The organism is Micromonospora sp. LOL_023, from assembly GCF_048060115.1.
Lineage (GTDB): Bacteria > Actinomycetota > Actinomycetes > Mycobacteriales > Micromonosporaceae > Micromonospora_E.
Map to the genome: position 1 here is coordinate 1 of NZ_JBHMIM010000031.1, position 57,671 is coordinate 57,671.

Consider the following 57,671-nt stretch of genomic DNA (forward strand, 5'->3'; position numbering starts at 1 on the left):
CCGCAACTCGCCTCGTGTCCGGTTCTCAACACGGACAGAACCTCTCAAGCCGGAACAACGCCGGGGCCGTGGCACAATCCGGACACCGCAACGTCGCCCCACACCTCGGACACCACCGCTGCTTCAACCGGAACGTGAAGAAGCCGACGCACAACCCACCCAGCGCCGCCAACACGACTCCTACCAAGGTCAACATTCGTCCCTCCCCAATTCGAATCGAGAACCTGATTCCACCCTGGACGGGAGAGGTAAACCGGCGGAAGATGTCGGGTGGGCACTCACCAACCACTAACTCTGGGAGCGTCAAGTTGCCTGACACGAACGAGTTTCGACACGCGCTTCGCCGACAACGCATGGCTCAAGGCATGTCACAAGACGCTCTCGGAGCCAAGATCCCTATTAGCGGATCACAGATCGGAAACTACGAGTCCGGCAAGTCGATCCCGCCGCTCGACATCGCCGATGGTCTTGACAAGGTTCTGGGCACCGGACGGGAGATGCGGGAGCTCGCCGAGGAGGCGCGCGGGGAGGCTGTCGCCCCTGGGCTGCGTCCTTGGACGGAGAACGAGGAGCGGGCGACCCTCCTGCGGATGCACCAGCCGCTGGTCATCCCCGGATTGCTCCAGACCGAGGAGTACGCCCGAGCGATCATCACCGCAGGTGCGCACACCGAATTGCAGATCGAGGAGATGACCCGCGAGCGGATGGAACGAAAAGCTGCCACGCTCGACCGAGCCGACCCGGTGACGTTGACCGCGATCATCGGCGAGCCCGCCCTACGTTACGGCGACCCATCGATCATGAAAGACCAGCTTGCGCACCTGGTCGACATCGGCCACCGACCGAACGTCCTCGTGCGGATAATCCCCTTCTCCGTCGGCCTACACGCTGGCCAGGCCGGCGCGTTCATCGTCGCGACCCTGGTCAATGACGACCGCGTCGGCTATCTCGACGACCAACTCGCCGGGCGGATCATCTCCACCGCTCGCGAGGTGGGGAGGCTGGAGAAGTTGTGGGAGAATGTTAGCGATGTAGCCCTGTCCGGCCGGCAGTCACGAGACCTGATCCAAAGGATGTTCGATGAACACAGTTGACCCGATCTGGCGTACGTCCTCCCGTAGCAGCAGCAACGGCGGCGAGTGTGTGGAAGTCGCCGACAACGTCCCTGGTCGCGTGCTCGTTCGCGACAGCAAGGACCGCGACAGCGGCACCCTGACCTTCGTGCCGGCCGCCTGGCAGTCGTTCATCGCTGAGGTCAGCTCTAAGCACTGACCTGGCATCCAGTGCGGATAGCCATCACCGGACATCGAGGGCTCAGCGACGAGGTCAGCGGCCTTGTCGTGCGAGCCCTCGATGCGCAACTCGCGCGCTTGGCCGGCGACCTCGTTGGCGTCACCTGCCTCGCTGACGGGGCAGATCAGCTCTTCGCCGAGGCGGTGCTCCGGCACGGCGGTCAGCTTGAAGTTGTCGTCCCCGCCCAGCAGTACCGCGACGGCCTGCCCGAACACGCCCACGCCGCGTACGACAAGTTGATCAGCCAGGCCGCCGCTGTCCACCGCTGCGACTACCGCATCTCCAACTCGGATGCCCACATGGCCGCAAGCGAGTTGATGGTCGACCAGTCGGATCGGCTCTTCGCCATTTGGGACGGCATGCCCGCCCGAGCTTACGGTGGCACCGCCGACGTCGTCGCCTACGCCAAGTCTCATGGCGTCCCCGTGACCGTCATCTGGCCTCCTGGCGCCCACCGTGACTGACCAACCCACCGGTAGCAGTCCTCAGGCCACGCAGGCAGCAGCAGATGTCGGCGCAGCCTCGGCACTCCAGCGCGTTGCGGTGGTCACCGGAGCAACCGAGGGCTCGGCCGAGCAATCGCCCAGCAGCTCGCCCAGGCCGGCCTCCACGTCGTGGTCACCGCAAGAAGTGAGGAAGCCGCGGAGCGGACCGCCGCCGAGTTGGCCGGGCTCGGCCTGTCGGTCTCGGGTCACCAGCTCGACATCATCGACCCAGCCAGCGTCGCCCGCGCCATGGCAGACGTCGGCTACCAGTACGGCCGGCTCGATGTCCTGGTCAACAACGCCGCCATCGCCATCGACCGAGGCCAGCCAGGCCGCCAGCGCGGCAGACATGGAGAAGGTCGCCGCAACCCTCAACGCCAACCTCGTAGGCACCTGGCGCTGCTGCACCGCCGTCATCCCCGAGATGAAGCGAAACGGATACGGCCCTATCGTCAACGTCACCAGCCACATGGGCACCTCAGTCGAGATGGGCACCGGCAGCGTCTCCTACCGAGTCTCCAAAGCCGGCGTCAACGCGCTCACCCAAATCCTCGCGGCAGAGCTAAACGAGCACAACATCCTCGTTAACACCGCATCGCCGGGGAAGGTCGACACCCGCCTCACCTATGGCAAGGCCAACCACACCCCCGACGAAGCAGCCGACACCTTCACCTGGCTGGCGACACTCCCCGACGACGGACCCACCGGCCAGCTCTTCTACAACCGCAAACCACTCCTCTGGTAGTGAAGGAGAATCGTCAGCCTCAGCGAGGCGAAATCTTGCGCAACCACTGTGCGAAATTCCGCAATATCGCGACGGCATCCTCGTCAAGCGGATCCGGGCTAAAGTGCATGACCTCATTTCGAAGGATGCGGACCTCATGCAACGCCTCTATGAAGGTCCGCCTGTCAAGGTTCCACTTGAGCTTATCCCAGTTTCCTGGGTTTTCAAGAATGCGCACGTATTCACCAAAGGTAAGATGATCGGCCTTCCTGACGACCCTCTTAGTATCTGTAGAATCACGGACGCTCGCCAGCTCATCAGCCGAGAATGTTGCATCCAGAATCCTTCGCAATCTTCTCTCAATCTCACCTATGACAAAGAACGGATTGGCCGTCTGCGCAAATTCTTTACTAATATCCGCCGTCGTAACGATGCCAATGATTCGCTTATCATGCGCCTGCACGAATACGAAGTTTGCTGATATGATCCTTGGAATCTGCGCAAGAAGGTCATCTTCCTCGCGAACAATCTCGGGCTGCTGAGTAACAGCAGACAGAGTAAGGTCTCAGTTGCGAATTGCTGCCTGCGCGATGGATTCCCAGCTGACGGCACCGCGCAGATCTCTCTCGCCAGACAGGACGGCCAGCTGCGAGTAGTCATGCCGAAGCATCAGCGACTGCGCCCGCCTCACGGTATCGTGGGGCGAAACGGACACGACGCCAGAATTGGCCGAGCTTAGGCTTCCGACCCTAAGGTAGACGTCATCCTCGCCAGATTCTTCCGATACAGGAGAAACTTCAGCAACTGACAAGTTGATACCCGGACTTTCGACCTCAACAGGCACAATCTCCACATATGAATCGATCCACACATCATCGAATAGCGGATTCGTGGTCAGGCCGACCCCATTGAGGTCTTCCTGAATCTGCTCAACGATCCAATAACCGCGACGCTTTGCATTCCAGTAGCTCAGCAACCGCCTAACAGATATCCGGAGTGGTTGCGTGCGCGAATTTTGCTTTGCCTCATCCAGGAATGCCTGCACCTGCGCATTCAATCTGCTTCACACCTCTCGGTAATTCGAACACTTGCCGACCCACAAATCGGGTTCCGACGTCAATCGTTAGAAGCCGACTACGCCGACGATCAAGATTCCGTCAGCTACAACGATGGAAGCATAAAACGTACGCTCACTACCCCCGGCCCCTCTGTTCACCGGCTTTGGAATCTGACCGAATGGATAACGCTTCGGCGATGGCGGCGAACTCGCGTAGGGCGGCTTGTAGGTCTTCGACGATCTCCTGGGCAATGCCCTCGGGTGGCAGCAGCGCGTCAGCGTCCTCCAGCGAGGCGTCCTTCAGCCAGGTGATATCCAGGTTGACCTTGTCCCGGCTCAGCAGCTCGTCGTAGTCGTACGCCCGAAACCGCTCGCTCTCCACCCGCTCGGCCCGGTCCTTGCCCGGCAGGTAGCAGTCGACGAACTCCTGCAGATGCTCCCGGCGCAGCGGATTCTGCTTGAGCGTAAAGTGCTGGTTGGTCCGGAAGTCGTACACCCAGAGCTTGCTGGTCCACGGCTCCTCGCGGGCACGCTTGCGCTCGAAGAACAGCACGTTGGCCTTGACCCCACCGGCGTAGAAGATGCCGGTCGGCAGCCGCAGCATTGTGTGCAGGTCGTACTGCTTGAGCAGCCGCCGCCGGATCGTCTCCCCCGCCCCGCCTTCGAAGAGCACGTTGTCAGGCAGCACAACTGCGGCCCGCCCGTCGATCTCCAGCATCGAGGCGATGTGCTGCACGAAGTTGAGCTGCTTGTTCGACGTCGTTGCCCAGAAATCGGCGCGCTCGATCTCCCGATCCTCGCGGCTGGCCCGCCCGTCCCCGCTGATCATGCGGATCGACGAACTGCGCCCGAACGGCGGGTTGGCCAGCACCAGGCTGACCTTGCCGTCCGGCTCGCGCCCGAGCGAGTCGCGGACGTCGATCAGCGACGGGCCGCTCGGCGTACCGATGCCGTGCAGCAGCATGTTCATGGCCGCGAGCCGTGCGGTGCCGTCGACCAGCTCGGTGCCGGTGATCCCACCGTTGGCGAGGTGCCGGGCTTGGTCGCGGGTCAGACTGTCGCCGTGGTGCCGCTGGATGTAGTCGTACGCCGACAGCAGGAACCCGCCGGTGCCGCACGCCGGGTCGGTGATCGTGTCGCCTGGGGTCGGCTGCACGCAGTCGACGATCGCCTCGATCAGCGCACGCGGCGTGAAGTACTGCCCGGCACCCGACTTGGCATCCTCCGCGCCCTTGGCCAGCAGCTCCTCGTAGGCGTCGCCCTTCACGTCGACGCCGGCCTGCGACCACTGCTCCTTGTCGATCAGGTCGACGATCAGCTTCTTGAGCTTCGCCGGGTCCTGGATCTTGTTCTGCGCCTTGCGGAAGATCGTGCCGAGCGTGCCGGACTCCTGCCCGAGCCCGCTCAGGATGTTGCGGTACTGCACTTCCAGCCGGACACCGTCGCTGTCGAGCAGCGTCTGCCAGCTCAGCTCCGCCGGCACGATCTGCTCCGCCTTGAGCGCACGGTTGGCCCGCTCGTCGGCCATCTTCAGGAACAGCAGGTACGTCAGCTGCTCCACGTAGTCGATCGTGGAGACCCCGTCGTCGCGCAGTACGTCGCAGTAGTTCCACAGCTTCTGCACCAGCCGGCGCGAATCCACGTTGCTCACAGCGGCAACTCTCCCTGCTGAAAATCGGTCCCAATCGCCCTGGTCGCGGGCGCTGCCAGCTCCTTGGCCGTACGCCGACCCCGCTGCTTCGGCACCACCACCCGTTGCGCCCGAATGCGCGCCAGCAGCTCCGACGCCGGCTCATCCGCTGGCTCCTGCTCCACCAACCGCCCCGCAAACGCCTCCGCCAGCAACGCAGTCCTCAGTACGCGCGCTCTGGCAGCGACCACCCGTAGCTTCTGCTCAAGAGCAGCTCCGACGCTGTCCTGTCTCTCAAATTCCTGCAGAAACCTGTCTTGCTGGTCCTGAGGCGGTAAGGGAATCTGCATCGCACGAATCATGCCGAGGTTCAGATTAGGCTGAACGCCACCAGCGGCCAGCTTCCGGTTTTCGCCATAGCGAGCCCGCAGCACCAGCTTCACCCAAGGCCGTCGCCATTCATACTCAGGACGCATCACGATTGCAGCACATGCCTGATTCGTCGTGGCCGAAATCCGCAGCTCGGAGCATCGCCCCCGTGTCTTTCCCTCCCCATACATCGCGACGAGAAGCGTGCCAGGTGGCCACAGCTTCACCGAGGTTTCAGACAACGCCTTCTCTGTGATGAACTCATCAGCGCTGTCGACGTGGGGCCTGTTAGCGGCCGAACTCGTGACCCAGGGGACCGTTCCACCCTCGTAATAGTCGCGTCGTGACCTCAGCGGCGTTGCCCCAGTGCCAACATCGGCGATGTCCCCAATCGAGGTAGAAATCCAACTTTCGTCGAGCGCGGCAGACCTTGTCTTAGGCCCCCCGCCTATCGCATAGTTGGCGAGGACATTGCGCCAACCAGATAGTCTTGCGGCAGCCTTCGCAACACCTGCGGCCGCAGCATCGAGATTCGCCAAGTGGATCTCCAAATCGGCAACGATGCGGCGCTGCTCGGCGAGCGGCGGGACTGGGATGTCCATGTCCAGTAGTGCCTGTTGAGAGACGTTTCGCATCGACTCCTGCTGGCCAGTGGATCGATGAGAGATTTGACGTCGGATACTCGGCGAGGAGAGTGCATGCAGCAACCACTTCCGGTCAACTTCATCCGCGACGACCAGTCGGAGGCTCTTGTCGCTGAGCAGCAGACGTGGCCGACAGGTGCGCACGAGCACCGGCGCTCCCACGTACTCCACGGTGTTTGCTCGGCTGACGAGCAGGTCTCCTGGCGCGATCTCGTGGCGTGGGTCGATCCCCCGGCCATCTGGCACGGCCTTGTTCTCCGATTCACGGAACTCTCCCCAGGTCATGGCGCTCACCTTGATGACGCCCCACTCGTTGTCCCGTGCCGGCCGAGGGTCACAGGTGAACGACTTGCCCGCCTCGATCCGGGTGACGATGTCCCGCAGCTTGGCCCATTCCCAGCCGGGGGGTAGGTCGCTCATGCGGTCAGTTCCTGGTTGAGTTCGGTGATGAGGGGTTCGGCCTGGGCACCGAAGGTCTGGACGTAGCCGTCGATGCCGCCGCGTTCGGTGAACGGGGCACCGTCCAGGTCGTCGGGGGTGACTGCAACACTCACCGCTATCACGTTCTTGATCCTTTCCAGCCACCAGAGTTGTTCGGGGGTGAAGGCGGTGCCGGCCTGTTCCTGGCGCAGCAGCCACCCGGTGAAGCGTTCTTCGACGACCGACCGGTAGGGGCGCAACTCCTGGTCGACGCCCAGCTCGTAGCGGACCAGGGTGATCAGGTCGGTGACGCCTCGGTCGCCGGGAGCTTCGGCGGTGCGGCCGAGCTGCACGTACGCCTCCCACAGCCGGTCCGGGGTCCACGCCTGCGGGGGCCGCGATATCCGCGCGGCCAGCTCTTTGAGCTGGTCGAAGTCGACCCGGCCTTTGCCGTCGAAGAAGACCTGCAACGCGGTGATCTCGTCGCGGTGTTCCTCCAGGTAGGCGTGCCAGCTGTGGACGACCTTCTGGGCGCGTTCGGCGGCCGGCACTCCGGCGGCGGACAGCAGGGTGTCCCGGTTGACCTCGTCGATGGTGATGTCGTGGGCGCGGCGGATCTCCAGGATGCGTTGCCGCAGCTGCGGTGCGGCGGCGAGCGGCCGGAGGGCTTCGGCGAGCAGGTCGCGGACAGCGTCGGGGCCGGCGGCGTGGGCGGGGATGAGCGATTCGGGGGCGACGGCGTCGGTGAGTCGGCGGGCGATCGCGGCCAGGGGTTGGCCGTCGGCGAGGTCGGTCAGTTCGGCGCGTTCGTCGTCGGTGAGTTGGCGGTCGAGTCGGGCCAGCCGGGCGGCCAGGGTCGCGACCTCGTCGGCGTCGGCGGTGAGGGTGCCGGCCTTGCCGAGCAGTTCCTTCAGCGAGATCTGCGCTTCGGTGCGCCGGTGCAGCGGCACCGCCTCGTCCAGCTCCTGTTCGGTGACGCCGACCGCGTCGACGATGACGAACCGCTTCTTGACCTGGGCGTCCGGGGTGACGGACTGGAAAGACGCGGGGTCGATGGTGCGGGCGCCCCGGCCTTTCATCTGCTCGAAGTAGGTGGCGGTGCGCACCTGCCGCAGGAACAGCAGGCATTCCAGCGGCCGGACGTCGGTGCCGGTGGCGATCATGTCGACGGTGACGGCGATCCGCAGCTCGGGGCTGTTGCGTAGCGCCTGGATCAGGTCGTCGGGGTTGTCACCGGTGCGCTTCGACGCGTACGTGATCTTGGTGGCGAAGTCGTTGCTCCGGTCGAAGACCAGCCGGACCATCTTGACGATCTCTTCGGCGTGGTTGTCGTCCCGGGCGAAGATCAACGTCTTGGGGACGGTCGTACGGCCGGGGAAGATCTCGGTGAACAGCCGGTCCCGGAAGGTTTCCAGCACCAGCTTCAGCTGCCCCTTCGAAATCACCGACCGGCCGACGTCGGAGCCTGCGTAGCTGAAGTCCTCCTCCAGCTCCTGGTAGCGCTCGGCGCGGGTACGCCGGTCACGCAACGGCACCACCGTCCGGGCCTCGATGGTCGCTCCGGCGTCGGTGATCTCCGTGCGGATCCGGTAGACGTCGAAGTCGACGTTGACCCCGTCGGCGACGGCCTGCTCGTAGGTGTACTCCGAGACCAGGTTCTGCTGGAAGAAGCCGAGGGTCTGCTTCACCGGCGTGGCGGTCAGCCCGACCATGAACGCGTCGAAGTACTCCAGCACCGCCCGCCACTTGCCGTAGATCGACCGGTGGCATTCGTCCACGATGATCAGATCGAACGCTTCCGGCGGGATGGCCGGGTTGTAGGCGACCTGCGCCGGTTCGTCCAGCTCATAGCTGTCGTACGCCTGGTCGTCGACGTCGGCGTCCGGCAGCTCCCGGCCGCACAGCGCGCCGTACAGCCGCTGGATCGTGGAGATCACCACCGCCGACGAGTCGAGCATGCCCGACCCGGTCAGCCGGTCCACGTTGAACAGCTCGGTGAACTTGCGCCCGTCGCCCGGCGTGGCGTAGCCGGCGTACTCGCGCAGTGTCTGCCGGCCCAGGTTGTTGCGGTCGACCAGGAACAGCACTCGGGTCGCCTTGGCGTGGTGCAGCAGCCGGTAGCTGCTGGTCACCGCCATGAACGTCTTCCCCGCACCGGTCGCCATCTGGATCAGCGACCGGGGGCGGTCGGCGGCCAGGGCCCCTTCGAGGCCGCGTACCGCGTCGATCTGGGCCCGCCGCAGCCCCTGCTCCGGCAGTGGCGGCAGCTGCCGCAGCCGGGCGCGCAGCGTCGGCGCCGCCGGGTCGTCGTCGGCCTCGCGCATCCACCGCGCGAGGGTCTGCGGCCGGTGAAAGGCGAACACCTCCCGGGTACGCGGCTGCGGGTCGAGCAGGTTGACGAACGCCGTCTCGGTGCCGGTGGCGACGTAGCCGAACGGCAGCGGCGCGTCCCGCCGCCACGCCGACATCCGCTGCGCGGCGGTCAACCCGTGCAGGTAGCGGTCCAGCTGCGCCTCCACCCCGCGCGGCGCGGTGCCTTCCCGCTTGGCTTCGACCACCCCGACCAGTTTCTGCTGTACGTAGAGCAGGTAGTCGGCCCGACCGGTCGCCAGGGTCACCTCCCGTACGGCGACCCCGGCGACGCCGCTGTCCCCCGCGTACAGGTTGATCTGGGTTTCGTCCTGGACCTGCCAGCCGGCGGCGGTGAGCTGCCGGTCGATCTCGGCCCGGGTCTGCACCTCGTTGAGCGGCTCGGCCGAGGCGCGCCGGGCGCGGCTGATGAAGTCCTCGCGCTTGGCCGCCGACACCTTCGCCGGTTTGCGGGCGGCGAACTCCTGACTGGCCGCGGTCATCTGCGGCTCCAGGTCGGCGACCAGCTCGGCGGCGACGGTCCGGCGGGCCGCCGATTCGGTGACCGCCCGGTCGGCGGCGGCCCGCGCCGCTGCCTGCGCTGCCGCCACCGACGGCTGCCCGTGGAGCAGCAGTTTCGCCTCGGCCAGCTCCTGGCGGTAGCGGTCCAGCTCGGCCCGCAGACCGTCGACGATGTGCCGCGGCACCTGCTGCCGTGGTGGGCTGGGCGGCACGAAACCGATCGGGCGGCGGTCGTCGGTCAACGCCCGGTGGAACCACACACCCAGCTCGAAGCAGTCGCGCAGCAGCTCCAGCGCGGTCCGTACCTGGTCGAGGTGGTCGTGGACGGCCTGGTTGCCGACCTTGCGCAGCCGGGTGAACGCCTCGTGGATCTTCGGAGTGAGGACGCCGGCCGCGTTGAGCGCCCGCACCTGGTGGAAGAAGCTGTCGCTCTCCGTCCGGGTGCCGGTGCGATTGACCAGCTCACGGGCGAGGGTGTCGCCGAAGGCCCGTGCCTTGAACATTGACGCCTGGGCGTCCACGTAGATCAGCGACTCGGTGCCCACGCCGTACCAGACCAGCAGTTCATGATCCACAAGGAACCCGAAGTTGGCAGACTGCTTGGCAAGCCGACGAACACGCTGATGATCCACAACTCTCCACAGGGGTATGATCCGGTGCAGAACGCCAGAGCATAGCCGCGCTTCTCGACGTACCGCTATCCTCTGGCGACCCTCAATCCGTACCGCTTCGGCCCGATCCGCCGCGACGGTGTGGCGGCGGCAGCCGCCGACCGGCGAGTCACCGGCGACCCCGGACGACGATCGGTGATGGCCGGGTGAATGATGGCCGGGTGAGTGAGTATCAGTACTACGAATTCCTGGCCATCGACCGGCCGCTCGACGGTAAGCAGATGGACGAGCTCCGCGAGATGTCGACCCGCGCAGAGATCACCCATACCAGCTTCACCAACACGTACGACTGGGGCGACTTCAAAGGCGACCCGCTCGCCATGGTCGAGGAATACTTCGACGCGCACCTCTACCTCGCCAACTGGGGCACCCGGCAGCTCGTGCTCCGGCTCCCGCTGCAGCTGCTCGATCTGGAAACCGCGCAGCAGTACTGCTGGGCCGAGCCGGCCGAGGCGTACCAGGCCGACGAACACCTGATCCTCAACTTCTCCAGCGAGGAGGAGGACGAGGACTTCGAGCACAGCGGCGAAGGCCTGCTCGGCCCGATGGTGTCGATCCGCGAGCACCTGGCCGCCGGGGACCACCGGGCGCTCTACCTCGCCTGGCTGCTGCAGATCCAAGGCGGCGAGTTCGGCGACGAGGCAACCGAGCCACCGGTGCCGGCCGGGCTCGCCGACCTGACCGGCGCGTTGCAGGGCTTCGTCGACTTCCTGCGGATCGACCCGCACCTGGTCGCCGCCGCCGCGCAGGCCAGCCCGCCCATTGGATCGGGCAGCGGGCCGGACGCCGACGATCCGGCGGCTCTGGCCGCCTGGGTAGCCGCGCTGCCGGCCGCCGACAAGGACGCCACCCTGATCCGGCTGCTCACCGGCGACGCGCGAACCGCCACCGCCGAGCTGCGACAACGGTTCCGGGCCGACACCGGTACGGCGGCGGCCGACGCCGCTGCCGGCAGGCCCCGCACCATCGGCGAGCTGCTCGACGCGGCCGAGACGATACGGGAGCAGACCGAGTAGATCCGCGAGTCGACGGACCGGACCGCAATCACCAGCAGATCGACAAATGGCGAACATAGACACTGCCGCTGATGGCCGGTCGCCAGTTGCTGGACGAGGCTGGTCGGGTGATGACACACCGCTTGCTGTTGGCCGCCGCACTCGCGGCCGCACTCCACGGTCCGTCGTGGAGTTCGACGCCGATGGCAGAGGCCGGCAACCCGGCGACCGCAGCTCACCTGACCGCGATCAGCTCTCAGTCCACCAGCCGACCCGACCTGAGCATGGCCAACCGGATCCGCGGCGGCGTAGACGGACTACCCGACTGGTCGCGGGTGGGCTACCAGGGTGGACAGCCGCTGCCCGACGACCGCATGACGACCTCGGACACGGCCTGCCGCCTCGACTCGAACTGGTTGGCCGGCGAGTTCAACGTGGTCGCCGACGACGGCCTCGACGACAGCGCCGGCCTGCAGGCCGCCATCGACCACATCCGGAACGCGTGCTCGCCATCGGCCAACTTCCACCGGCTGTCACTGATCACCCTGCCGGCCGGCCGGATAGACGTGTCCCGGCAGATCTACGTCGACGCGAACTTCCTGATACTGCGCGGCAAGGGAGCCGGTGCCGGCGGCACCCAGGTGGTGTTCCGGCCGAACACCGACACCCGCTACGACACCCTCAGCGCCGACGGCAGCCGCTGGGAACCGAACGGAATGAGCTACGGCAGCGGCAACGACATCGGCAGGGGCGGCTGGATCTGGCCGGGCCGGGCGCTGTTCAAGGTGCAGACCCGCGAGGTGGCCAGCCGCTACCAGGACGAGTGGCAGGCGGCGCCGACCAACCGCAAGGATCTGTTCGAAGGCTCCGTCAACCAGCACTGGGCCTCCGGGCAGAAACTCACCGGCCGCAGCGACGACCCGGGGTTCTCCGCCCGCGCCGGGCAGAGCGTCATCCACCTGGCCGGCAACACCGACATGAGCAAGTTCTCCCCCGGCGGCTACGTCTGGGTCGGCGCGGCCAACAGCGTCAACTTCTACGAACAGCAGGGCGTCACCTACGCCGAACACTCCGGCATGATGGAAGACCTCCACATGCGACAGCAGATGTTCCGGACCACCCGGGTGGACTCGTCCGCCAGGACGATCACCCTGGACCGGCCACTGGAGTTCGACCTGCCGGTCGACTCGGTCTCCGACGGCTCACCGCCGCTGGGGGCCGGGACACCGTTCGCCAGCAAGGTCACCCCGCTGACCGCGGTCGTGGGCGTCGGGCTGGAGAACTTCGCCTTCACCCAGGAGATGACCGGGCTGCCCAAGCTCGGCGGCGGCAACTACGCCCTCGACCCGGCCGACGCGGTGCACGACTACGGCAATCTCGCCCCCGAGTACGCCATGAACGGGGTGCTGTTCAAGTGGGCGGCCAACAGCTGGGTCCGCGGCCTGTCCGGCACGATGACCGGATCCCACCCGGTTGTCACAGAGGTCGCCCGCAACCTGCAGATCGAGGACAGCACCTTCGACGGGGCCTGGAACAAGGGCAAGGGCGGCAACGGCTACCTGCGCGGCAGCCGCGTCTGGGACTCGCTGTACGCGTACAACACCAGCCGCAACCTGCGGCACTTCACCTTCCAGTGGTCGGCCAGCGGAAACGTGGCGTTTCGTAACGACTTCGACTCGGACCTGAACCTGCACGGCGGCTGGGAACGGTACAACCTGTTCGAGGCCAACACCGTGCGGGTGCCGTACGAGCACAGTTCGAGCAGCTGCACCGCCAACTGCGGCGGCGAGGGCGGCCAGATCGACGAGGGCACCTGGTATCCGATCTGGTGGGCGGCCGGACCGAAGGCGATCAAATGGTCCGGGTCGGCCGGGCCGCAGAACGTCTTCTACCACAACGAACTGTCCAAGCAACTCACTCCCGGCGGCCCGTACGTCACGTACGAGCCGTACTCGGTGACCGGCACCACCGACCCGGCCGATACGGTCTACCACTTCGGCTCCGATCCGGCCCACCCGGGCCAGTTCCGCCATCTGAGCGCAGCCGGGTCGGTGATCCCCGACTGGTCGGGTCGGGAGACTCTCGACTACACCGGCGGCCGGGGCGTCGTCGCCGTCACCGGGTACCGTCAACCGTCGCTGTTCCTGACCAACGTCGGTCAGCTCGACCCCCGCGTCGAGGAGGTCCGCCAGGCGGCCACCTGGAACATGCAGGGCGCCGGCACGTCCGGCGGCTGGAGCGGCCAGGACGGCGAGTACGAGGACAAGTACGCCAACGGCGTCCTGCCGCTGGCCGTGACCGGCGGCGCCACGGTGATCGCCCTGCAGGAGGCCGGTTCGCCACCGCCCAGTGCCGGGCTGCTGACCGACCACCAGCAGGCCGACTTCCAGCGGGCCGGCGGGATGTTCCCGCCGGTGCGGGAGTACCGCCTCGGCGGGACCGCCCGCCGCCCCCAGGGCTACCTCTACTGGTTGCACACGGACACCTCGGTGAACGGGCCGGGCCGGGTCAATCTGGCCGTCGCCTCCCGCAGCCAGGTACCAGCGGACGGAATCTTCGTGGTCGCCTCGCCGATGGGCGGCCGGCCGGCGCTGGGCGTGAACGTCGGCGGCACGGTCTTCTTCACCGTGCACGGCTTCTCCGGCAACGGAAACGACATGCCGGGACTGCTCGGCGCGATCCGACAGCGGATGCTCACCGCCGGGCCGGGCAACCAGCCACTGGACTGGGTCGCGATGGGCGACTTCAACCGCGATCCGGACAGTCTGGCCAACGCGCTGCCCGCCGGGCAGTCCCGGGTGCACGCTCCGCCGTCGCCAACCCACCCGACCGCGGATCCACAGCGGTATCTCGACTACGCGGTGGTGCCGGACACCGGCAACGTACCCCGGATCACCGGCTCCGAGACCCTGTCGCAGGTCCTGTTGTCGGATCATCTGCCGGCCCGGTTCCGGCTGGTCCTGGAGGCCGCTGCCTCGCCGCCGGAACTCGTGGCGCAGCCGACCCCGCCCGGCAACGCGGTGCTGCGCAACGCCGGCACCACCAATGTCGCCGACATCGACCCTTTCGGCACCGGCAACGGCATCCTCGACATACCGTTCCATTCGGGTTTCGAGCAGCCGTGGTGGTTGGACGAGAGCGCGGAGTTCCCGTCCTACTACCGGCTGGTTCACGCGGTCACCCGCAACTTCATGGGCCAGGCGCAGGGGGCGGCGAACGCACCGGTGGTGCACTGGCCCAGCGAGGCGGCGGATCAGTTCTGGCGGCCCGACTATCAGGGCGACGGGACGTGGACGCTACGCAACATGGTGACCGGGCAGATGCTGACCTCGCTGCCCGGCGCACGCTCGGTCGCCGGGCGGGACTGGGACGGCTCGGCCGAGCAACGCTGGTTCTTCCAGACCAGTGAGTCCATGTCCGACCTGCGGGAGATCAACCACTTCCCACCGGAGCAGACCGACCTGGTGGTCGACATCTCCGGTCGGGGCAGCGCGGACGGCACGCCGGCGATCCTGTACGCCGAGAACGACGGCGACAACCAACGGTTCAGCGTCATCCCGGCTGGGCAGACCGAAGGCCAGGACTGCTCCTACCTGGCCAACGCGGGCGGCTACCTGGCCGCCGCACCGGTTGGGATACCCGCCGATGGTGCACCGGTTGCGCTGCACCGCTTCCGGGGCAACACCGACGGCTATCTGTGGTGCGAGCATCAGGGGTCGCTGTCGTTCACGCTGGCGAACCGTACCGTCGTGGGCGGAGTGCCACAGGACCTGTACCTGTCCGATCACGGTGTCGGCAACCAGCTCACGGTCGAACAGGACGACTCGCAGTTGATCCAGACCTGGTCGTGGGAGGCGGCAAGCTGATCGCGGGCCGGTCGGCCCGGATCCCTGCTGCGGGGCCGGGCCGACCGGGCGGGCCGGATTTCCGCCCGGTTGGGTCCCTGGTGCGTCCCGGTGAGTCCCGGCGAGCCCGGGTGGCATCCGGATGCGAAACGGCCCGCCAGGGAATCCCTGGCGGGCCGTTCACCGTGGTAGCGGGGACAGGATTTGAACCTGCGACCTCTGGGTTATGAGCCCAGCGAGCTACCGAGCTGCTCCACCCCGCGGCGATGTGTAAACCTTAGCGCACTCGGTCGGCCCGCCGCAAAACGACCCCCAAGATCCCGACGATCTTGCACTTATCGTTGGACATATCGGACAAAACCTCTCGATAAGTGCAAGATCGTCGGGGGAAGTGCGGGCGCGCGGGGCGTCGGTCAGCCCGTCGGCGTCGGGTCGGCGGACGGTGTGGGGTCGGCGGACGGCGGTGGAGCACCAGCACCGCCGATCCCGGCCGCCTGCTGGGCCGCCTGGAACGCCGTCATCGCGGCGTCCAGCCGGGCCAGCGCCTCGCCGTACCGCTGGAAGTCCCCGGCGGCCTGCGCGGCGCGGGCCTCGTCGATCGCGGCGCTGACCTCGGCGGCCGCCGCCTGCAGCTCCGGCGTGATCAGACCCGGGTCCGTCGGCGGGGTCGGGGTCGGCGTGCCGCCCGGCTCCTCGCCCTCGCCCTCGCCCTCCTCCGGCGGTGGCGGGGCGCCCTCCTGGCCCTGCTCGATCAGCTGCCGGATGCCGTCCTGCACGCTGTTGGCGAGCACCACGTACGAGCCACCGTCACCGTAGGAGAGCAGCACCCGCTGCAACAGCGGGTACGCGTTGGTCTGGTTGCTCTTCACGTACACCGGCTCGACGTAGAGCATGCCGTTGGCGAACGGCAACGACAGCAGGTTGCCGTACTGCACCTGAGCCTGGTTCGACGTCAACAGGTTCAGCTGCTGCCGGATCGCCGCGTTGTTGGTCATCCGCTGGTGAACCTGCACCGGGCCGGAGATCGCCGTCTGATCCGGCAACTCCAGCACCTGCAGCTGCGGCTGCCCGTCGACGTACGACCCGGAGATCAGCGCGGCCAGGTTCTGCCGACCGGCCGGCGTCACCGCCGAGGTCAGCTGGAACCGCGGCTCGTCCTGCTCCGGCCACTGGGTCATCAGGTAGTACGGCGGCTGCTTGACTCCGGTGTCCGGCGCGTCCGGAACGTTCGGCACCTCCCAGAAGTCCTGCCCGGAGAAGAACTCCGCCGGGTTGGTGACGTGGTAGCGGGCCAGCAGGTTGCGCTGCACCTTGAACAGGTCCGCCGGGTAGCGGAAGTGTGCCTGCAGCGACTGCGGGGTCTCCGCCTTCGGGATCAGCAACTCACCGCCGAAGGCCGCGTTCCACGCCTTGAGCACCGGGTCGCTGTCGTCGAACTCGTACAGCCGCACCGTGCCGTCGTACGCGTCGACGGTCGCCTTGACCGAGTTGCGGAGGTAGTTGACGTTCTCCCGGGCCAACGCGAAAGTGCCCTGGCCGGTCAGCTCGTCGGCGGTCTCCGCCTGCAGGTTGACCCGCTCCGAGTACGGGTAGGTCGCCGACGTGGTGTAGCCGTCCACGATCCACTGGATCCGGCCGTCCACCACCGCCGGGTACGGGTCGCCGTCCAGAGTGAGGAACGGCGCGACCTTCTCCACCCGGTCGCGCGGGTTACGCACGTACAGCAGCTTGGAGTTCTCGTTGACCGCCTCGGAGAGCAGGAAGTTGGTCTCCTGCTCTTTGATCGCGTACAGCAGCTTGCGGCCGAACGAACCGACCTCGACGCCGCCCTCACCGGAGTAGGTGTAGTACTGCTCGCCGCCGCTGCTCGTCGGCCGGTCGAACTCGACGTTGGTGTCACCGGGCGAGCCGACGATCGCGTAGTCGGTGCCGTCCATCTGCTCGCCGAAGTAGATCCGCGGCTGCTCGACCGGGATCTCCTCGGTCGACGACGAACACTGCTCCTGCGCCTGGTCGCCGAGGAAGCCGGAGACGAAGTACGGCTGGCCGCCGCAGACCACCTGGTTGGCCGGGGCACCGACCATGCCGTACCCGTGGGTGAAGACGGTGTGCCGGTTGATCCAGTTGCTCTGCTGCTCGGTCAACTCGCCATAGTTGATCTCCCGCATGCCGACGACGTAGTCCTGCTTCTCGTCGCCGAGGGTGTACCGGTCGATGTCGAGCTTGGTGCCGAAGTCGTAGAAGCCACGCACCTGCTGCAGCTGGGTGTAGGTCTCGGAGACCAGCTGCGGGTCCAACAGCCGGATGTTCGGCACCACGGCGGTGTCGGTGGCCAGGCTCTCCGGCGGGGTCAGGTTCGTCGCCGGGTACGGCGACTGCTCGCTGATGTCCAGCCCGAACGCCTCCCGGGTGGCGACGATGCCGCGCTCGATGAACTCCGACTCCTTGTCCCGCAGGCTCGGGTTGACCTCGAAGGTCTGCACCGCCCAGGGGTAGATGCCACCGATCGCCACCGCCGAGACGCCCAGCAACGCCAGTGAGATGCCCGGCCAGACCAGGTTGCGCATCACCGCGTTGGAGAACACGACGATCGCGATCGCCACCACGATCGAGATGTAGGCGAGGATCTCCTTCGCCGGCAGCAACGCGTTGATGTCGGCGTAGCCGGCACCGTAGATTCCCGCCTCGGCGTTGTACTCCAGCAGCATGCCGCGCCGGTCCAGCACGTACGCCACGGCCTTGAACAGCACGAACATCGCCACCAGAGAGGTCAGGTGGGCGCGCGCGGCGGTGGTCATCCGGTCACCGATGCCCTGCAGCCGGACCGCGCCGAAGATGTAGTGCATGGCCAGGCCACCGATCACCGACAGCACGACGGCGGTGAAGGCCAGCCCCAGCAGGTAGCGCAGGAACGGATACTCGAAGACGTAGAAGCTGACGTCGATGCCGAACTCGGGGTCGACGACGCCGAACTCCTGGGAGTTGCGGAACAGCATCCACTGGCTCCACCGGCTCTGGGCGGACAGCCCGGCGAAGATCCCGACCAGCAGCGACGCCACCGCGATCCACGCACCGATGCGCGGGGTCAGCAGCATCCGGTACCGCTCCAGACTGACCTGTTCTGGCGAGTGTGGCCGCAGGGCCGGGCGCAGCCGGTACGCAAGCCACAGGTTGACGCCGATGACCAGGGCCATCGCCAGCCCGACCGCGACGAACAGCACCAGCCGGGTGAGCAGCACGCCGGTGAAGACCTGCGTGTAGTCCACTTCCTTGAACCACAACCAGTCGGTCCAGGCGTTCACCCCCCAGCCGAGTAGTGTGAACAAAAGGAAGATCCCGATGAGTACGCCGACCGTGACACGGCCCCGACGGCTCATTCCGGGCATAGGACTGCTACGCATGACCACGACTGGCACTCCGCACGTTGGTGTGATCCCTTGGCGATCAGGCACCAAGACTACGGGGTGTGTCCACCTCAGGGCCGATTGAGGTCGACTTGAGCGGTGTCAGCCGGGCGGTGCTTCTGGGGTCAGCCGCCGTCGCACAGCGTCAGCTCACGCCCACCGCGCAGGTCCTCGAGCGCGGTGAGCGCCTCGTCGAGCGTCGCCACCCGCAGCAGCGGCAGATCCGGTACGGCGTTCGCCACCGCTTCGGCGCAGTTCGACTCGGGCACCAGGAAGGCGACGGCACCGGCGGACCTGGCCCCGACGAGCTTCTGTGGAATGCCGCCGATGGCACCGACGTTGCCGTCGTGGTCGATGGTCCCCGTACCGGCGATGATCTTGCCGCCGGTGAGGTCCGCCGCCTCGATCTTGTCGATGATGCCGAGCGCGAACATCAGGCCGGCGCTCGGCCCGCCGATCTCGTCGAGGTCGATGGTCAGCTCGAACGGGTGCGGCTGGTCCTCGGTGATCTCGATGCCGATCCGCGGCGGCCCACCGTCGGTGGCGCGGGTGGTGATCTCGGTGCTGCCCGGCTCGCCGTCGCGGGTGTAGCCGACGGTCAACGTCGCCCCGACCGGCTCGGCCCGGACCAGCTCGGTCAGCTGGGTGGCCGAGCTGACCGGGGTGCCGTCGACGGAGGTGACCACGTCGTCGACCTGGAGCAGCCCCACCGACGGACCGTCCGGGGTGACCGCCCGGACCAGCACCTGGACGGGGTATCCGAGCTGGCGCAACGCGGCCGTCTCCGCGCTGGTCTGCGACGCCGCGAAGTCCTCCGCGTTGCGTTCCTCCACCTCCTCGCGGGTCTCCCCTGGCGGATAGATGGCGTCGTACGGCACCACGGCCTCGGAGTCGCTGAGCCAGCCGGCAACCGCTTCGCGCAGTCCGACGTTCGGCCGTACGCCGACCGTGGTGAGCCGCAGCTGTCCGACGGAGGTCGACGTGTCGATGCCGGAGATCTGGATGACGTCCTCGCCGTCGTCCTGGCCCAGCGTGTCGACCGTCGGACCGGGGCCGAGCACCACGTACGGCACCGGAGCGGCGAACACGCCGTATGCGAGCAGTGCGGTGAGCAGCGCGCCGAGGATGACCGTTACACCGCGACGTCTCATGCGCCCGAGCGTACCGATCGCGCTCACGCGCGGCGCCGCCGCAGCCGGTGACCCGGCCGCTTCGCGCTGAGCGGAACTCAGCTGGCCTGTCCGGCCTGGCGACACGCGTACCGTGGAGGGCGTGCCTGATACTCCGTTCGGTTTCCAGCTTCCCGGCGGCCAGCCCCCGGACCCCAATGACCCGCAGCAGCTGCAGCAGTTCATGGCGCAGTTGCAGCAGCTGCTCGCCGCTGGCGGGGGCAGCGGTGGCGGCCCGGTGAACTGGGATCTGGCCCGCCAGGTGGCGGCCAGCCAGCTCGCCTCGGCGGGCGACCCCGCCGTCAACCCACACGAGTGGCACACGGTCACCGAGGCGCTGCGCGTCGCCGACCTGTGGCTGGAGGCTTCCTCGGCGTTGCCGTCGGGAATCCGGACATCGGTGGCCTGGAACCGCAACGAGTGGATCTACCGGACGCTCGACGTCTGGCGCAAACTCTGCGACCCGGTCGCCGGGCGGATGGTCGGCGCGATGGGTGACCTGGTGCCGCCGGAGGCCCGCAGCCAGCTCGGCCCGATGCACGCGATGATGACGACGTTGGGCGGGGCACTGTTCGGCGGGCAGCTCGGCCAGGCGCTCGACTCGCTGGCGACCGAGGTCCTCTCGGCCAGCGACATCGGGCTGCCGCTGGGTCCGGCGGGCACGGCCGCGCTGCTGCCGGCCAACATCCGGGCGTACGGGGACGGCCTGGAACTGCCCGAGGACGAGGTCCGCCTCTACGTGGCGCTGCGCGAGGCGGCACATCAACGCCTGTTCGAGCATGTGCCGTGGCTGCGCGGACACGTGCTCGCGGCGGTGGAGACGTACGCCTCGGGGATCACCGTCAACCGGGAGGCGATCGAGGAGGCACTGGGTCGGGTCGATCCGACCAACCCGGAGTCGATGCAGGAGATCGCCATGGAGGGGATCTTCACGCCGGAGGACACCCCGGCGCAGCAGGCGTCGCTGGCCCGGATCGAGACCGTACTGGCGCTGATCGAGGGTTGGGTGTGCCACGTCGTCGACAGTTCGTCGGCGGACCGGCTGCCGAACGTCGCGAAGCTGGCCGAGGCGTTCCGGCGGCGCCGGGCCGCTGGTGGGCCGGCGGAGCAGACCTTCGCCGCCCTGGTGGGCCTGGAGTTGCGGCCCCGGCGGCTGCGGGAGGCCACCGCGTTGTGGGCGGCGCTGACCACCCACCGGGGCATCGACGGGCGCGACGCGGTGTGGAGCCACCCCGATCTGCTGCCCTCGGACACCGACTTCGCCGACCCGGAGGCGTTTGCCCAGGCCAAGCTCGACTTCGACCTGGGCGACATGGACTTCGGCGCGCCGCCGGCCGAGGCACCGGAGTCACCGAAGCGGCCGGACTCGGATTCGCCGGAGTAGGCCGGCTGGGCTGGGCTGGGTGGGCCGGCTGGATCAACCTGGCCGGCTGGGCTGGTGGGCCGGCTGGATCGGCCTGGCCGGCGAGCCGTGGTCAGCTGGTGGTGAGCAGGGCGCGGGTGGTCTCCCAGCCCTCGACGGCCGGGTCGAGCGTCGGCAGGTCGGCCGGGCCGCGTATCCGCCGCCAGGCGGGCGTGGTCGCGACCACGCCCCGGCGTGGGGCGGCGGCCCGCAGCACGTCCGGGTCCGTCCTCAGGTCCAGCGGCGGCAGCCATTGCGGCGCCGGCAGTCCGGTGGCGACGCCGAGCAGTCCCCCGCCGCCACCGGCGGGGGCCACCGCCACTGGCCGGGTGGTCAGCGGGCGCAGCAGTTTGCCGATCAACAGGCCGGGCAGGTCGGGTGCGTCGGCGGCCAGGACGGCGGCCTGGTCGAACCCGTCGGCGGCAGCGGCGGACAACACCGCGTTGATCGAGATTTCGGCCAGTTGGTAGATCGGCATGTCCGGCCAGGCGATCGACCGGGCCAGCGGCAGGTCGGCCTCGACGCCGGCGATCGCGGGTTCCAGCTGGCTCATGGTGGCCAGCAGGTCGACCATGTCCTCGGCCAACGCGGCCCGCCAGGTCGCCAGGTCGACGCCGGGTGGGGACCAGTCGACCGGGTTGAGGAGGATCACCACGGCTCGGCGCACCCGGCCACTGTAGCTGTCAGTCGGCGAGGACGAACCCGCTGGCCGCCGCGACGCCTTCCAGGTAGCCGCGGGCCCGTTCGGCCTTGGGGTAGCGGCCGACCAGCTCCCAGAAGCGGGCGTTGTGACTCGGCACGACCAGATGCGCCAGTTCGTGCAGTACGACGTAGTCGATGACCCAGTCGGGCATCTCCTGGATCCGGTGGGAGATGCGGATGGTCCGGTCCGCCGGCGTGCACGACCCCCAGCGGCTGTTCTGGTTGGTCACCCATCGGACGCTGGCCGGGGCCACCACCCGGGTGTGCTCCGGCAGGTAGCGGTCGATCAGCCGGCCGGCGCGGGCGACGAGCTCGCTGTCGGAGCGACGTAGCCGTTCCTCGCGGGCGGCGAGCCGGGCCAGCATCCGGTCGACCCACTCGCTCTCCTCGGCCCGGGAGAACTGGTCCGGGATGAGGATGACGACGCGTTCGCCCTCCCGGTACGCGGACACCGTCCGGCGGCGACGCTGACTGCGCCGCACCTCGACGACCGGCTTGCGCACCCCCGCCATCAGCGGCTCGCGCAGCCCCGGGTTTCGCTCACGATGGCACGCTAATCCGTACTGACTAGGGGAACGCAAGAGGCGACACGGAGTAGCGCGACAAAATCACCCCTTTTAGGGCTGATTGTCGCAAAAAAAGTTACCCACTCGACCGCCGTACGTCGCGCCCGAGTCGTTGTGATCACCGTAGGCGATCACGAAAAACTTTTCACCTCTGACCACCGGCTGAAGGTGACCTGCGGATCTTCTACCGGCGTGTCACTGCGAATCTGACTTATCCGATGTATTCCGGCATGCACACTCTCGACGTCGACTTACTCACAGTGTCGGCGAATTGTTGACATGGAACCGCCCAGTCCTGGGTAGGGTCCGCGGACCGGCGGTCAACAGTGGCCGCGGAGAAAATCCCAGCGCGCGGCACCTCGGTAGGTCGTCGCGAGCGGGTGCACGCCGGGTCTGCAACCACCCGGCGACGAGACGAGGAGGGCACCGTGGCCGACCAGGCCCAGACCTACAACGGTTACTGCGTGAAGTGCAAGGAAAAGCGCGACTTCGAGGGCACCGTCGCGGTGTCGAAGACCGGGATGAACATGGCCAAGGGCAAGTGCCCGGTCTGTGGCACGACAGTGAACCGGATCTTGGGCAAGGCCAAGGTCTGAACCAGCGCTGCGGGAAGGGGCGGCTCCGGCCGCCCCTTCCCGCGCGTCCACACCGCAACACTGTGGGTCATGTCCCCAGACTGACAAAGTTACCGACGGGTTGTGGATAACTACGCGAAACCTGTGGACAACCGAGGCCATGCCAGCCACAGGCTGTGGATAACGAGCCGCCCAGCGTTCCGTTACGGCGACAGCCTGTAGCGATGACCACGAATTCGCTGCTGCGGCCCACCCTGCTTCCTGGCCTCACCCGCCTCTGGCGGGACCCGCACACCCTGCAGCTCGGCACCGATCCGGCGCACGCGGTCCTGTTGGAACTGGCCGACCCGGCGCTGGCCGATCTGCTCGACGCCCTCGACGGGACCCGACCGACCCGGGCGGTGCTGGACACCGCCGACCGGCTGGGCCTGCCCCGCGTACTGGCCCAGCAACTGCTCGACACCCTGACCGGCCACGGACTGATCGTCGGAGCGCACACCCTGCTGCCGGCCGGCCTGCCCGCCGGCTCCCGCCCCCGGCTCACCGCCGAGGCGACCGCCATCGCGTTGCGCGGTCGCGGCGGCACCGGCACCCCGGCGCAGATCCTGCGCCGCCGCGCGTACGCCCGGATCGCGCTGACCGGGCGCGGCCGGCTGGCCCGGCCGATCGCCGTCGCCCTGGCCGAAGCTGGAATCGGACATGTCGCGCTCGACCTCGACGATCCGGGAGCCGGCCGCGACGAGATTGCCCGAGCCGTCGCCGAGGCCGCGCCGGGGACCGCGACCGGGCCCATCCGCCGCGGCCGGGTCACCCTGGTGGTGCTGCTCGGCACCGACCGCCCGGCGAACCTGGTCGCCGCGAGTCACGCCCGCCACCGGCAGGCCCACCTACTGGTCGACATCCGCGACCACACGCCGGTCGTCGGCCCACTCGTGCCGGTCGCCGGCACCCCCTGCCTCAACTGTCTCGACCTGCACAGACGTGACCGGGATCCGGGGTGGCCGCAGCTGGCCGCCCAGTTGTGCGCCCTCGGCCCGGCGTCGACCTGTGACACCGCGACCCTGCTCGCCGCCGCCAGTATCGGCGCGGCGGAGATCCTGGCGTTCGTCGACGGCGGGTGCCCGGAGACGATCGGCGCGGCGGTGGAGGTGCACGCCCCCGCGCGGCTACGCCGCCGCGCCTGGTCGGCCCACCACGGTTGCCGCTGTCAGCACCGTCGCCGGGCCGCCGTGGCATGAGCCACTCTCAGGCAGGGGTCACCGTACGCGATCGTCGGTAACAATGGCCGGGTGACCGATATCCCGCGCTGGGCCGTGTCCAGGACCGCCAAGCTTGCCGCCCTGCCCCTGGGCTTCGCCGGGCGTACCGTCCTGGGGCTGGGTAAGCGGGTGTCCGGACTCGCCTCCGACGTCGTGTCCGCCGAGATCCAGGAACGCACCGCAGAGCAGCTGTTCAGCGTGCTCGGGCAGCTCAAGGGCGGTGCGATGAAGGCCGGCCAGGCGCTGTCGGTGTTCGAGGCGGCGCTGCCCGAGGAGTTGGCGGCGCCGTACCGGCAGGCCCTGACCAAGCTGCAGGAGGCGGCTCCGCCGCTGCCCGCCGCCAGCGTGCACAAGGTGCTGGCCGAGCAGCTCGGGGCGGACTGGCGCGACCTGTTCGTCGAATTCGACGATCATCCGGCCGCGGCGGCCAGCATCGGTCAGGTGCACAGGGCCAGCTGGCGCGACGGTTCCGACGGCGGTCGGGCGGTCGCGGTCAAGGTGCAGTATCCCGGTGCCGGCGACGCACTGCTGTCCGACTTCAACCAACTTGCCCGGTTGAGCAAGCTGTTCCGGGCCATCCAGCCCGGTCTGGACATCAAACCGCTGCTGGGCGAGCTGCGGGACCGGCTGGCCGAGGAGCTGGACTACGAGTTGGAAGCCGAGTCACAGCGGGCGTTCGCCGCAGCGTACGCCGACGACGACGAGATCCTGGTGCCGGCGGTACTCGCCGCCGCGCCCCGGGTGCTGGTCACCGAGTGGATCGACGGCACACCGCTTTCAAAGATCATCGCCGACGGCTCGCCGGAGCAGCGCGACCACGCCGGCCGGCTGATGTCCGTCCTGCACTTCTCCGCCCCGGCCCGGGCCGGCCTACTGCACTCCGACCCGCATCCGGGCAACTTCCGGCTGGCCGCCGACGGCCGGCTCGGGGTGGTCGACTTCGGGGCGGTGGCCCGGCTGCCCGGTGGGCACCCCGAACCGATCGGCCGGCTGGTCCGGCTGGCGCTCGACGGGGACGCCGACGCGGTGGTGGCCGGCCTGCGCGACGAGGGCTTCATCAAGGCGGACACCCCGATCGACGCCCACGCGGTGCTGGACTTCCTGCTGCCGATGCTCGCTCCGTTGGCGGCCGAGGAGTTCCAGTTCACCCGGCGGTGGCTGCGCGACGAGGCGACCCGGCTGGCCAACCCGAAGTCACCGGCGTACCAGTTGAGCCGGCATCTCAACCTGCCGCCGGCGTACCTGCTGATCCACCGGGTGACGCTCGGCTCGATCGGGGTGCTCAGCCAGTTGGAGGCCAAGGCGCCGTACCGGGAGGTCGTCGAACGCTGGCTGCCCGGCTTCGCGCCGGCAAACTGACCAGCACGGGCCGAACTGTACGACGCGGGGCCACCGGGAGATCGTCCCGGCAGCCCCGCGTCGGGGTGAGTCGGGCCGGTCGGGCCCCGTGGTCGGGGCCCGACTCGGTCAGCGCCCGCCGAGGATGCCGGCCCAGCGGTGCCGGGCCTGCATCGCGACGATACGGGCGGGTCGGGTTGCCTCAGTGCGCGCGGTGCCGGCCTGAGGCGGTTGCATTCGCGTTCGGGAGAGCGCTTCGTAGAGCAGATGCATGACGGATACTCCTGGGACGGTCGGTACGGAATTGCTGTTCACGGTGCTGGTGGGTGCCGCCGGCGTCCGGCCGGCGATCGCCGTGTTCGGATGCATGTCAGGCCGCCAACCGGACGGCGCGGTGGGAGTCGCCGACTCCGTCGGCCGCCATCCGTGCCGCGACCTCGACCTGCAGGGCCTCGTCACGGGCGACGTCCTCCTTACGGGGGCGGCCACGCGGCCGCTTGCGTGGCACCACGGCACCACGCTCGAAGATCTCGCCACCCCAGACGCCCCACGGCTCGGCCCGCTCGACCGCGCCGGCCAGGCACTGCACCCGCAGTGGACAGTCCACGCAGAGCGACTTGGCCAGCTCCAGTTCGGTCGGGGAGTCGGAGAACCACAGGTCAGGGTCGAACTTCCGGCACGGCAGGCCCGCCAGCACCTCCGGCTGGCCGGTCGCGGCCGGCCGACGCTGGGGCTGGGAGACACTGCGGTCGAGAGTGGCCAACGCCAGACTCATCGCCCGGTCACCTCTTTCTTTCGCTTCGATCTTGTAGATCGCTTCCGACGTGCTAGTACCTGTGCGGTCGCAAAAAATTAAGGCCGCGGATCCCGGTTACGGGTTCCGCGGCCTCGAGGTGAGCCGGTTGGTCTGTGTCAGACCGGCCTTCCTCGAGGGGGAACACCGCGGGCAGCATCCATGAACGGCTTCTTGACCGTCGGGACGGTGGTGCGGACGCTGCCCTCAGAGCTGATGCTGCCGTTGCTCGCCGTCACTACCGACGCGCCACGGTGCCGCAGCCATGCCTGCGCCCCCTGGGCCTGCTCTTCGACGATCTGGCGCCGACCGGTCGGACCGGTGGGCACCGCGGCGGCGGTGAGCTGGACGTTGCGGGTTGGCTGGAGCTGCACCTGGTGCGCCCCGGTCGACAGACCGGTGGTCGCGACGTCGGTCAGATAGCCGCCGACCGTCGAAGCGCAGGCAGCAGTCAGCGCCGACGTCGGAGTCAAATTGATCGCCATCGTCGTCATCTCCTGCCTGAACTCGTCACGGAAACCCTGGGCACCCCGGTCGAGCAGCCAGAACGCCACTGCTCGCGAGGTGTGAACTGAGGCTAAGCCTCTTGCGTGGCCGGGGGCAAACCATTTTCCGGGTCGGATTCCGAACTTTTTTGCGGAGCAAGATCATCTACCGCTGCGCCGGCGACCAGCAGACGCACCGCTTCGCCGTAAAGGCCCAGCTTGCGGGGCCCGATCCCGGCGATCGCCAGCAGTTCGGCGTCGCCGCCCGGCAGCCGCTCGGCGATCGCCAGCAGCGTCGCGTCGGTGAATACCACGTACGCCGGGACCCGTTGTTCCCCCGCCACCCGCGAACGCCACGTCCGCAACCGCTCCAGCAGCTCCTCGTCCAGATCGGACGGGCAGGTGGCGCACCGACCGAGCTTGCGGTCGACCCCGGCCAGCAGGGTCGTCCCACAGACCCGGCAGGACACCGGCTGCCCGCGACGCCGCTGGCCCGGCTTGTCCCCTGACGCCGCGCCGCGCTGCGCGCCGCCGCCGCCTGCGTCGGAGCGGTCCAGCTGCGGCAGGAACCGGCACGGCCGGCGGGCCCGGCCGGCGGGTGAGCGGGCCACCCCGTAGGAGAGCCAGAGCCACTGCCGGGCCCGGGTCACCCCGACATAGAGCAGCCGGCGCTCCTCCTCCACCTGCTCCGGCGTCCGGGCGTACGTGGTGGGCAGCGTCCCGTCGGCGAGCCCGACCAGGAACACCGCGTCCCACTCCAGGCCCTTCGCCGAGTGCAGCGACGCGAGCGTCACCCCGGCGACCGTCGGCACGTGCTGCGCCGCCGCCCGACGCGCCAACTCGGCGCAGAAGTCGGCCAACGACACCGACCGCTCGCTGACCGCCGCCTCCCCGACCGGCACCAGCACCGGCTGCGCGGCGGTCTCCTCAGCCAACTGCACCAACGCCGCCAAGGCCTCCCAGCGCTCCCGTGCCGCGCCACCGGGCGGCGGCTGGTCAGGCGCCCACCCCGTCGCGGACAACGCGGCCACGACCGCCTCCACCAACGGCGTCTCACCCGGCGTCGACCGGACGGCGGAACGCAGCGCCACCATCGCCTGGCGTACCTCGGCGCGCTCGAAGAACCGCTCCGCGCCCTGCACCGTGTACGGCACCGACGCCTCGGCCAACGCCTTCTCGTACGCCTCGGACTGAGCGTTGGTCCGAAACAGCACGGCGATCTCGGCGGCCGGCGTACCCGCCTCGATCAGTTGCGCGCAGCGGGCCGCGACCGCCGTGGCCTCGGCCGGTTCGTCGGTGAAGATCCGCACGTCCGGCTCCGGGCCGGGCGGGCGCTGGCCGACCAGCTCCAGCCGCAGCCGGGCCTCGGTGCCGCGGGCCTGCTTGATGACGGCGTTGGCCAACCCCACCACCTGCGGCGTCGAGCGGTAGTCGCGGACCAGCCGGACCACCACCGCGTCGCGGTGCCGGCGGGCGAAGTCGACCAGGTACGCCGAGGTGGCCCCGGTGAACGAGTAGATGGTCTGGCTCGCGTCACCGACCACCGTAAGGTCCGCACGCCGCCCCATCCACGCCTCCAGCAGGCGCTGCTGCAGCGGGTTGACGTCCTGGTACTCGTCGACCACGAAGTGGCGGTACTGCGCGCGTACCTGCTCACCGACGTCGGAGTGCTCCTCGATCCCCCAGATCGCCGCCCGCAGCACATCCTCGAAGTCGATCACCCCGTTGGCCCGTTTGATCTGCTCGTAGCCGGCGAACACCTCCGCGACCTTGGCCGGATCGTGCTGGGTCTCCCGCAGGGCCTTGGCCGCCGCGACGGCGTACTCGCCCGGCTCGACCATCGACGACTTCGCCCACTCGATCTCACCGGCCAGGTCGCGGGCGGCGGCCCGGTCGGTACGCACCCCGACCCGCCCGGCGGCGAGGGTGACCAGTCGGACCTTGCTGTCCAGCAGCTCCGGCATCTGCCGGCCGCTCAGCAGCCGGGGGGCGAAGTAGCGCACCTGGCGCAGCGCGGCGGCATGGAAGGTACGCGCCTGCACCGCGCCGGCGTCCAGCGCGCCGAGCCGGGCCCGCATCTCGGCCGCCGCCCGCGCGGTGAAGGTGACCGCCAGCACCTGCCGGGCCGAAATTTCGCCGGACAGCACCCGGTAGGCGATCCGGCTGGTGATCGCCCGGGTCTTGCCGGTGCCCGCGCCGGCCAGGATGCAGACCGGGACAGCCGGCGCGACCACCGCCGTACGCTGCTCCGGGTCCAGCCCGGCCAGTACGCGTTCGGGACCTGGGTCGCTGTACTCCGTCACGGGTAGGAATCATCGCAGCCCCGCCCGACGTTGCACCGGCTAGCCCGGGCGCCCACCCGGGCCGGACACCGTCCCCGACTGGGAGGATCAACCGATGTTGACCATGTATTCGACGAGCTGGTGCGGCTACTGCCACCGACTGAAGTCGCAGTTCGACCGGGAGAAGATCCCGTACGAGGTGATCGACATCGAGCGGGACACCGACGCCGCCGCCTACGTGATGGGCGTCAACGGCGGCAATCAGACGGTGCCGACGGTACGGTTTGCCGACGGTTCGGCATTGACGAACCCGAGCATCGTTCAGGTCAAGCAGCGCCTGGCGGAGATCACGACGAGCTGAGTCGCACTCACGGTCCGTCCCCACCGTCCACAACGTCGCAGTTGGCTAACACGCCCGGCAGAGGACCCCATCCGGGCAGCAACCGGTCCATACTGTTTCGGGCCGCGACGCACATCGCCGCGACAATGGCGGACATCAACGGATCGGGGGGAGTTTCCGGTGCAGCCCGAGCAGCCCATACCCAGCCCGACCCTGCGTCGCCGCCGACTCGGCAGCGAGCTGAGGCGGCTGCGAGAAGGTGCCGGACTGACCGGCGAGCAGGTGATCGAACGGGTCAACTGGGCGTCTGCGTCCAAGCTCTCCAGACTGGAGAACGGGCGCAGCCGCCCAGGAGTCGGCGATGTGATGGATCTGCTCGATCTGTACGGCGTCTCCGGCGACGAACGCGACGAGCTGGTCGCGATCGCCCGGGACGCCGGCAACACGCGGGCATTCCTCAGCGCGTACAAGGTGATGACCAGCCGGCAACGGGCGTACGCCGAACTGGAGGCCGGCTCCATCGCGATCCAGGAGTACGGCGCGGTCATCATTCCCGGGCTGCTGCAGACACCGGCCTACGCGAAGGTCCGCATCCTGGCGGCACGGCCACTGGGCGGCACCGCCGAGCGGCCGACGGCGGTCACGCAGCAGGCGGCCGGCACCAAGACCACCGGCGCGAAGTCGGCGGGTCACCGGTCGACCGGCCCGAAACGCAACGCCGACGATCCGGACACCGAGGTCGCCGCCCGCCAGTCCCGGCAGTCCATGCTGCTGCGCGGCAACGGGCTGCCCCGCTACACGGCCGTCCTGGAGGAGTCCGCGCTCGGCCTGCGCTGCGGGCCCCCCGACGTCATGGTCGAGCAGCTGCAGCACCTGCGCAACATGGCCACGTTGGCCAACGTCACCCTGCGGGTGCTGCCGCCCAACGCGACGATCGCCTCGTGGTTCCTGTCCGAGACCGCCTTCTCGATCTACCAATTCGCCGACCCGGAGGACCCCAGCGCGGTGGCGATCGAGACGCTGGCCGCCGACTTCATCGTCAACGACGCACCGGTGCTGCAGCGGTACGGCCAGGTCTTCGACTGGCTCTGCGAGGCGGCCCGCGACCCGGCCGAGTCGATCGACTGGCTCACCGAGGAGATCGGCCGGCACGTCGCCGCCGGGGCGACCGAGCTCGGCACGGTCCACACCGACCCCGAAACACCCACCATCCCTGCCCTGCCGTCCCTGCCCGCCATGGGCGGGGCGGGCCCTGGCCGTCCGGCCGGGCCACCAACTCAGCGTGGCCCGCGGGCCACGCGCCGGACCGAGCAGGCGACACCGGATTGACGGCCGCCAGCGTGGTCCGCTTGACCAGCAAGGAGCAGGAATGAACCCAGCAGATCAGTCCGGCGCGCCGATCACCGGGGCGGCCATGCCCGCCTGGCACAAGAGCAGCCGCAGTCAGAGCACCAACTGTGTGGAGGTCGGACCGCTGGCTGGCCAGGGCGCCCCGGTGCTGATGCGCGACAGCAAGGACCGTACCGGGCCGGTGCTGTCGTTCGACCGGGACACCTGGCGTGACTTCATCGACAGCGCGAAGTCGGGCGAGTTCGACCTGAACTGACCGCACTGATCCGTGCCGGGAGATCGTCCGGCACGGGCGGAACGAGCCGGGTGGCCACCGCCACCCCGACCCGGCTCGGGCCCGTCCTACCGCCCCGCCGCAGCCCCTGCACCACAAGGACCACCGTCGATCCCCCGAACGGTCATCCGGATCGATCCGATTGTCAGGTTTAACCGGTCGTCATTCCGGGTTCTCCACCTGTGGATACATCCGATGGAAGTTCCACGCAAATCCGGAAACCGCCATCGGCCGTCCGACAGTCGGTCACGGTTTCCCGGAGTCGCTCATGCGATATCTGATCGTCCGCACGGAGATCCGTGCGGTGGCACACGACGAACTCATCGCCGCCGTCGCCAACGGCCAACGCATCCGCGACGAGCGGAACACCCCCGAGCTACGCCGGCAGACGGTCTGCGCCGAAGACCGCGACGCGGCGATGCGGCTGGCCAGAGCCCTGTCCACGGTCGGGTCCGTGCGCTCCGGCCGGCAACGGGTCAAAGTCGTCCCGCTCCCGCTCCCGCTCCCGGTCACCGGGGCCGTCCCGACCTGACCGCCGGCCCCGATACGACCCGTCGTCGACCGGCCGGCCCACCACATCAGCCAAGGCCACGCCGACCGACACGGGCGAAGACCCCGGCCCGATGGGCAGCGCGGCAACGCTGCCCACGGGCCGGGGTTGTACAAAGGTCGGACCCGGTGACCCGAGGGAGCGTCGCCGTCAGTCGACGACCCAGCCGTGGATCAGGTAGGCGGCGATCGACGCCGGCGGTGCCAGCCGGACCACGAAGCCGTCGCCGGAGTCGACCCGCTCACCGGCGAGGATCGCCGACACCTCGGCCCGGCTGAACCAACGTGCCCGGACGATCTCCTCCGGGTCCGGCCGAATCGGCTGCTCCGGGTCGACGTACGCCAGATAGCCCAACATCAGGGTGCCGGGGAACGGCCAGGACTGGCTCGCGACGTAGGTCGACCGGGACAGGGTCATCCCCACCTCCTCGGCCACCTCCCGGGCGAGGGCCGCCTCCGCCGACTCGCCCGGCTCCACGAACCCGGCCAGGCAGGAGTAGAGCCGGTGTTGCCCGTCGCCGCGGCGCGCGTGGTGGTTGGCCAGCAGGCAGCGGCCGGCCGGCCCGGCCACACCGTCGGTCAGCAGCGCGATCACCGCCGGATCGGTACGCGGCCAGTTGCGCGCCCCATCGCTGTCCACCCGGGACCACCCGCCGTCGACAGCCCGGGTCGCCAGCCCGGTCGACGCCGCGTACGGATGTCGGGCATGCCAGCCGACCAGGGCCGCCGCCGTGGTGAACAGCCCGGCGTCGCGGTCGCCGAGCAGGTGTCCGACGTCGCGGACGGTCACCAGCCGGGCGGCATCCGGTACGGCGGCACCCAGCGCGGCGTCGACCGCGAAGATCGGGGTGCCGTCGTCATCCGTACCGAGAAAGATCCGATCCTCGACCGCGACGGCCGGTGCCTGCTCCGGGCCGACCAACACCAGTCCCAGCCCAGCGCCGGTGCCGTCGTCACGGACGAACGCCCGCCCGCCGGCCGCCGAGTCGACCACCAGCACCCGCGACCGGTCCCACGCCCGCGCCAACCACCGCGGATCGGTACGGTGCCGCGCCGCCCGGTCCACCGACGCGCGCGCCAACGGCGGCGGCCCGACGTCACCGACGGTGACCTCCGATCCGCTGTTCACCCGACCGCGCCGGGTGCGGCGACCTCGGTCAGCGCGGCGACCGGGCCGCCGATGCGGGCCACGTCCCCGAGTACCACGCCCAGCGCACCCGCCGGAGCCAGATACCGGGTGGCCGCGGTGGCGACCTCGTCGACGGTCACCGAGGCCAGCCGGGCGGTGTGCTCGGCGAGAAACTCCAACGGCAGGTCGAACCCGGCGTAGGTGCTGGCCAGGCCGGCCAGCCCGGCCTGCGTCGACATGCCCAGCTGCAGACTGCCGACCGCGTACTGCCGGGCCTGTTCCAGCTCGTCGGCACCGGGCGGCAGCACCGCCAGCCGACCCAGCTCGTGCAGCGTCTCCAGCAGGGCCGGCGCGGTCACCTCGGTGGCCACGTCGGCGGCGAGCATCAGCACCGACCCGGCGACCGAATGCTCGACCATCGAATACGGCCCGTAGCTGTAGCCCTTGTCCTCCCGGATGTTCTCCACCCAGCGCGACGAGAAGTAGCCGCCGAACACCATGTTCGCCAGCTGCAGCGCCGCGTGGTCCGGGTGCCGCCGGTCCACCGCCGGCAACGCGATCCGGATCGACGACTGCACCGATCCCGGCCGGTCGACCAGCAGCAGCGGTGCGGGCCGGGGATCGGGAGCGGGCGCGAGCCGCAACTGCCGCCCGGCGCTGGTCCAGCCGGCCAACGCCGCCTCGGCGGTGTCCAGGGCACGCTTGGGCGCGACGTCGCCGACCAGCACCAGGTGGGCCCCGGCCGGCCGCACCCGGTCGGCGTGCAGGGCGCGCAGCCCGGCGGGGCGCACCGCACGAACCTGGTCCGCCCCGGGCGTCGATTCGGCGTACGGATGCCGACCGTACAGCCGCCGGGCCAACGCCGTGCGGGCGAGGAACGCCGGCTGACTCAACGCCACCTGGATCCGGTCGGCGAGCCGGTCGCGCTCGATGGCCACCTCACCGGCGGGGTACGACGCGCCGGTGAGCACCTCACCGAGCAGCTCCAGCATCCGTTTCAGCCCGGTGACCAGGCCGGCGCCGGCGACCAGCAGCCGGTCGGCGTCGAGCCCGGCGGACAGTCCACCGCCGACCGCCTGCACCTCGGCGGCCAGTTCGACGCCGGAGCGCTCGGCGGTGCCGGAGAACAGGGTCTGGGACAGCACCGTCGCCCGGGCCAGCGGCGCGCGGGCGAACGGCACCCAGAGCCGGATCTCGACCAGCGGCACCGACGGGCGACGGATCGCGATCACCCGCAGCCCGTTGTCGAGAGTCCGCTCGGCGACCGTGGGCAACGGCGGTGTGCGGGTCGGCCCCAACGGTGGCAGCGGCCGCCGGACCCGGGTCGGCGGCTGCTCGGCCGTGTCGCTGCTCACTCGACGCCTCCGGGGACGACCTCGATCGCGGCCCGCCGCTGCGGTCGCAGCGCGGCGGCGGCCTGGCGGACCTGCTCCTCGGTGACCGTGCCGAGCAGCCGGGGCAACTCGTTGATCAACTCTGGTGCGCCGCGCTGCTGCTCCAGCACCGCCATCCGCAGCCCCCGGCCGAGCACACCGTCGGTGTCGCGCAGCAGATGGGTCGCCATCCGGGCCTGCACCCGGGCGAGCTCGCCCCGGACGAACCCGTCGGTCGCCAACCGGTCGACCTCCTCGTCCACGGCGGTGAGCACCTTGTCGACGTCGCCACCGGGCGGCAGATGCGCCTGCAGCACCAACGCCGACGGGTCCCGCACGTCGAACGGCTCCCCCTCGAAGCTGAGATAGCCACCGATGCTGGTCACCGACCGGTCACCGCGGACCAGTCGATCAACCAGCCGGGCCGCGTCGCCGTCGGTCAGCACCTCGGCGAGTACCACGTACGGCAGGTAGGCGTCGAGGTCGGTGATCGGATCCGGCACCCGCCAGGCGGCGGCGACCGCAGGCAGCGGTGCGAGCGGGTCGGCATAGGACTGCCGGCGCTCGGCGGTCAGGTCCGGCTCGGCGAAGCTCGGTCGGGTCGGCGCCGGCCGGGTCGGCACGTCACCGAAGTGCCGCTCGACGAGCTCGGTCGCGGCGGCCACGTCGAAGTCCCCGGCGACGGCGAGCACCGCGTTTCCGCAGGCGTAGTAGCGGGTGAAGAACTCGGCCGACTCGCCGACCGTGGCGCTGTCCAGATCGACGAAGGACCCGTACCCGTCGTGTGCGTTGGGGAAGGTGTCGAACATCACCGGCGGCAGATGCAGCCAGGGAAACCCGCCGTACGGCCGGTTCAGCACGTTGACCCGGATCTCCTCCTTGACCACGTCGACCTGGTTGCGCAGGTTCTCCTCGGTCAGCTGCGGACCGCGCATCCGGTCGGCCTCCAGGAACAGCGCCCGTTCCAGCGCGTTGCTCGGCAGCACCTCGTAGTAGTCGGTGTAGTCCAGATGGGTGCTGCCGTTGAACGTCCCGCCGGAGCCCTGCACGTGGCGGAAGTGCGCCAGCTTCGGCAGATTCTCCGAACCCTGGAACATCAGGTGTTCGAACAGGTGCGCGAAACCGGTTCGGCCCGGTGGCTCGGAACGGATCCCGACGTCGTAGACGACCGCCACGCCGACCACCGGCGCGCTGCGGTCGGGCGCGAGGACCACCCGCAGGCCGTTGGCGAGAGTGAACCGCTCCACCGGGTACGCGGTCGCCGGAATCCGTACTGTTCGCGCCACGGACCGACCCTAACCTGTCGACGCCCCGCCCCGGAGTGGCGCCGGATCATTCGACGCGAACCGATGCGTACAGATCCTCGACCACCCAGTCGAGTTGACGGTGGGTGCCCGGGATGGAGACGAACAGCACCGCGGCGGTGGGCCGACCGACGTCGATGCAGGCCACCGCCACCAGCTCGTCGGTGGCCTGCAGGCCGGGCTGGGTGAAGTACAGCCGAAACACGGTCAGCCAGGCCGGGCGACCACCGAGGGTGGTGCGCTCGTCGCGGATCGAATCCATCCGGTTGGGCTGCGGGTAGTACTCGGCCCGCACGTCTGCGGCCACCTGCCGGCCCACGCATTCCAGGTCGAGAGTGAGCGCGTCGTTCTCGGCGAACGGCACGGCTGCCGACAGGATCGAGGCGTGGTAGTCGCTGAACCCGTTGTAGCGCTCCTCGGTGACGAAATGCTGGCCCATCTTGTACGGCACCCGCAGTGATCCGGCGTTCCACACCACCCGCCACGGCTGCCACGGTTCGTCGTACCGACGGTAGGAGATGCCGGCGTCCGGGTCGATGGTGCGCGGCGGGTCCGACGCCGACGGGTCCGGAGCCGGGGTGGCCGGCGGAGCCGGGGTCGGCGGCGGCGTCTCCTCGACCGGCGCGCCGGTCGGTCCGGGGCACAGTTGGGCCAGCGGAGGCCGCACATCCGGCGGCGGTGCCGGGGTCCGCAGCGGACCCACGTTGCCCGACAGCGCCAACGCCAGCACGATCACCAGCCCGGCGGCGAGGATCAACCCGGCGGCACCGCCGAACCACCACAGCAGGGCGGAGCCGCGCCCGCCGGGCGGCGGCACCGGCGGGACGTCCGATCCCGGTGCCGGGACGCCACCTGATGGCGAATGGTACGGCGTACTGGTCCGGGTGACCGTGCCGGCGGCCCAGTCCACGGCGGCCCCGGACGGTGGCCGGGCGGGTGGCGGCGTGGCAGACATCTCCGTTAGTGAAGCACCTCTCGGCGAGGAAACCGGCAGCGCCCCGCATCAGCCCGGGTGTGCCGTGGGTCAGCCCGCGTCCGGCGCGCCGTGATCGGCGGCGACCCTGGCCGGCTCGGGCGCGTGCAGCTCGACCACGCCAGGGGCGGTGGTGGCGATCGGGCCGGCGTACCAGGGGGTGACGACGGTGACCAGCGCCAGCAGCACACCGACCAGCGCGACCCCGACGACGAACAGGATCTCCCGTGTCGCGCTGGTGTCGGTGACCATGCCCACCACACCTCCCTGCCGGTCGCGACCGAAGCCCCGTACCCGGACGCCACCGACAGGATCCCGACAACGGACGTGGCGTGCAGTCAGCCATCGGACCAAAAGCGTGAATGTCTCGCGGATCCGACCGACCGGACGACGATGCCCTTCATCCGGCCGGCTCGATCAATTGGCGATCCCGCCGATCCGGCTCAGCCACTCGGCCGAGCCCCGCGACGCGTCAACTCGAGTCCGGTGGGGTACGAGTCCGGGAAATGGCCACCGGTACCGTCGGCGAACCCGCCGAAAACGGTGCGGCCGGACACACCACGAGGAGACGCCCGTGACGGACCAGCTGGCGGAGATCGCGGCCCGTCCACTACCCAAGTCGACCGACGGCTACCCGGACATCGCCGACCATGGACTGATCGGCGACGGCCAGACCGCCGCCCTGGTCGGCGTGGATGCCACCGTACGGTGGCTCTGCCTGCCCCGGTTCGACGGCCCGGCGCTGTTCGCCGCGCTGCTCGACACCGACCGCGGCGGAGCCTGGACGCTGCGGCCGGCCGGGCTGCGCGGTGTCCGGCAGGAGTACCTGCCGGACACCGCGGTGCTGCGTACCGAACTGCACACCGCCACCGGGCGGCTGGAGGTCCGCGACGCGCTACTGGTCAGCGGCGACGACCTGCACGGATCGCCCGAACTCGGTCCCCACTGCGGCGAACTCGCCCGGCTGGTGACCGTCACCGACGGCGAGGTCGACCTGGCGATCGGTCTGACCGGCCGGGGCGGGCTGCGCCCGAACGCCGGTGCCGAGGAGATCCGCATCGACTTTCCCGCCGGCGACGGGACACAACTTCGGCTCACCGCCAGCCGGCCCGTCCCGGGGCTGGACCGGCTCGCCGGCCGGATCCGGTTGACCGCCGGTGAACGGCTCGGACTGGTGTTGCGCTGGGCCGACGGGCCGACCCGCAACCGCGACGCGGATCAGGTCAGCGCCGCGCTGGAGCGGACCGCCGCCGCCTGGCGCCGGTGGAGCCAGCAGATCAACTTCACCGGTCCGCAGACGGACCTGGTCCGGCGCAGCGCCATCACGCTCAAACTCTGTGACGACCACGACAGCGGCGCGGTGGTCGCCGCCCCGACGTCGTCGCTGCCCGAGGCGATCGGTGGGCAGCGCAACTGGGACTACCGGTTCACCTGGGTACGCGACGCCGCGTACACGGTCTACGCGCTGCGCCGGGTCGGCCTGACCACCGAGGCGGACTCGTTCCTGTCCTGGGTGCTGCAGGCCTGCACCAGGGACGGGCGGCCACATGTGCTCTACACCCTCGACGGCACCCGGCCGGCGGCGGAACGGATCGACCCCGACCTGGCCGGCTATCGCGGGTCGCGCCCGGTGCGCTGGGGCAACGCGGCGGCCGACCAGATCCAACACGACGTGTACGGCGAAATCCTCGACTGTGCCTGGCAATGGGCCCGGACCGGCCGACGGATCGACGAGCAGCGGTGGACGAGGCTGACCCGGCTGGGTCGCTCGGCACTGGAGAACTGGCGCACCCCCGATCACGGCATCTGGGAGATCCGTCACGCGGGCCGTCCGTTCACCTACTCGGTGGCGATGTGCCAGGTGGCGGCCGACCGGATGGCCCGGATGGCGACCGCCACCGGGCGACGCGACGAGGTCGGGCCCTGGCGGCGGGCCGCCAGCGAGATCCGTGACGCGCTGCTCACCGAGGCGTGGGACGACGACGCCGGCCACTTCACCGAGCACCTCGGCCAGCCTGGCACGCTCGACGCCAGCCTGCTCGCGCTGCCGCTGCGCCGGGTGGTCGACCCGGCCGACCCGCGGATGGTCGCCACCGTCGACGCGGTGCAGCGCCGCCTCGGCGCCGGTGGTGACCTGCTCTACCGCTACCTGCCCCACGAGTCACCGGACGGGTTGGCCGGCGACGAGGGTGCCTTCCTGCTCTGCTCCTTCTGGTGGGTGGACAACCTCGCCGGCAGCGGGCAGCTGGACCGGGCCCACGAGCTGTTCGACCAGCTCTGCTCCCGGGTCAACCACGTAGGGCTGCTACCCGAGCAGATCGACCCCGCGACCGGTGCCTTCCTGGGAAACTTCCCGCAGGCGTTCAGCCACATCGGGTTGATCAGCAGCGCGGTCAACCTGGCCCGGTACGGAGGGAAGCGCCCGTGACAGCGAACGTGATCGTGCTCGGCGCCACCGGCGACCTGACCACCCGCTACCTGCTGCCCGGGCTGGCGCAGCTGCGCGAACTCGACCGGCCGGCCAGCGGGCTACGGATCATCGGGGTAGCCCGCGACGAGATCGACGAACGGACCTTCCGGCAGCAGATCGGTACGGCGCTACGCGAACACGCCCCTTCGGTGGCGGCCAAGGCCCGCGCCGGGCTGGCCGACACGGCCGGCTACCTGTCCGGCGACGTCACCGACCCGGAGGTGCTGACCGCCGCGCTGCGGGCGGCCCGCACCGGCGAACACGCCAGCCAGGGCGACGATCCGGTGGTGGTCTACCTGGCGTTGCCACACGGACTGTTCGAACGGGTCGCAACCGCGTTGGGCCGCTGTGACCTGCCGCCCGGGATCCGGGTCGTGGTGGAAAAGCCGTTCGGTGAGGACCTGGCCAGCGCCCGCCGGCTCAACACCGTGCTGCATCAGGTGCTGCCGGACGACCGGGTGTTCCGGGTGGACCACTTCCTGGCCAAGCAGACCGTGCTGAACCTGCTCGGGCTGCGGTTCGCCAACCGGGTGCTGGAGCCGCTGTGGAGCAACACACACATCACCGGCATCGACATCGTCTTCGACGAGACGGTCGACGCGCAGGGGCGGGCCAGCTACTACGACCACGCGGGCGCGTTGCGGGACATGGTGCAGAACCATCTGCTGCAGCTGTTGACCCTGGTGGCGATGGAGCCGCCGCTGACCATCGACCCGGCCGATCTGGCGGTACGCAAACGCGACGTGCTGCGGGCGGTCCGCCCGATCCGCGACGCCGACGTGGGCCGCTGCACCGTCCGGGGCCGCTACACCGCTGGCACCGTGCGGGGCCGGCGCGGCGAGCGGACCGTGGCCGGCTACGTCGACGGCGTCGGCGTCGACCCGGCACGGGCCACCGAGACGTACGCCGAACTCACCGTATATATCGACAACTGGCGGTGGTCCGGGGTGCCGTTCCGGTTGCGTACCGGTAAGGCACTGGCCGCCGACCGGCGGGAGATCGTGGTCCGCTTCGCCGACGTGCCACACGCGATCTTCGCCGACCGGGACAGCCGGTGCAACGAACTGCGGCTGCAACTCGACCCGGACCGGATGTCGCTACGACTCAACGTCAACGGCATCGGAGACCCGTTCGACCTGGAGCCGGTCGAACTGGTCACCGAACTGGCCCGGCAGGCACCCAGCCCGTACGGGCAGCTGCTGCTGGCCATCATCGACGGTGACACCCGACTGTCCGCGCAGGCGCAGGAGGCCGAGGAGAGCTGGCGGATCATCGAACCGGTCCTGGACGGCTGGGCCGCCGGCCGGTCACCGTTGCTGGACTACCCGGCCGGCAGCGGTGGCCCGACCGGGTAGTCGAAAGACGTAGTTGGTGTCGGTTTGTCAGCGGGCGGCTGGGCGGCGGGCGGCTGCTGCCGGCCGGCGGCGGCCGCCCGGACGGCGACCCGGCCGGTTGCCACCGCCACCAGCGGCGGCTGAAGAACGCACCGGCGCGGCGGCGACCGTCACCGGCACCCCGCTCGGCGTACGCGCCCCGGTGACCCGGGCCAGCTCGCCGTCGCCCGGACGCACCCACACCAGCTCCGGCCGGATCTTCGCCGCGGCGAAGAGCCGGTCCATCTCGCGGCGCTGCTCGGGCAGCACCAGGGTGGCCACCATCCCGGTCGCGCCGGCCCGGGCGGTACGCCCGCCCCGGTGCAGGTAGTCCTTGTGGTCGGCCGGCGGGTCCACGTTGACCACCAGGTTGAGGTCGTCGATGTGGATGCCCCGGGCCGCGACATCGGTGGCGACCAGCGCGGTGATCTGCCCGGACTTGAACTGCTCCAGGATCCGGTTGCGCTGGCCCTGGGACTTGCCGCCGTGCAGGGCCGCTGCCCGGACCCCGCTGGCGAGCAGCTGGCGGGCCAGCCGGTCGGCGCGGTGCTTCGTACCGATGAACATGATGACCCGGCCGTCGCGGGCCGCGATCGCCGCCGCGGCGGCCGGCTTGTCGGCGGCCGAGACGTTGAGCATGTGGTGGGTCATCGCGCTGACCGTGGCGGTACCCGGGTCGACCTGGTGCGACACCGGGTTGCTGAGGAACTCGCGGACCAGCCGGTCGACTCCACGGTCCAGGGTGGCCGAGAAGAGCATCCGCTGCCCGCCCGGCGCCACCTGGCGCAGGATCATGGTGACCTGTGGGAGGAAGCCCATGTCGGCCATCTGGTCGGCCTCGTCCAGCACCGCGACGGTGACGTCCTCGAGCCGGCAGGCACCCCGGTTGACCAGGTCGTTGAGCCGGCCCGGGGTGGCGACGACGATCTCCGCGCCGGAGCGCAACGCGTCCGACTGGCGGCCCAGCGACATGCCGCCGACGACGGTGACGCAGCGCAGCTTGGCGGCCCGCGCGTACGGCTCGATCGCGGCGGTCACCTGCTGGGCCAGCTCACGGGTGGGGACCAGGACCAGGGCCAGCGGACGGCCCGGCCGGGCCCGCCGCCCGGCGGTACGGGCGACCAGCGGCAGGCCGAAGGCGAGCGTCTTGCCGGAGCCGGTGCGGCCCCGGCCGAGGACGTCGCGACCGGCCAGCGAGTCGGGCAGCGTCGCGGACTGGATCGGGAACGGCTCGTTGATGCCGTTGGCGGTCAGCGCGGCGAGCAGGCTGGCCGGCAGCCCGAAATCGGCGAACGACGCCGATTGGGCAGGGTTCAGTGTGGTGGTGCTCATGATCGGAAGGACCTTCCGCTAGATGGCACGTAGCGAGGAAGGCGCCAGGCGGCAGAGCCGCCAGCGGTCACAAGCACGAACCAGGATGCAACAGGATGTGACACGAATCAGAATCTGACCTGCCGTGGCCCGGCCCCCACCAGTCGACGGGAGCCGGACCGCACGCACAGGGTGTCTCAGAGCGGGCGGATGTTCGCCGCCTGCGGGCCCTTCTGGCCCTGGGTGATCTCGAACTCGACCCGCTGGTTCTCGTCCAGGCTCCGGTAGCCGGAGGACTGGATGGCCGAGAAGTGGGCGAACACGTCGGCGCCGCCCTCATCCGGGGTGATGAAGCCGAAGCCCTTGTCCGCGTTGAACCACTTGACGGTGCCTACTGCCATGTAACTCATTCTCCTTGACGGAACGATCGGTCCCGAGACTGCCTGCGGGCCGATGGAAGATCCACGCTGCTACGCGGATCGGCGTCGCGGTGCTGATCGCCCCATCCGGAACTGAGCCCGGACACAACAAAGAGCGCCTGGGCCGAGACCCCACAGGCGCTCGCACTGTCACTGTGACCGGCCGGCCGGGCGAACCCGGGGACGGCACGGGGAACCAAAACTGCAACACCGCCAGGCTATCACGAATCCGGCGCTTCACCCAGCAACGGCAAGTCACTGATCAAGGCGGCCAGCCCGGACCGGTCCAGCAGGTCGGCCGGGCGGACCGTCACCCCGTCCCGGACGTAGTGGAACGCCGCCCGTACCTGCTCCACCGGCACCCCCGCCAGGTCCGCCCAGGCAAGCCGGTACGCGGCCAACTGCACCGTGGCCGCGGTCTCGGCCACCCCGGTCGGTTGCCGACCCGTCTTCCAGTCCACCACGTCGTAGCGGCCGGCCAGCCCGGCGAACACCGCGTCCATCCGGCCGCGTACCACCACCCCGGCGATCACCGTGGCGAACGGCACCTCCACCTCCACCGGGGTCCGCCCGGCCCACTCGCTGGCCAGGAACCGCTCCTGCAACTCCAGCAACGCCTCGTCCGGGGCGGCGTCGGCGTCGGCCGCGCCCGGCAACTCGTCGACGTCCAACAGCCGGTCCACCCCGAACCGCTGCTCCAGCCAGGCGTGGAACGCGGTCCCCCGGCGGGCGTACGGATCCGGCCGGTTCGGCAACGGCCGGCGCAGCGTACGGGCCAGCGCGAACCGGTCCCGGCGCAACGCCACCAGCTGCGACACCGACAGCTGCTCGGGCAGCGCTACGTCCACCGGCCCCACCCCCTGCGCCAGTTGCTCCCGCTCGGCGAGCAGAATCCGCGCCTCCCGCCACCAGGACCGCCCCTGCGGATCCGGCTCGTCGCCGGACGGCCCGCCGGCGGGCAGCAACTCGGCGGCGGCCGGCGGCCGGTCGCCGACGCGCTCCATCGCCTGACGGACCAACCCGGCCGCCTCCGCGACCCGGGGCCGCAGCGAACCCAGCGGATCCGCCGGCCACTCGGCCCGCACCGTCACCTCGTCGATCGGGTTCGACGCCCCCGGCAACGGCTCCGGCGCCCAGCGGTCCACCACCCCGGCACCGGCCAGGCAGTCGTCGTGGACCTCCTGCAGAAAGACCGACGGCCCGCGGTGGCGTTTCACCCCGGCCCCCCACCAGTAGCCCGAGCAGAGCAGCAGCCGACGCGGCCGGGTGATCGCCACGTACGCCAGCCGCCGCTCCTCCCGCTCGTCGTGCTCGCGCCACCGCTTGCCGAACCCGGTCAGCTCCCGCTCCACCGCTTTCTGGTCCTCGGCCTCCTCAAGATCCAGCACCGGCAGCCCGTCGGCGTCGCCACGCAGCGGGAACGGCAGCACCCCCAGCCCGTACAGGTAGTGGTCGGAGCCGCGCACCGGGCCCGGCCACACGTCGCGGGTCAGCCCGGCAACCGACACCACGTCCCATTCGAGACCCTTCGCGGCATGCGCGGTGAGGATCTGCACCGCGCCGGAGACCACGTCGACCTCGCCCGGGCTGAGCCCGCGCTCCTCGTCCTCGGCGGCGGCCAGGAAGGCCAGGAACGACGACAGGGTCGCGCTGTCGGACTCGCCGGCGAACCGGGCGGCGACGTCGCCCAGTGCGTCGAGGTGTCCCCGGGCCAGGCCGGCGTCCCCGCCGCTGCCGGCGCCACCGGCGCGCACCGCCACCTCCACGTCCAACCCGACGGTCCGCTCGATGTCGGCGATCAGATCCGGCAACGACTGGTCCAGCCGGTGGCGCAGCGACGCCAACTCCCGCCCGTACGCGCGCAGCCGTGCGAAGCCCTCGGCCGAGTAGAGCTGGGCCGGACCGGGATCGGCCAACGCCTCGACCAGGCTCGCCTCGTCGAGGTTGTCGACCACGATCTCCGGCTCGGCGGCTCTGCCGGCGGCGCCGGAGCGGGGCAGGTCCCGGCGGGTGTCGGCGATCGCCCGGGCCCGCCGGTGCAGCGCCACCAGGTCACGCGGCCCGATCCGCCACCGCGCCCCGGTCAGCAGCCGCAGCAGGGCGGCACCGTCGGTCGGGTCGGCCAGCACCCGCAGCGTACAGACGACGTCGCGGACCTCCGGGGTGTCCAGCAGGCCGCCGAGACCGACCACCTCGACCGGTAGCCCCCGGGCCCGCAGCGCCGACTCGATCGCCGGGATCTGGCTCCGGACCCGGACCAGCACCGCGCTGGTCGGCCGGGCCTCGACCGGGATCTCGTCGCCCCGACCGGGATCCACGCCGGCCGCGCCGCGCCAGGCGGCCAGCATGCTGTCGGCGATCCACTCGGCCTCGGCGAGTACCGAGTCCAGCAACGCGCAGTGCACGGTAGCGGCCGGTGCGCCGCCGGCGGTGCGACCCGGGATCGGCGGGGCCACCTTGGCGGCGGCGGCCAGCGCCGCCACCCGGGCCCCGGCCGAACGCAGCGGGCCGGACACCTGGTTGGCGACGCTGAGGATCTCCGGCCGGTTACGCCAGCTGGTGGTCAGGGTGAGCGCGGAGGCCGGGTTGCCGTCGACGCGGGTGAACTCGGTCGGGAACCGGTCCAGGGTGCCGGCGCTCGCCCCCCGCCAGCCGTAGATCGACTGGCACGGGTCACCGACGGCGACCACCGGATGCCCGACGCCGAACAACGACCGCAACATCACCACCTGGGCGTGGCTGGTGTCCTGGTACTCGTCGAGCAGCACCACCCGGTAACGGTCGCGCTCCGACTCCCCCACCGCCGGGTGGTCGCGGGTCACCTGTGCCGCCCGGGACATCTGGTCGGCGAAGTCCATCGCCTCGAAGTCGGCCTTGCGCTGCTGGTACGCGCGGACCAACGGCAGCAGCCGCAGCCGGATCTGCTGGATCGCCAACGCCCGCCTGACGTCGGCGTACACCCGGCCGGGCCGTGACTGCACCTCGGCGAAGAACCGACCGGTCCACCCCGCCAGCTGGTCCGGGGTGACCAGATGCTCGGCCAGCTCACCGGCGAGGGCCAACACCGCGTCGGTGACCGTGCCCGGCGCCCGGTCCACCTCGGACATGTCACCGTCGTAGTTGCGGACCAGGAAGTCGACGATCTGCCAGCGGGACGCCTCGGTGAGCAGCCGGGCGGACGGTTCGAACCCGGCGCGCAGCCCGTGCTCGGTGACCACCCGGGCGGCGTACGAGTGGTAGGTGGCGACCATCGGCTCGCCGGCGAGCGGATCCTCGTCGGCCCGGCGGCCCTCCCGGCCGACCTGCCGGACCAGCTGCCCGAGCCGGGTCCGGATCCGGTGCCCCAGCTCCCCGGCCGCCTTGCGGGTGAACGTCAGTCCGAGCACCTGCTCCGGGCGGACCTGGTCGTTGGCGACCAGCCAGACGACCCGGGCGGCCATCGTCTCCGTCTTGCCGGAACCGGCACCGGCGACCACCAGCAGCGGCTCCACCGGCGCGGCGATGATCGCCGCCTGCTCCGGTGTCGGCGGCGGCAGTTTCAGCAGCCGGGACAGCTCCTGCGGGGTGTAGCGCGGGCCGGAGTCGGCGCGGCGACGCGGCGACGGCGTGGCGGCGAACAGCGACTGTTGAGTCAACCGTGCTCCCCTGGTCGCTCGACGACGGGTGGCCCGGCGGCCGGCGGCCCGCCGGACGGTGGTTCGACGACCTGGCGTCCCTTGCCGGACACCGGGCAGCTGGTCTTCACCGGGCAGACCCGGCAGCTGGAGTTGGCCACCGCGGAGAAGGTCGACGCGGCCATCGTCTGCGCGGTCCGCCGGACCATCGCCGTCGCCCAGCCGGCGTCGTCGGTGTCGGCCAACGACGGCTGCTGCTGCTCCTTCGCCTCCTTGACTCCGGTGCCGAGCTGCACCAGCGACGCGCCGCCGGAGTCGTCGCCGTACTCGGCGAACGCCCCCGCCTCGACCGCCGCCTGGTAGGCACCCAGCTGCGGATGCTCGGCCAGCTCGGCGGCGGTCACCGAGGTCGACTTGCCGGTCTTGAGGTCGATCACCACCAGTCGTCCGTCGGCGTCGATCTCCAACCGGTCCACCCGGCCGGTCAGCTCCACCGGCCGCTGCGGGTCGTCCAGCCGTACGGTGAACTCGTGCTCGATGGCGAGCAGCCGGCGCGGGTTGCTGGCCAGCCAGCGCAGCAGCTTGTCGACCATGCCTTCGGCGCGGGCCAGCTCCGGGCCGGCCATCCAGCGGGCAGCCAGGTCGATCGCGTCGAACCGGGCGGCGACGTACTCCAGGAGCTTCGCCCGGTCGACGCTGGCGTCCTCGGCGAGCATCGCCGCCGCGTGCACCAGGTTGCCGACGCCGGCCGCCGCACTCGGCTCGCCCCGACCGCCGTGCCGTTCCAGCAGCCAGCGCAGGCTGCACCGCAGCGCGCTCTCCATGGTCGACGGGGTGACCCGCACCGACTCGCCGTCGTCGACCAGCGGCCGGTCGTCCGACAGCGCCCGCAGCCCCCACCAGTCGTCCGGGTGGGCGCCGGGCACCCCGGCGACCGCCAGCCGGCCCAGCACCGCGGCGGCCTCGTGCCGGCGAGAAGGCTCCGCCGCCTGGTCGGTGACCGCCGAACGCAACTCGGCGACCAGCGCCGGCAGGGTCAACGACCGCGGCGGCCGGCCGACCGGCAGCGTCGGCACCTCCGCGCCGTCGGAATCCTGCACTGTCGACAGGCCGAGCTCGTGCAGGAACCGGCTCGGCTGTTCCTCGTTGTCCAGCCCACCGACCCCGGCGGAGGCGACCGCGGTGACCAGCAGCCGTCGTCGGGCCCGGGTCACCGCCACGTAGAACAACCGGCGCTCCTCGTCGAGCAACGCCGACGTCTGCGCCACCAGCGACGCGGCCAGTCCGGCACCGTCGGCCCGGCCGGTGAGCACGTCCACCAGCCGCTCCGAGCCGAGCAGGCTGCCGCGCAGCCGCAGGTCCGGCCAGACGCCTTCCTGCACTCCGGCGACCGCCACCACGTCCCATTCGAGCCCTTTGGCGGCGTGTGCGGTGAGCAGCCGGACCGCCTCACCCCGGTCGCCGCTGGGCGCCAGCGTGTCGGCCGGCAGCTGCTGGCCGAGCACGTGGTCGAGGAACACCTCGGTCCGGGCGCCGGGCAGCCGGTCGACGAACCTCGCCGCCGCGTCGAACAACGCCATCACCGCGTCGAGGTCGCGGTCGGCGGCGGCGGCCCGCCACCGGCCGGCCGTGTCGGTCAACCCACCCACCTGTACGGCACCGGCCGGCCCGGCCGGGGTCCGGCCCCGCACGATCGCGCCGAACCAGCGGTCGGCCAGCCCACTGGTGTGCCACACCGCCCAGAGCACGTCCTCCACCGTCGCTCCGGCGCGGGTGGCGGTGTCCCGGCCGGTCGCCAGCAGCGCCGCGACCGCCTGCGCCGGCGCCGCCCAGCGGCGATCGATCGCGGCGAGTTCCGCCGGATCCCGCAGCGCGTCGACCAGCAGCTCACCGGAGGGCCGCCGATCCCCGGCGGCCAGCGCCAGTGCCCGCAGCCCCTGGCGCAGCCGTCGCTCGGCCAGCGGATCCGCCCCGCCCAGCGGGGAGTGCAGCAGCGCGACCGCCGCTTCCTCGTCGAGCCGCGCCGGCTCGAGCGCGCAGCGCAGCAACAGCAGTAGCGGCGCGACCGCCGGCTGCCGGTGCAGCGGCAGGTCCTCGGCGTGCACCACGGTCGGCACACCGGTGACGTGCAGTGCCCGCTGCAGTGGCGGCAACTGCAGCGTGGTCGAGCGCACGATCACCGCCATCCGGGACCAGGGCACGCCGTCGATCAGATGCGCCACCCGCAACGCGTGCGCCAGATAGCTGGCTTCGCTGGTCGCCGACCGGAAGACGCGGACCTGCGCGACGTCACCGCCGGACCGCTCGGTCGACGGACCACCCGTCGAGGATCGGCCCGTCTCCGCCGGGCCGGGCGCGGTTGCCGCCGGGCGTAGGTCGCGATGCCCGGCCGGGCCGCGCAGCCGACGGGCGACCCGGCCGGTCACCGCCAGCAGCGCCGGGTCGGCGCGGTGACCGACCGGCAGCACGATCTGCCGGGCCACCGCCCCGGAAGCGGTCCGGAACCGGAGCCCGAAGGCCGGCACGATCCCCGGATCGGCACCCCGGAAGGCGTACGTGGAAGAGTCCGGGTCGGCGAACGCGACCAGCGTCCGGCCACCGCCGGCGATCAGGTCGAGCAGCCCCACCTGGGCGGGATCGGTGTCGGCCAACTCGTCGACGTAGACGTAGGACAGTCGGCGGCGCTCGGCGTCCAGCAGCGGCGGGTCGTCGGTGAGCAGCCCGGCGGCGGCCCGGACCAGCTCGGCGTGGTCGTAGCCCACCGAGCCCCGGTTGCTGACGTCACGCAACGCGAGGACGGCGACGTACTGGCGCAGGAAGCGGGCGGCGGCGGGCCAGTCGGCCCGGCCCAGCCGCTCGCCGAGCCGAGCCAGCTCGACCGGGCCGATGCCCCGTTCGGTGGCCCGCTGCAGCAGGTCGCGCAGTTGGGTGGCGAACGCCCGGGTCGGCAGCGCGGCGCGCAGGTCACTCGGCCAGCCCACCGGGTCGCCGATCTGGTCGCCGATCTGTTCACCGGGCCGGCCCGGTGAGGAGTCGCCCGGTTGCGGGCCGGCGACGTCCAGCAGTTCGCGGATGATCAGATCCTGTTCGGGGCCGGTGAGCAGCCGCGGCGACGGCTCGCCCCGCTCGGCGGCGGCTCGACGCAACAGGCCGAACGCGTAGCCGGGAAACGTGCGTACCAGGGGTTCGTGCAGCACCCGCCGGGATCCGACGGCGATGGCCGCCTCGATCCGCGCGCGCAGTTCGCTGGCGGCCCGCCGGTTGAAGGTGAGCACCAGGATCCGCTCCGGATCGGTGCCCTCGGCGATGCGCGCGGCGACCGCCGCCACCAGGGTGCTGGTCTTGCCGGTGCCGGGGCCGCCGACGACCAGCAGCGGTCCGTCGGTGTGTGCGACCACGGCGCGCTGCGCGGGATCGTCGATCCGCGCCGGCTCGGCCTTCGCCGGCCGACGAACCAGCCGGTACGCCTGCACGCCGTTCATCTCACCACGTCGAGCGGACAGCAGTCGGTGCCCGGGTGGCCGGCCGTCGCTGGTGGCCTCACCCCAGTCGGGTCTCGATGGCGTCGAGTGCCGCCGGCACCGAGTCGACGACGATCAACAGGTCGCGGGCGGACCGCCCGACGAATTCGGTGTCGGCGAGCGCGTCCAGCCAGCCCAGCAGCCCCTGGTAGAAGCCGTCGACGTCGACCACCACGACCGGTTTGCGGTGCATCCCGAGCACCGCCGTGGTCCACACCTCGAACAGTTCGTCCAGGGTGCCGAGCCCGCCCGGCAGGGTGATGAAGGCGTCCGACTTCTCGATCATCAACGTCTTGCGGCTGGCCATCCCGTCGGTGACGACCAGCTCGTCGGAGTGGGTGTCGGCGACCTCGAGGTCGACCAGCGGTTGCGGGATCACGCCGAGCGTGTGGCCCCCGGCGGACCTGGTGCCGTCGGCCAGCGCCCCCATCATGCCGACACAGCCGCCGCCGGAGACCAGGCGGTGGCCCCGGGTCGCCAACTCCCGACCGGTCTGGGTCGCCAGGTCGAGCCAGCGCTGGTCGAGGGTGCGCGACGACGCGCAGAAGACTCCGATGGCGGCCATGCCTGTTCTCCTCTCATTCCGCCGGCCGGTGGTCACCGGCCGGCGCACGCTGGTCCGTCTGGCGTTCCGCCCTGGTCTGCGCCAGCGCGGTGTCCCGTAGCGCCGTCTGCTCGGCGGCGAGGGCCGTGTCCGCGTCGACGATGTGCCGTACCGCCTCGGTGACGTCGTCGGTCAGGCAGAGCAGGTCGAGGTCGGCGGTGCCGATCTTGCCCTGTGCCTGCAAGGTGTCGCGCAGCCAGTCGAGCAGACCGGACCAGTACCGGGTGCCCATCAGGACCACCGGGAAGCGGGTCACCTTGCCGGTCTGGACCAGGGTGAGTGCCTCGAACAACTCGTCCAGGGTGCCGAAGCCGCCGGGCAGCACCACGAACGCCTGGGCGTACTTGACGAACATGGTCTTGCGGGCGAAGAAGTACCGGAAGTTGATGCCCACCTCCACCCATTCGTTGATGCCCTGTTCGAACGGCAATTCGATGCCGAGGCCGACCGACACCCCACCGGCCTCGGTGGCCCCACGGTTGGCGGCTTCCATCACCCCCGGACCGCCACCGGTGATCACCGCATAACCGGCGGTGGCCAACGCGGCGCCCAGTTCTTCGGCGAGTCGGCATTCGGGACTGTCCGGTGCGCTGCGCGCGGATCCGAAAACGCTGACCGCCGGCGGCAGATCGGCCAACGTGTCGAACCCCTCGACAAACTCCGACAGAATGCGCAATGCCCGCCAGGAGTCCTTCGTCTTCCATTCGGCGCGGGTCCGTGAATCGAGCAGACCCTGATCGGCGGTATCACCGCGGACCGCCTCCCGGCGCAGGGTCACCGCGCCACGGTGCCGCTCTGACCTGGGTCGGGCGGGTGCCGGTGCGGAATCGCCGCTTGCCGCGGTCCCGTTGTCTTGATAGTCCATCTGGACCACCGTAGTCGGCGGCCCGGCGGGTGCGGCGTCGCCGGACCCGTGCGTGTCCAGAGCGGACGCCGACAGCGGGTGCGGCTGCGCGGTTGGGCCGCAAGTGGCGACGCGGCCGGCCGCGACCGGCGCCCAGGTGGTGGCGGCAACAATCCGGTACCGGACGCAACCAAATCGGCTGCGCGTACGTCTCCACTAACAGATACTGGTTACACCGGCCGGTGGAGGGGACGTCCCTGTTGGGCAGGGACATCGGAACGGTGCCTTCGGGGGGAGGAGTCACGATGATGACACGTAGCGAGTTGATCCGGGTCCGGCGTCAGATGCATCGACGGATCCGGGCCGTGGTGGCTGAGCGGCGGATGGCCGGGGGGCGGCCACACCCGGCCGAGACGGTCACCGATTCCGCCATCGAGCAGGAGCCGGTGCTGCTGCAGTGAACCTGCGGCACCGCGTCAGGCCGGCACCAACCAACGCCGCAGCATCTCGGCGCCCTGCCGGATCTTGTCGACCTCCACGTGTTCGTCCCGGGCGTGGGCGAGGTTCGGGTCGCCCGGGCCGAAGTTGAGCGCCGGGATGCCCAGCGCGGCGAACCGGGCGACGTCCGTCCAGCCGAGCTTGGCCACCGGTGGCTCGCCGACCGCCGCCAGGAACTCCCGGGCCGGCGCGGAGTCCAGACCGGGCAGCGCACCGCCGGCGCAGTCGACGATCTCGACGTCGAACCCGGCGAAGACCTCATGCACGTGCGCCTGCGCCTGCTGGTCGTCGCGATCCGGCGCGAACCGGAAGTTGACCTCGACGGCACACTCGTCCGGGATGACGTTGCCGGCCACTCCGCCGTTGATCCGGACCGCGTTCAACCCTTCCCGGTAGTGGCATCCGTCGATGGTCACGTCACGCGGGCGGTAGTCGCCCAGCCGGCGCAGCACCTCGCCGGCGGCGTGGATGGCGTTCACCCCGCGCCAGGACCGCGCCGAGTGCGCCCGGCGGCCGGCGGTGGTGACCATCGCCCGCAGCGTGCCCTGACAACCGGCTTCGACGACGCCGTAGGTCGGCTCGTGCAGCACCGCGAAGTCGGCCGCCAGCCACTGCGGGTGGGCCTGCGCCACCAGGCGTAGCCCGTTGAACCGCGAATCGATCTCCTCGGCCTCGTAGAACAGGTACGTCACGTCGTAGCGCGGTGCGTCCACGGTCACCGCCAGGTGCAGCGCGTGCGCGAGCCCGGACTTCATGTCGGAGGTGCCGCAGCCGTAGATCAGGTTCCCGTCGACCCGGGACGGAAAGTTGTCGGCCAGCGGCACGGTGTCCAGGTGCCCAGCGAGCACCACCCGTTGCGTCCGGCCCAGGTCGGTCCGGGCCATCACCGTGTTGCCGAACCGCTGCGTGCTCAGCCAGGGCACCTCGGCCAGCACCTGCTCGACGCAGTCGGCGATCCGCTGCTCGTCGAGCGACACCGACTCGATGTCGACCAGCGCGCGGGTCAACGTCACCGGATCGGCCAGGACCTCGGGGCTCAGCGGGTTCACCATGGCTGGCACGGTACCGTCTCGACAGGGCCGGACCGTCCCCAGATCGCCCAGATCGCCCCGCTCGGTCGGGCACCGGCCCACGGTGACACATTTCCCTGATCGGAAGGCGAAAGTTCGGTGACGGTTTCGACACAGCCTGCCTGGGGCATCGGCCTGGCCACCTGCACGGAGCAGGGGCAGGTGCTGGACACCTGGTACCCGGCCGGGCAGCTCGGCCTCGGCGAGTTGCCACCGGCAGCCGACGGCACCACCCCCGCCGACCTGCTCGGGCTGCCCGCCGGCGCGCTCGGTCCGCGTGCCCTGGCCGGGCTGAGTACCGAGGTGGTGGTCGTCGAGATCGGCTCGCTGGCCGATCCGATCAAGGACGCCTCCGACGCGTACCTTCGGTTGCATCTGCTCTCCCACCGGCTGGTCCGGCCGAACGAGCTGAACCTGGACGGGATCTTCGGCCAGCTGGCCAACGTCGCCTGGACGTCCGCCGGGCCATGCCCGCCGGACCGGGTCGACGAGCTGCGGCTCGTCGAGCGGGCCGCCGGGCGGCACCTGGCGGTGTACGGGGTGGACAAGTTCCCCCGGATGACCGACTACGTCGTGCCGGCCGGGGTGCGCATCGCGGACGCCGACCGGGTCCGGCTCGGCGCCCACCTGGCGGCCGGGACGACGGTGATGCACGAAGGGTTCTGCAACTTCAACGCCGGCACCCTGGGCACCTCGATGGTGGAGGGCCGGATCGTCGCCGGCGTGGTGGTCGGTGACGGTTCGGACGTCGGTGCCGGCGCGTCGATCATGGGCACCCTTTCCGGCGGCGGTACGGAGAAGGTCCGCATCGGCGAACGCAGTCTGCTCGGCGCCAACGCCGGCATCGGCATCTCGCTCGGTGACGACTGTGTGGTCGAGGCGGGCTGCTATGTCACCGCCGGTTCGAAGGTGACTCTGCCGGACGGCCGGGTGGTCAAGGCCCGCGAGCTGTCCGGGGTCGCCGGACTGCTGTTCTGGCGCAACTCGGTGACCGGCGCGTTGGAGGCCCGCCCGCGCACCGGCGCCGGCATCGAACTCAACGCCGCCCTGCACGCCAACGACTGACCGCAACCCTGTCTCACTCGACCCAGCCCCAGCCCCAGCCCCGGCCCCCGGCCCCGGCCCCGGCCCCGCGATCTTGCATTTATCGAGAACATATGTCCAAGTTGTCCGTCGATAAGTGCAAGATCGCGGAGGACGGGGGGTCAGCGCACGGCGATCCGGTACGCCTGAATGATCGTCTGCCGCGCCGTGTTGCCGGCCCGGTCGGTCACCGAGGCGCGCAACGACACGTACCCGTCCTGCCTCGGGTGGCTGACCGTGGCGGTCCAACCCGCCTTCGCCGACCGCACCTCGGCCCGCTGCCAGGTCTCCCCACCGTCGTAGGACGCCTCGATCACCGGCTTGCGGATGCCGATCCCGGCCACTCCCGGCTGGTGCGCGACCGTGAACGGGATCTCCACCGTCCGGCCGGCGGTGGCGGTGTTGACCGGGTCGAGGCTCGGCGCGAACCGCACCGCCATCACCGGCAACGCCGCCGTCTGGTTACGGACGACCGGCCCGGACGGGAACGTCCACACCCCGCTGACCGAGGTCGAGAAGTCGCTCACCGCCTGAGTCGCGGCGACCTCCAGCCGGTAGTTCGCCAATGCCCGGGGCACCTCGAACCAGCCGTATCCGGGATACTCGCTCTCCCCGACCAGTTTGCCGTCGCGGTACAGCGCCGTTCGACCGGTCTCGGTCAGTACCCCGCCGGGATGGCCGTGCGCGTCGCCGAACAGCGGCACCTCCACGGAGATCATGTTGCCGTCACGGCGCACCCAGCCGCCCGGACCGTCCGTCGTGGCGAAGACCGGCCCGTACGGCGCGACGTTCCAGGTGTCCAGGGTCTGTTTGCCGGGCTGGTAGCGCTGCGGCGGCGCGGAGAGCACCGCGGTGTACTCCGGCCAGTCCTGATCCTCGACCGCCCGGGAGAACTCCAGCGAACTCGTCCAGCTCAACGAACTGTCGACGCTGTAGTGCTCCACCCGTACGCTCGGCAACTCGACGGGGGCGACGATCGCCCACGCCCCTGGGTCACGCGCGTCGCGCACCGGGAAGATGACCCGGTCGGTACGTTCGCCGTGGTCGACACCACGGAACCGGTGCCGCACCGTGGCCAGGTCGCGTGGCCGGTAGTGGCGGGTGAAGCCGGTGGGTAGCCGATCGGCGAAGAACTCGGTGAGCCCGTAGAAGTAGGGACTCGCGGCGAAGCCGCCCTCGCCGTCGGGGCGCAGCCACTGGCTGTTGATGTTGGTGGTGAACTCGCCCTTGCGCGGTGGCGCCCCGGCCTGACCGGTGGAGAGCCCGTCGAAGGTCTCCGCGAGCAGCCCGACTCCGCCACTGGCCTCGGTCCAGTAGACGAGGTTGATGTCGACCAGTGCCGGCTGGGCGGTCTCTTCGGGGACCGTGAACCGCACCGGCTCGCTGTCGCGGGCGTCGAAGATGACAGTGGTGTCCGCTTCGAGTCTGAGGTTCGGTCGAGCCAGGACAGCGACCTCGTACTCCTCCGCTTCCTCGTCGACGACCCGGGTGATCATGCTGGACAGGCCGTACCGGCCGGCCGGCAGCCGGACGGTCGCCGCACCTGACCCGTCGCCGCTCCACGGCACCGCGTCCACCTGCTGGCCCAGCCCGATGGCGACGGTCCAGTACTCGTCGGTCGGCGCACCCGTCTGGTCGACGTGGGCCAGGGAGAGGTCGTAGCTCTCCACTTCCCGGTTGACGCCGAACGGGGTGCTGACCCGCACCCCGTCGTCGCCGCTGGCGACAAGGTGCCCGGAGTAGTAGCCGTCCGGCGCGTCGACACTGGTGTCGGCGGTGACGGTGACCTTGGCGGTGCCGCCGGCCGGCACGGTCAACTCGGTGGCGCCGACGCTGAACATCCCTGCCGGCGCGGAGCCGGCAGCCGTCGCGACGCCGTCGACCGACAGCGACAAGGTCTGCTCGGTGGTGCCGGTGTTGCGGTAGGTGACCGTCTCGACGACCGGCTCGTCGTCGTGGTGCGGCCAGGCGGTGCGTCCGAACGAGATACTGGCCGGCGTCGTGGTCACCGTCTGGGTGATGGCACGGGCCACGTCGACCCGGCCGGCACCCTGCTGGTACGCGGTGGCGCCGGGCTGTGGCGCGGCGGACCCCATCAGCCCGGACTTGAGCCGCTGCGCGGTCCAACCGGGGTGTTTCTGGGCCAGCAACGCCACCGCGCCGGTGACGTGTGGCGCGGCCATCGACGTGCCGGAGGCGGCGACGTAGTGCTCGTCGACCGGCTCGTCGAGAGTGGTGCCGGCGGCGCGGGCGGCGACGATGTCGACACCCGGGGCGGTCAGGTCCGGCTTGACCGTGTCGTCTCCGACGCGTGGCCCCCGGCTGGAGAAGCCGGCGAGAACGTCGTCGCGGTCCACCGCGCCGACGGTGAGCGCCGCGGCGGCGCTGCCCGGTGAGGCGATGGTCCGGTCACCGCCGAAGTTGCCGGCCGAGATGACGAAGAGCGAGCCGGTCTCGGCGGTCAGCGTGTCGACCGCCTCTTCCAGGGGGTCGATCTCCGGGGTGTCCCAGCCGCCGAGGCTGACGTTGATGACGGTGGCCCGCTGATCGGCGGCGGCCCACTGCATTCCGGCCAACAGCGCCGATTCGGTGCACCAGTACGACTCGCAGACCTTGCCGGAGATGAGCGTGGCGTCGGGGGCCACGCCACGGTTGGCACCGTCGGAGGCTGCACCGCTGCCGGCGATGATCGACGCGACGTGGGTGCCGTGGCCGACCTTGTCCGCCGGGTCGGAGTCCTCGGTGAAGTTCTCCGATCGGGCGACCTTGCCGGCCAGGTCCGGATGGTCGGCGTCGATCCCGCTGTCCAGCACCGCGACGGTCACCCCGGTGCCGGTGAATCCGGCGTCGTGGGCGGTCGGCGCGCCGATCTGCCCGACGCTGCGCTCGAGCAGGAGTTGCCGCTTGCCGTCCAGCCAGACGCGGGTCAGCCCGGAACCGGCGGCCAGCGATCGTGCGCCAGCCGGGCCGGCCGCCGCGCCGGTGCCGGCGATGGTCGTCCAGAAGTCGGCGGCGGTGACCTTGTCGACGCTCACGGCGGCACCGCCGATCGCGGGCAGTTCCCGGGTGGCCCGTGCCCCGGCGGGCGCCGCGCCGGCCCGGCGGGCGACGGTGGGGTCGGCGTGTTCGACGAGCAGCGGGATCCGCCGGGTGGCGGCGTCGTGATAGCCGGCCGAGATCAGGTTGGTGATGTTGAACAGTCGCCGGTCGAGTGCGCCCGCCTGGATCAGCGGTTGGGCGTCGGACGGGACGACGTACAGCCCGTCGGCCCTGCGGTAGGTGTGGAAGCGCAGGTGGCCGCGGCTGGCGGCGGGTCGTACGGCGGTGCCGTGGGTGGTGATGACGATTCGGTCACCGGTGATCAGGGTGACGGCGTCGGCGGGTGTGGCGGCCCGGGCGGTGGCACTCTCGGTCGTTGGCGTGGGCTGGCGGGCGGCGGCGGGTGTGGACTGGCCGAGGCCGATCAGGCTGGCCGTCAGGGCGACGACGAGCGCCGCTGCGGTGTGTTTCCTGACTGGATGCAACGTGAACCTCCCCGTTGGACGTCTGACAAGACGTCTGGGTCGTGATCCGAAGCCCCAGGATTACATACGCGGTATGCACATCGATGCTTTGAAACTCGGGACAATAGGGACGCGTACCGTACGCAGTGCGACGTACATACGACAAACCGTCGCTACGGCAGGATCGACCCGACCGGCTGGCCACCGGCCAGCCAGGCCGTCGCGTCCCGCTGCGCCAGCGGCCGGGAGAAGAGATAGCCCTGCCCGAACCCGCACCCCAGATCGCCCAGCAGGTTCCGATCCGCCACGGTCTCGATGCCCTCGGCGACCACCGCCAGGCCGAGGGTGTGCGCCAGCCGGATGATCCCGTCCACCAGCGACCGCTGCCGGGTGGAGAACGCCATCTCGGCGGTGAACGAGCGGTCGATCTTCACCACGTCGATCGGCAACTGCCGCAGGTAGCTCAACGAAGAAAAGCCAGTGCCGAAGTCGTCGATCGCCATCCGCAGCCCCAGCTCACGCAGCTGCGCCAGGTCCGACCAGATGTGGTCGTCGCTCTCCAGCAGCAGGCTCTCGGTCAGCTCCAGCATCACCGACTCCGCCGGCAGACCACCCTCAGTGAGCTGCTGACGGACCTTCGCGACGAACCCGGCCGCTCGGAACTGCCGGGCCGACACGTTGACACTGACATACGGCACGGTCCCCGCCGGCAGGCAGACCTGCCACTGCGCCGCCGCCGCGATCGCCCGACGCAGCACCCAGTCACCGATCGGCTCGATCAGGCCGGTCTCCTCCGCCACGTCGATGAACTGGTCCGGACGCAGCAGCCCCAACGTCGGATGGCGCCAGCGCAGCAGGGCCTCCAGCCCGACCGCGCAGCCGGTGGCCAGCTCCACGATCGGCTGATACTCGACGACGAAGTCGGTCTCCACGTCGGCCCGCTCCAGGGTGGTCCGCAGCTCCATCCGGTGGACCAGGCTGACGTGCAGGGCCGGCTGGAAGCGCCGCCACCGCCCCTTGCCCTCGTCCTTCGCCACGTACAGGGCGAGATCGGCGTGCCGCATCAACTCGTCGGTGCCGACAGCGTCCG

Annotated in this window: 45 protein-coding genes, 1 tRNA gene and 1 pseudogene (1 of these 47 running past the window's edge); 19 read left to right on the forward strand and 28 right to left on the reverse strand. The window is 70.4% G+C overall.

Going from position 1 to position 57,671, the window contains the following annotated elements; all coding sequences use genetic code 11:
• The 5 genes and pseudogenes from ACFHVL_RS17640 to ACFHVL_RS17660 form a co-directional block, all read left to right on the forward strand.
• A partial coding sequence (locus ACFHVL_RS17640; RefSeq protein WP_416629139.1) for a helix-turn-helix domain-containing protein occupies window positions 1-1,094 on the forward strand: 1,094 nt, incomplete at its 5' end.
• Entirely contained in the window at window positions 1,081-1,272 is a 192-nt protein-coding gene (locus ACFHVL_RS17645) for a DUF397 domain-containing protein (protein WP_416629140.1), read from the forward strand. The genes ACFHVL_RS17640 and ACFHVL_RS17645, both read left to right, overlap by 14 nt.
• A 68-nt stretch (window positions 1,273-1,340) precedes the next feature.
• Complete coding sequence (locus ACFHVL_RS17650) at window positions 1,341-1,757, forward strand: hypothetical protein (RefSeq protein ID WP_416629141.1); 417 nt, start codon at window positions 1,341-1,343, stop codon at window positions 1,755-1,757.
• A gap of 114 nt (window positions 1,758-1,871) precedes the next feature.
• Window positions 1,872-2,036, forward strand: a pseudogene (locus tag ACFHVL_RS17655) (SDR family NAD(P)-dependent oxidoreductase); the annotation flags it as partial.
• A gap of 91 nt (window positions 2,037-2,127) precedes the next feature.
• A complete protein-coding gene (locus ACFHVL_RS17660; RefSeq protein ID WP_416629142.1) occupies window positions 2,128-2,523 on the forward strand; it encodes an SDR family NAD(P)-dependent oxidoreductase in 396 nt (131 codons plus the stop codon).
• Between the two features lie 19 nt (window positions 2,524-2,542).
• Here the strand turns inward: ACFHVL_RS17660 and ACFHVL_RS17665 are convergent, their stop codons facing one another.
• From ACFHVL_RS17665 to ACFHVL_RS17685, 5 genes are all read right to left on the reverse strand, one after another.
• Entirely contained in the window at window positions 2,543-2,965 is a 423-nt protein-coding gene (locus tag ACFHVL_RS17665; protein WP_416629143.1) for a hypothetical protein, read from the reverse strand.
• A gap of 102 nt (window positions 2,966-3,067) precedes the next feature.
• Window positions 3,068-3,559, reverse strand: a complete 492-nt coding sequence (locus ACFHVL_RS17670) for a CBS domain-containing protein (protein ID WP_416629145.1) — start codon at window positions 3,557-3,559, stop codon at window positions 3,068-3,070.
• Window positions 3,560-3,695: 136 nt separating this feature from the next.
• Entirely contained in the window at window positions 3,696-5,210 is a 1,515-nt protein-coding gene (locus ACFHVL_RS17675; RefSeq protein ID WP_416629146.1) for a type I restriction-modification system subunit M, read from the reverse strand.
• Complete coding sequence (locus ACFHVL_RS17680; RefSeq protein WP_416629147.1) at window positions 5,207-6,622, reverse strand: restriction endonuclease subunit S; 1,416 nt, start codon at window positions 6,620-6,622, stop codon at window positions 5,207-5,209. The genes ACFHVL_RS17675 and ACFHVL_RS17680 overlap by 4 nt, the downstream gene beginning before the upstream one ends.
• Window positions 6,619-10,068 (reverse strand): type I restriction-modification enzyme R subunit C-terminal domain-containing protein, encoded by a 3,450-nt coding sequence (locus ACFHVL_RS17685; RefSeq protein ID WP_416629148.1) that lies wholly within the window; start codon window positions 10,066-10,068, stop codon window positions 6,619-6,621. The genes ACFHVL_RS17680 and ACFHVL_RS17685 overlap by 4 nt, the downstream gene beginning before the upstream one ends.
• 257 nt (window positions 10,069-10,325) lie before the next feature.
• On the opposite strand from ACFHVL_RS17685, the gene ACFHVL_RS17690 reads away from it, so the two are divergent.
• Complete coding sequence (locus tag ACFHVL_RS17690) at window positions 10,326-11,180, forward strand: hypothetical protein (protein WP_416629149.1); 855 nt, start codon at window positions 10,326-10,328, stop codon at window positions 11,178-11,180.
• Between the two features lie 71 nt (window positions 11,181-11,251).
• Window positions 11,252-15,025: an RICIN domain-containing protein gene (locus tag ACFHVL_RS17695; protein ID WP_416629150.1), complete on the forward strand. Its 3,774-nt coding sequence runs from the start codon at window positions 11,252-11,254 to the stop codon at window positions 15,023-15,025.
• Between the two features lie 165 nt (window positions 15,026-15,190).
• On the opposite strand, the gene ACFHVL_RS17700 is transcribed toward ACFHVL_RS17695, so the two are convergent.
• From ACFHVL_RS17700 to ACFHVL_RS17710, 3 genes are all read right to left on the reverse strand, one after another.
• Window positions 15,191-15,267 (reverse strand) — tRNA-Met (locus tag ACFHVL_RS17700).
• Between the two features lie 150 nt (window positions 15,268-15,417).
• On the reverse strand, window positions 15,418-18,411 hold the full coding sequence (locus tag ACFHVL_RS17705; RefSeq protein ID WP_416629151.1) for a UPF0182 family protein: 2,994 nt from the start codon (window positions 18,409-18,411) through the stop codon (window positions 15,418-15,420).
• 122 nt (window positions 18,412-18,533) lie between these two features.
• On the reverse strand, window positions 18,534-19,559 hold the full coding sequence (locus ACFHVL_RS17710) for a PDZ domain-containing protein (protein WP_416629153.1): 1,026 nt from the start codon (window positions 19,557-19,559) through the stop codon (window positions 18,534-18,536).
• Between the two features lie 121 nt (window positions 19,560-19,680).
• Between ACFHVL_RS17710 and ACFHVL_RS17715 the strand changes: the two genes are divergently transcribed.
• Entirely contained in the window at window positions 19,681-20,961 is a 1,281-nt protein-coding gene (locus ACFHVL_RS17715) for a zinc-dependent metalloprotease (RefSeq protein WP_416629155.1), read from the forward strand.
• A gap of 91 nt (window positions 20,962-21,052) precedes the next feature.
• On the opposite strand, the gene ACFHVL_RS17720 is transcribed toward ACFHVL_RS17715, so the two are convergent.
• On the reverse strand, window positions 21,053-21,646 hold the full coding sequence (locus tag ACFHVL_RS17720) for a hypothetical protein (RefSeq protein WP_416629156.1): 594 nt from the start codon (window positions 21,644-21,646) through the stop codon (window positions 21,053-21,055).
• Between the two features lie 16 nt (window positions 21,647-21,662).
• A complete protein-coding gene (locus ACFHVL_RS17725; RefSeq protein WP_416629157.1) occupies window positions 21,663-22,193 on the reverse strand; it encodes a M48 family metallopeptidase in 531 nt (176 codons plus the stop codon).
• A gap of 482 nt (window positions 22,194-22,675) precedes the next feature.
• Here ACFHVL_RS17725 and ACFHVL_RS17730 point away from each other — a divergent pair, with 482 nt between their 5' ends.
• From ACFHVL_RS17730 to ACFHVL_RS17740, 3 genes are all read left to right on the forward strand, one after another.
• The gene (locus ACFHVL_RS17730) at window positions 22,676-22,843 is read left to right on the forward strand and encodes a DUF5679 domain-containing protein (protein WP_281553399.1); all 168 of its coding nucleotides are present in this window, start codon (window positions 22,676-22,678) and stop codon (window positions 22,841-22,843) included.
• 203 nt (window positions 22,844-23,046) lie between these two features.
• Window positions 23,047-24,060, forward strand: coding sequence for a hypothetical protein (locus tag ACFHVL_RS17735; protein ID WP_416629158.1), 1,014 nt, complete (start codon window positions 23,047-23,049; stop codon window positions 24,058-24,060).
• Window positions 24,061-24,111: 51 nt separating this feature from the next.
• Window positions 24,112-25,440: an ABC1 kinase family protein gene (locus ACFHVL_RS17740; RefSeq protein ID WP_416629160.1), complete on the forward strand. Its 1,329-nt coding sequence runs from the start codon at window positions 24,112-24,114 to the stop codon at window positions 25,438-25,440.
• 108 nt (window positions 25,441-25,548) lie between these two features.
• Here ACFHVL_RS17740 and ACFHVL_RS17745 read toward each other — a convergent pair whose 3' ends face one another.
• The 4 genes from ACFHVL_RS17745 to ACFHVL_RS17760 all read right to left on the reverse strand — a co-directional run bounded on the left by ACFHVL_RS17745 (window position 25,549) and on the right by ACFHVL_RS17760 (window position 29,000).
• The gene (locus ACFHVL_RS17745) at window positions 25,549-25,788 is read right to left on the reverse strand and encodes a hypothetical protein (RefSeq protein WP_416629161.1); all 240 of its coding nucleotides are present in this window, start codon (window positions 25,786-25,788) and stop codon (window positions 25,549-25,551) included.
• 1 nt (window position 25,789) lies between these two features.
• The gene (locus ACFHVL_RS17750; RefSeq protein ID WP_416629163.1) at window positions 25,790-26,194 is read right to left on the reverse strand and encodes a WhiB family transcriptional regulator; all 405 of its coding nucleotides are present in this window, start codon (window positions 26,192-26,194) and stop codon (window positions 25,790-25,792) included.
• Between the two features lie 137 nt (window positions 26,195-26,331).
• Window positions 26,332-26,766 carry a hypothetical protein gene (locus ACFHVL_RS17755; RefSeq protein ID WP_416629164.1) on the reverse strand — a complete coding sequence of 145 codons (435 nt, stop codon included), beginning with the start codon at window positions 26,764-26,766 and terminating at the stop codon, window positions 26,332-26,334.
• Between the two features lie 23 nt (window positions 26,767-26,789).
• Complete coding sequence (locus tag ACFHVL_RS17760) at window positions 26,790-29,000, reverse strand: ATP-dependent DNA helicase UvrD2 (protein WP_416629165.1); 2,211 nt, start codon at window positions 28,998-29,000, stop codon at window positions 26,790-26,792.
• 94 nt (window positions 29,001-29,094) lie between these two features.
• Here ACFHVL_RS17760 and ACFHVL_RS17765 point away from each other — a divergent pair, with 94 nt between their 5' ends.
• From ACFHVL_RS17765 to ACFHVL_RS17780, 4 genes are all read left to right on the forward strand, one after another.
• Window positions 29,095-29,340: a mycoredoxin gene (locus ACFHVL_RS17765; protein WP_326555438.1), complete on the forward strand. Its 246-nt coding sequence runs from the start codon at window positions 29,095-29,097 to the stop codon at window positions 29,338-29,340.
• Between the two features lie 159 nt (window positions 29,341-29,499).
• On the forward strand, window positions 29,500-30,648 hold the full coding sequence (locus ACFHVL_RS17770) for a helix-turn-helix domain-containing protein (RefSeq protein WP_416629167.1): 1,149 nt from the start codon (window positions 29,500-29,502) through the stop codon (window positions 30,646-30,648).
• Window positions 30,649-30,688: 40 nt separating this feature from the next.
• Window positions 30,689-30,925, forward strand: a complete 237-nt coding sequence (locus tag ACFHVL_RS17775) for a DUF397 domain-containing protein (RefSeq protein WP_416629168.1) — start codon at window positions 30,689-30,691, stop codon at window positions 30,923-30,925.
• Between the two features lie 286 nt (window positions 30,926-31,211).
• Window positions 31,212-31,475: a hypothetical protein gene (locus tag ACFHVL_RS17780; protein ID WP_416629169.1), complete on the forward strand. Its 264-nt coding sequence runs from the start codon at window positions 31,212-31,214 to the stop codon at window positions 31,473-31,475.
• A 168-nt stretch (window positions 31,476-31,643) separates the two neighbouring features.
• Here ACFHVL_RS17780 and nudC read toward each other — a convergent pair whose 3' ends face one another.
• The 5 genes from nudC to ACFHVL_RS17805 all read right to left on the reverse strand — a co-directional run bounded on the left by nudC (window position 31,644) and on the right by ACFHVL_RS17805 (window position 36,523).
• Window positions 31,644-32,621, reverse strand: a complete 978-nt coding sequence (nudC, locus tag ACFHVL_RS17785; RefSeq protein ID WP_416629171.1) for an NAD(+) diphosphatase — start codon at window positions 32,619-32,621, stop codon at window positions 31,644-31,646.
• Window positions 32,618-33,976: a M16 family metallopeptidase gene (locus tag ACFHVL_RS17790; RefSeq protein ID WP_416629172.1), complete on the reverse strand. Its 1,359-nt coding sequence runs from the start codon at window positions 33,974-33,976 to the stop codon at window positions 32,618-32,620. The genes nudC and ACFHVL_RS17790 overlap by 4 nt, the downstream gene beginning before the upstream one ends.
• A complete protein-coding gene (locus ACFHVL_RS17795; protein WP_416629174.1) occupies window positions 33,973-35,280 on the reverse strand; it encodes a M16 family metallopeptidase in 1,308 nt (435 codons plus the stop codon). Before ACFHVL_RS17795 ends, ACFHVL_RS17790 begins: the two co-directional genes overlap by 4 nt.
• A 46-nt stretch (window positions 35,281-35,326) precedes the next feature.
• A complete protein-coding gene (locus ACFHVL_RS17800; RefSeq protein WP_416629176.1) occupies window positions 35,327-36,253 on the reverse strand; it encodes a hypothetical protein in 927 nt (308 codons plus the stop codon).
• A gap of 69 nt (window positions 36,254-36,322) precedes the next feature.
• Complete coding sequence (locus ACFHVL_RS17805; protein ID WP_416629177.1) at window positions 36,323-36,523, reverse strand: hypothetical protein; 201 nt, start codon at window positions 36,521-36,523, stop codon at window positions 36,323-36,325.
• A gap of 322 nt (window positions 36,524-36,845) precedes the next feature.
• Here ACFHVL_RS17805 and ACFHVL_RS17810 point away from each other — a divergent pair, with 322 nt between their 5' ends.
• Both ACFHVL_RS17810 and ACFHVL_RS17815 read left to right on the forward strand, forming a co-directional pair.
• Window positions 36,846-38,699 carry a glycoside hydrolase family 15 protein gene (locus ACFHVL_RS17810; RefSeq protein WP_416629178.1) on the forward strand — a complete coding sequence of 618 codons (1,854 nt, stop codon included), beginning with the start codon at window positions 36,846-36,848 and terminating at the stop codon, window positions 38,697-38,699.
• Complete coding sequence (locus ACFHVL_RS17815) at window positions 38,696-40,096, forward strand: glucose-6-phosphate dehydrogenase (RefSeq protein ID WP_416629179.1); 1,401 nt, start codon at window positions 38,696-38,698, stop codon at window positions 40,094-40,096. The genes ACFHVL_RS17810 and ACFHVL_RS17815 overlap by 4 nt, the downstream gene beginning before the upstream one ends.
• A gap of 27 nt (window positions 40,097-40,123) precedes the next feature.
• Here the strand turns inward: ACFHVL_RS17815 and ACFHVL_RS17820 are convergent, their stop codons facing one another.
• From ACFHVL_RS17820 to ACFHVL_RS17845, 6 genes are all read right to left on the reverse strand, one after another.
• Window positions 40,124-41,446, reverse strand: coding sequence for a DEAD/DEAH box helicase (locus ACFHVL_RS17820; protein ID WP_416629180.1), 1,323 nt, complete (start codon window positions 41,444-41,446; stop codon window positions 40,124-40,126).
• A 176-nt stretch (window positions 41,447-41,622) separates the two neighbouring features.
• Window positions 41,623-41,826, reverse strand: coding sequence for a cold-shock protein (locus ACFHVL_RS17825; protein WP_123605346.1), 204 nt, complete (start codon window positions 41,824-41,826; stop codon window positions 41,623-41,625).
• Window positions 41,827-42,065: 239 nt separating this feature from the next.
• The gene (locus ACFHVL_RS17830) at window positions 42,066-45,479 is read right to left on the reverse strand and encodes an ATP-dependent helicase (protein WP_416629181.1); all 3,414 of its coding nucleotides are present in this window, start codon (window positions 45,477-45,479) and stop codon (window positions 42,066-42,068) included.
• Window positions 45,476-48,940, reverse strand: coding sequence for an ATP-dependent helicase (locus ACFHVL_RS17835; RefSeq protein WP_416629182.1), 3,465 nt, complete (start codon window positions 48,938-48,940; stop codon window positions 45,476-45,478). The genes ACFHVL_RS17830 and ACFHVL_RS17835 overlap by 4 nt, the downstream gene beginning before the upstream one ends.
• 58 nt (window positions 48,941-48,998) lie before the next feature.
• Complete coding sequence (locus ACFHVL_RS17840; RefSeq protein WP_416629184.1) at window positions 48,999-49,544, reverse strand: TIGR00730 family Rossman fold protein; 546 nt, start codon at window positions 49,542-49,544, stop codon at window positions 48,999-49,001.
• 13 nt (window positions 49,545-49,557) lie between these two features.
• Window positions 49,558-50,448, reverse strand: a complete 891-nt coding sequence (locus ACFHVL_RS17845) for a TIGR00730 family Rossman fold protein (protein WP_416629186.1) — start codon at window positions 50,446-50,448, stop codon at window positions 49,558-49,560.
• 284 nt (window positions 50,449-50,732) lie between these two features.
• Between ACFHVL_RS17845 and ACFHVL_RS17850 the strand changes: the two genes are divergently transcribed.
• A complete protein-coding gene (locus tag ACFHVL_RS17850; protein WP_416629187.1) occupies window positions 50,733-50,888 on the forward strand; it encodes a hypothetical protein in 156 nt (51 codons plus the stop codon).
• A gap of 15 nt (window positions 50,889-50,903) precedes the next feature.
• Here the strand turns inward: ACFHVL_RS17850 and dapE are convergent, their stop codons facing one another.
• Window positions 50,904-51,977 carry a succinyl-diaminopimelate desuccinylase gene (gene dapE / locus ACFHVL_RS17855; protein WP_416629189.1) on the reverse strand — a complete coding sequence of 358 codons (1,074 nt, stop codon included), beginning with the start codon at window positions 51,975-51,977 and terminating at the stop codon, window positions 50,904-50,906.
• 117 nt (window positions 51,978-52,094) lie between these two features.
• Between dapE and dapD the strand changes: the two genes are divergently transcribed.
• Window positions 52,095-53,060 carry a 2,3,4,5-tetrahydropyridine-2,6-dicarboxylate N-succinyltransferase gene (gene dapD / locus ACFHVL_RS17860; protein WP_416629191.1) on the forward strand — a complete coding sequence of 322 codons (966 nt, stop codon included), beginning with the start codon at window positions 52,095-52,097 and terminating at the stop codon, window positions 53,058-53,060.
• Between the two features lie 140 nt (window positions 53,061-53,200).
• On the opposite strand, the gene ACFHVL_RS17865 is transcribed toward dapD, so the two are convergent.
• Window positions 53,201-56,602, reverse strand: a complete 3,402-nt coding sequence (locus tag ACFHVL_RS17865) for a S8 family serine peptidase (RefSeq protein ID WP_416629192.1) — start codon at window positions 56,600-56,602, stop codon at window positions 53,201-53,203.
• Between the two features lie 152 nt (window positions 56,603-56,754).
• Window positions 56,755-57,671, reverse strand: partial view of a putative bifunctional diguanylate cyclase/phosphodiesterase gene (locus ACFHVL_RS17870; RefSeq protein ID WP_416629193.1) — the 3' portion only. It continues 2,260 nt past the right edge of the window; only the last 917 of its 3,177 coding nucleotides appear in the window; its start codon lies beyond the right edge, outside the window — the gene reads right to left on this strand; the stop codon is at window positions 56,755-56,757.

Excerpts from the sequence above, each read along its gene's own strand:
- ACFHVL_RS17645 (WP_416629140.1), top strand. The coding sequence starts at position 1,081 with ATGAACACAGTTGACCCGATCTGGCGTACGTCCTCCCGTAGCAGCAGC.
- ACFHVL_RS17660 (WP_416629142.1), top strand. The coding sequence starts at position 2,128 with ATGGAGAAGGTCGCCGCAACCCTCAACGCCAACCTCGTAGGCACCTGG.
- ACFHVL_RS17680 (WP_416629147.1), bottom strand. The coding sequence starts at position 6,622 with ATGAGCGACCTACCCCCCGGCTGGGAATGGGCCAAGCTGCGGGACATC.
- ACFHVL_RS17695 (WP_416629150.1), top strand. The coding sequence starts at position 11,252 with ATGGCCGGTCGCCAGTTGCTGGACGAGGCTGGTCGGGTGATGACACAC.
- ACFHVL_RS17710 (WP_416629153.1), bottom strand. The coding sequence starts at position 19,559 with ATGAGACGTCGCGGTGTAACGGTCATCCTCGGCGCGCTGCTCACCGCA.
- ACFHVL_RS17725 (WP_416629157.1), bottom strand. The coding sequence starts at position 22,193 with ATGGCGGGGGTGCGCAAGCCGGTCGTCGAGGTGCGGCGCAGTCAGCGT.
- ACFHVL_RS17735 (WP_416629158.1), top strand. The coding sequence starts at position 23,047 with ATGACCACGAATTCGCTGCTGCGGCCCACCCTGCTTCCTGGCCTCACC.
- ACFHVL_RS17745 (WP_416629161.1), bottom strand. The coding sequence starts at position 25,788 with ATGCATCCGAACACGGCGATCGCCGGCCGGACGCCGGCGGCACCCACC.
- ACFHVL_RS17750 (WP_416629163.1), bottom strand. The coding sequence starts at position 26,194 with ATGAGTCTGGCGTTGGCCACTCTCGACCGCAGTGTCTCCCAGCCCCAG.
- ACFHVL_RS17765 (WP_326555438.1), top strand. The coding sequence starts at position 29,095 with ATGTTGACCATGTATTCGACGAGCTGGTGCGGCTACTGCCACCGACTG.
- ACFHVL_RS17775 (WP_416629168.1), top strand. The coding sequence starts at position 30,689 with ATGAACCCAGCAGATCAGTCCGGCGCGCCGATCACCGGGGCGGCCATG.
- ACFHVL_RS17780 (WP_416629169.1), top strand. The coding sequence starts at position 31,212 with ATGCGATATCTGATCGTCCGCACGGAGATCCGTGCGGTGGCACACGAC.
- ACFHVL_RS17800 (WP_416629176.1), bottom strand. The coding sequence starts at position 36,253 with ATGTCTGCCACGCCGCCACCCGCCCGGCCACCGTCCGGGGCCGCCGTG.
- ACFHVL_RS17805 (WP_416629177.1), bottom strand. The coding sequence starts at position 36,523 with ATGGTCACCGACACCAGCGCGACACGGGAGATCCTGTTCGTCGTCGGG.
- ACFHVL_RS17820 (WP_416629180.1), bottom strand. The coding sequence starts at position 41,446 with ATGAGCACCACCACACTGAACCCTGCCCAATCGGCGTCGTTCGCCGAT.
- ACFHVL_RS17825 (WP_123605346.1), bottom strand. The coding sequence starts at position 41,826 with ATGGCAGTAGGCACCGTCAAGTGGTTCAACGCGGACAAGGGCTTCGGC.
- ACFHVL_RS17835 (WP_416629182.1), bottom strand. The coding sequence starts at position 48,940 with ATGAACGGCGTGCAGGCGTACCGGCTGGTTCGTCGGCCGGCGAAGGCC.
- ACFHVL_RS17840 (WP_416629184.1), bottom strand. The coding sequence starts at position 49,544 with ATGGCCGCCATCGGAGTCTTCTGCGCGTCGTCGCGCACCCTCGACCAG.
- ACFHVL_RS17845 (WP_416629186.1), bottom strand. The coding sequence starts at position 50,448 with ATGGACTATCAAGACAACGGGACCGCGGCAAGCGGCGATTCCGCACCG.
- ACFHVL_RS17850 (WP_416629187.1), top strand. The coding sequence starts at position 50,733 with ATGATGACACGTAGCGAGTTGATCCGGGTCCGGCGTCAGATGCATCGA.
- dapE (WP_416629189.1), bottom strand. The coding sequence starts at position 51,977 with ATGGTGAACCCGCTGAGCCCCGAGGTCCTGGCCGATCCGGTGACGTTG.